Raw genomic sequence first — 55,910 nt, forward strand, 5'->3', positions numbered from 1 at the left:
GTGTCGAGCGAAGCTCGACGGAGTGGGGGGCGACCCCTGGGCGCAAGGCAAGACGATGCTTGTGCCTGGTGCCCTTCCTATGTCCGTGACGGAGTGCAGCTGGTTCCCCCACTCCGTCTCGGCTTCTCCGAGCCACCTCCCCCCTCCGGAGGGAGAGGAAAGGAGCCTGGCTGGGGCGGCGCCGACGTAGACGATTTTTCTGCTGAAGATTGAGTGGCGCGCCCCGCCGGAGTCTGGGGCGCGCCACGGGCGCAGGGAGATACGCCCTATTCCTTCAGCAGCCCCTATTTCTTCAGCACTGCCTCTACTTCTTCAGCACTGCCCCTACTTCTTCAACACTGCATTGGCCTTCGCCGCCGCGTCCTTCAGGCCTGCCTCGGGGTCGCCGCCGAGATAGATCTTCTGCATGGCGTCCGACGTGATCTGGGCGACTTCTTCCCAACCCGGGATGACCGGCGCGAAGCGGGCATCGGGCAGGAGCGCGGTGAAGGCGGCCAGGTCGGCGTTGTTGACGTAGTAATCCATCTTGGCCTCTTCCTTGTTCACCGGCAGGAAGCCCTCGCCTTGCGTGAACTTGGCGCGCTGCTCCGTGGTGAACAGGAAGTCCATAAGCTTCCAGGCCTCGTCCTTGTTCTTGGAGTTCTTGAACATGATCATGGAATCGGTGACGCCATAGGTGCCGCGTGCGCCGGTCGGACCAGCCGGAATGGCGGCGACGCCGTATTTCAGCGTCGGCGCCTCGTCCTTGATCTGGTTGGACAGGAAGGGCGCGGTGATCATCATGCCGACCTTGCCTTGCTTGAACAGGTTCTGCACGTCCTCGCGGTTGTTGGAGGTGACGCCCGGTTCCGTCAGCCCCTCGTCGATCATCGACTTGTAGAGCTTGGCGGCTTCGAGCGCGCCCGGCGTGCCAAGGCCCGACGTGCCGTCCTTGTTGAGTATCTCTGTGCCTTGCGACCACATCGCGTAGTAGTAATAGACGTCGGTCTCGATCTCCTTGCCCTGCAGCCCGAACCCGAAGGCGCCGGTCCCCAGCGCCTTGATCTTGCGGGCGTCGTCCTGCAGCTCGGTCCAGGTTGCTGGCGGCTTGGCGATGCCGGCCTTCTCGAACAGTTCCTTGTTGTAATACATGGCGCGCGCCGAGGCTGCGATCGGCAGGCCGTAGGTCTTGCCGTTCATGATCGAGGGCGACAGGAACGTGTCGATGAAGCGGTCCTTGAATTCGGGCGTGATGTAGCCATCGAGCGGCTCGGCGACGTCCTGCTGGACGAAGTCGATCAGCCAGCGCGTGCCGATGATCGACAGATCGGCGTTTGTGCCGGCGGTGATGTCGGTGGTCAGCTTCTGCAGCAGCACATCCCACGGCACGACCTCGAACTTGACGGTGATGCCGGGATTCTTCGCCTCGAATTCCTTCTTCACTTCCTCGAAATAGGGGCCGGTCTTGGCGCTGTATTCGGCGACGGTGACCCGCACTTCACCCGCATTCGCCTGCGCCGCGAAGGCCAGCATGCTCATTCCGGCCATCAGGCCGACAGTCCATTTCGCAACGTTCATCTGATCTCTCCCATTTTTGTCCGCGCCTATGCGCCCCTTGAGCCTGATCGCTGGCGCAAGATTTATGTGACTTTCCTACATTATCGATGAATTGGCCGCATGCAAGCGGATTAATATGTTGCTTAATTACATTCCCTTCATTAGCCTGCCGACATCTGCCTGACCTGCGGGAGGAGCAAGCGCCGTGGTTTCGAAAGCCGAATTCGAAGGCCGCACTGTCGTTGTCACGGGCGCCGGCGGTGGCCTTGGCTCGGCGATCGTCGCACTGCTGGCCGAGCGGGGCGCGCGGGTGGTCGGCTGCGATCAGTCCGACGAGGCGCTGGCCAGCCTGAACCTTGCCTCGCGCCATGTTTTCAACCTTCTCGACCGGGCGTCGGTGGAGAAGGCCATTGCTGCCGTGCTCGACAAGGATGGCGTGCCCGACATCCTGATCAACAATGCCGGCTGGACACGTGCCGAAACGCTGAAAGCGCTGACGGCGGACAAGATCGAGCACGAACTCGACCTCAACCTGACCGGGGTGATGATGTTCGCCGACCCCATTGCCAAGGCAATGGCCGCGCGCGGTTCGGGCAATGTCGTCTTCATCTCCTCCGTCAACGCCATCGCGCATTTCGGCAATCCCGCCTACGCCGCCGCCAAGGCCGGCATCAACGCCTATGCCAAATCGATCGCGGTCGAGCTTGGCCGCAGCGGCGTGCGCGCCAATGTCGTCTGCCCGGGATCGATCCGTACCGCCGCCTGGGACCATCGCCTTGCCAAGGATCCGGAGATCCTCGGCAAATTGCAGCGGCTCTACCCGCTCGGCCGCATCGTCAATGCTTCGGAAGTGGCCGAAGCAGTGGCCTTCCTTGCCTCGGACCGCGCATCGGGCATAACAGGCGTGGTGATGCCCGTGGATGCCGGACTGACCGCCGGCTGCCTGCCCTTCATCGACGACATATTGGGAGCGTGACCATGACCGACGTCGAGTTTCGCGACCTGTCGAAATCCTTCGGCCAGCACAAGATCCTCGAGAACATAAGCCTCGATATCAAGGGCGGCGAGTTCGTGGTGCTGGTCGGCCCATCCGGCTGCGGCAAGTCGACCTTGCTGCGCATGCTGGCTGGCCTGGAGACGATCACCTCCGGTGACCTTTTGATCGGCGGCGTGCGTGCCAACGATTTGCCGCCGCAGCAGCGCAACATCGCCATGGTGTTCCAGTCCTATGCGCTGTTCCCGCATCTCAAGGCCTCCGACAACATTGGCTTTGGCCCGAAGATCCGCGGCGAGACGCGCACGGCCATCGACGACAAGGTCAAGAAGGCCTCCGGCGTCCTCAACCTGTTCTCCTATCTCGACCGCTACCCCCGGCAATTGTCGGGCGGCCAGCGCCAGCGCGTCGCCATGGGCCGCGCCATCGTGCGCGAGCCGTCGGTGTTCCTGTTCGACGAACCGCTGTCCAATCTCGATGCGCAGTTGCGCGTGCAGATGCGCGTCGAGATCAAGGCGCTGCACCAGCGGCTGAAATCGACCATCGTCTACGTCACCCACGACCAGATCGAGGCCATGACCATGGCCGACCGCATCGTCGTGATGGACCGCGGCCGGATCCAGCAGGTCGGGGCGCCGCTCGAACTCTACGACAGGCCGGCCAACAAGTTCGTCGCCGGCTTCCTTGGCTCCCCGTCGATGAGCTTTGTCTCCGGGGCTCTCAAGACGACCCCTGAGAGGACCTGGTTCGAGTCGATCGGCGGCGGCCGGCTTGCGCTTGCCGGCAACCCGCTGCCGGCCGGCAGCGCGGTCGAGGCCGGCATCCGGCCCGAGCACTTCATCATCGGTGAAACGACCGACGCCATGGCGCTGAAGGTGGATGTCGTCGAGCCGACCGGCTCCGAGACTCATGTCTATGGTTCCATTGGTGTCGACGCGGTGCGTGCCGTGTTCCGCGACAGGGTGCCGGTCAGGCCTGGCGATCTGCTGCCGGTCTCGGTCGATCCCGCCAAAATCCATCTGTTCGACACCGCGACGGGCCTGCCGCTGAGATGACGACGGAAGCGCCAATGACGAATACACGCGCATGAAGACGCCGGCCGACATCATCACGCGGCTGCAGCTGATATCGCAGGACGGCACCAAGTCGGACCGCCGGCTGGCCGGCCTGGTACTGTCCGATCTCGACTTCGCCTCCAAGGCGGCGATTTCGGAGATCGCCGGACGCGTCGGCGTCAGCGAACCGACGGTGACCCGCTTCTGCCGCAATCTCGGCTGCGAGGGCCTGCGCGATTTCAAGTTCTACCTGGCGCAGGCCATCGCCATCGGCGGCCAGTATCTTTCGCCCGAGCCGCTGAGCCGCGACGCGCGCGAGCAGCGCATCGCCTCCGCCATCACCGAAGCGGCGATCTCAGCCATCCAGCGCGCCAGCGAGAACCTCGACATGACGACGCTGGTCGCCGTCGCCGAGCGGCTTGCGACGTCGGGCAACGTTCTGTGTATCGGCTCCGGCGGCATCTCCTCGATGATGGCGACCGAGATGCAGAACCGCTTGTTCCGGCTCGGCCTGCCGGTGCTGGCGCAGATCGACGGCCAGCTGCAGCGCATGTACGCCGCCGTTGCCACGCCCGAAACCACACTGGTCGCCTTTTCCGTCTCAGGCTATGCGCGTTCGGTCATCGAAGCGGTACAGGTCGCCCAGCAATATGGCGCCTCCACCATCGCCATCACCGCGCCGGAGTCTGCCCTGGCCAAGGTCGCCGACACGGTCATCCATCTGCAGCCGCTCGAGGACGGCAACATCTACAAGCCGACATCGTCGCGCTATGCGCTGCTGGCGATCGTCGACATGATCGTGACGTCGGTAGCCGAGACGCGCGGCCCGAAGGTGCTGGAGAATTTGCGCCGCATCAAGCAGAGCGTGAACACGCTGAAGGTCGACGACCCGCGTTTGCCGCTCGGCGATTGAGAGCCTGCCGATCTCCTCCGTCGTGGGGGAATGTCCGGTAGGACAGAGGGGGCGCTGTCCCGCAGACAGATCAAGGGTCTCCATGCCGCGCAAGCGGTGGATCCTGGATCAGCCGCCGAGCGCTTCAATGCTCCGTGACAGCGCCTCGGGATCGCCTGAGATCCGCAGCGTCTTCAGCCTGGCCGTACCGCCAGCGACAACCGAAACGGCCGAAACAGGCACGCCCAGCGTCTTGGCGGCCAGTCTTTCCAGCGCTTGATTGGCGGCGCCGTTTTCCGGCACGGCGCGGACCCGCGCCTTCACGTGGCTTCGCCCGTCCGCCGCCGTTTCGACGCCTTCGAGCCTGTCCACGGAAGATTTCGGCGTCAGCCGCACGAACAGATCGATGCCGTTGTCGCGAATGCGGAACGGCGCGCTCATGCGGTCGTCAGGCGCCCAGCAGCAGCGGCGCCACCGTGGTGAGGATGAACTGCCTGAGGAAGAACAGGATCAACAGCAGGATGATCGGCGAGATGTCGATGCCGCCAAGGTCCGGCATGAAGCGGCGGATCGGCCGCAGCGCCGGCTCGGTCAGCCGGTAGAGCATGTTGCCGATGCTGCCGACGAACTGGTTGCGTGAGTTGACGACGTTGAAGGCGTAGAGCCAGGAAAAGATCGCCGAGGCGATGATGACCCACCAGTAGAGGTCGAGCGCCATGACGATTGTTTGAATGAGGGCGAGCATGCCGGTCTCCAATTGTTGCCGACATGTAGCCATTGCATGCGATACGGGCAAGGGCTGGCTTTGCGTGGGCGCCAATGCCGAACCATAACCGTTTTTCGCTCGGCTCGATGCCGGTGTGTCAAAAATGGTCCGGTCACGGCACCGAGGCTTCATGGACAAACCCGGTCCTCGAATTCTACAAACGGCCGCGGGCACGCGCGACGTGAGTCGGCCCAGACCCCGGTTTGTTTCAAAGGAAAATGCATGCGCATTCGGTCGATGGTTATGGGGTTGGGAACAGCCGCCTTGGTGGCGGTTGGGGCATTCGCCTTGCCGGCCCAGGCCGAAGGATTCCAAAACATCGTGCTGTCGGCCACCGAGCATGCGGAGCAGACGCAGGCGACATTTTCACCGGACACGGCGAAGATTTTCCTCTCCGCCGACCTGACGGACGAGGTGGCTTCGGGATCGAAGCTCACCGTGAGCTGGATTTCGGTCGATTCCGGCGGTGTTGCGCCGGCGAACTACAAGATCGACGAAGTCAACTTCGAAATCGGCACGATCGACAACCACGTCGACTCCTCGATGACCAAGCCGGATGCCGGCTGGCCGGTCGGTACCTATCAGGTACAGATCGCTGTCGACGGCACTGTGAAGGAAACGGTCGATTTTTCCGTCAAGTGACCGGCGGCGCCAAGTGGCTTCTCCTTCATCCGCCGCCGAGGTGAGGCAGGAAGCGGCGGATGGCCGCTTGTTGCGCGCCGACGAATGGGCGAATACGCGAAACCAGCAAGGCGGCGTTCCACCGGCGGCGACCTGACGTCGAGCGGCCGGTAATTTCGGCAAAACGCCGCCTTGACAGAAAACCGCCACGCCCGATAAATGCGCCATCCGTTGGACGGGGCTGTAGCTCAGCTGGGAGAGCGCGTCGTTCGCAATGACGAGGTCAGGAGTTCGATCCTCCTCAGCTCCACCAGCGGAATAATCGGTTTTCCCCCTTTTGCTGCGCCACCAAGGCGCCAGCAGCATCCCATGTATCGCGATGCGGCGCCTCGGCGCCGATGCCCCCAAAAAAGGCCATGGGCAATTTGCCGCGGTTTCCAAGGCAAGACGATTGTCAATTGGACTTATGGCGATGGCCGCTGCGGGATCGGCGCTATTTTTTTTGCAAGCCGCCCCATTAGACTGACGTTTTCAAATCAGTTTTTTCTGTGTGTTGTGAGAAGGCGTTTCGGTGGTGGCGACCCGAAGACGCTATATGGAATCCGAATCGAAATGAAGAATTCGCCTGCGAAAGCAAAGACGTGTCCATTCGCGAGAATCTCGCTGCAAATCTCAGACGGCTCTGCAAGGATCATGCCTCCGTTAGCGCGGTATGCCGTGAGTTAGGTATCAACCGCACACAGTTCGAACGTTACCTGCAGGGGCAGACCGTTCCGAACAAGGCCACTGCCAAGCTGATTTGCGACTACTTCCGCATCAACGAACCCGAACTGTACCGGGATCCGGGTACGCCCGAACCCACGGTAGCCGGCCTGCCGCCGATTTCCGAAATCCTGTTCAAACAGATGATCCGCCCGCCCGCCCCATCGATCGCGGGAGGCACCTATTTCACCTATTTTTCGATTCCGGCCCGTCCCGATCTGTTGATGCGGTCGGTGACCTTCGTACGCCGCGAGGCCGAACTGGTCACGTTCCGCAGGGTCACCGGATGGTCGGAGCGCCGTGGCTCGACTTGGGCGCGGGCGCGCGGCAACCACTATGGCGTGGCCATCTCGCGCCTGAACTGGATCTATTTCAGCGGCGTCAACCGCCGCCAGACCGGCGAACCGTCGCTGATCTCCGTGCAATGGGCTCCCATCTCCGAACCGGTGCTGATCGGCAAGGCCATGCTCCTGACCGAGGCCGGACCGGCGTTCGTATCGGTCATCATGCGGCAGGATTTGTCCGGCATCCCGGCACGGCATGCGATCCGCATGGCGCATGTCGTCGGGTTTGACGATCCGGCCATCGATCAGCTGGTCGTCAGCCTTGCCCGCGACTGGCAAGACCAGTCTCCCGGTTACGCTAAATAAGAATAAGGATACCCCGAAAAAGCGTATGTTGCCGACAGGCTACTCCATATCCGAGAAAAATCGATTTTTTAGACTTTACGAGCAAGAAAGATATTTCAGACAACATTAGCTTTACTATAATTTTAACAAACTGTTAACTCTTTCGACCTTACCTTTCTTCTCGCGGATCCCGTTGTGGGGGATCTCTCATCAGATCCCATTGGGGTCGGGAAAGGGACGAAAATGGCCAAGAAAGTGAACAATGCCCCGAAGCTGACGGTCGCCGCAGGCACGCAAACGGTCTTCTTCTCGCAGGGCATGCACTACAACAAGCGCTGAAGTCGCTCGGTGTCCGACAGGCCGTCGGCCTGTCGGTGCCTTGCTTTCACAAAGTGCCTCGCTTCCACAAACGGCATTCAGCATCATGAAAATGCGCTCTTCAAAAACGCTTGTCTTCTACCCCGGGACGAACAAGGTCACGGCCTGCAATTTCCTAACCAGAAGTGTCTTCGAATGCAGCCCCGAGGTGATCGGCCTCCTCGCGTCCTGGGACGAATGGGCCTCCACGGCGGAGATCGCGCGTGCCCACGGATGGTCGAAGGCCGAGCTGAATGCCGTCGTCCCGCAACTGCTTGATTTTTCCGCCTTGGTCCCCGCCGGCTCGCCGCTGGCCGAGCAGGAGACACAGTTCTCCGGGCAATGGAACTGGGGGCTCCCGACCGCGCTGATGCATTTCTGCGTCCAGGACTCGGAGTTCATGACCATCGAACAGGCCGAGGCTCGGCAGATCGAACGCGCCGGTCACGTCGCGCAGCCCGATCTCCTGCTCAAGAACGCCGCGGGCGCCATTGCGCTGCCGAGCGCGCTGGATGACAATGAACTCCTGGCCTTGATGGCGCAGCGCCGCACCAATCGCACGGCGGCCGCGCCCACCATCACTGCAAAACAGCTTTCCGACTGCCTGTTCGCAGGCATGGGCATCACCGGCGAAACCAGCAATTGCGTTGGCGCCCTGCCACTGGGGATGACCCCTTCTGGCGGCGCGCGAAACCCCTATGAAGCCTACGTGGTCGCACTGGGCGTCGAGGGCCTGGAGCCTGGCGTCTACCACTATTCCGCCGCTGATCACGATCTCGGCAGGATCTCGGCCAATCATCTGCCGAAGATCTCCGAACTGGTCGGCGGGCAGGAATGGGCGGATGCCATGCCTTGCCTCATCCTGCTTTGCGCCAGCCTCGACCGCACCATGTGGAAATATGAGGATGCCAACGCCTATCGCGTCGTGCTGATCGAAGCCGGCCATATCGGCCAGAACATGATGTTGGCGGCAACCAGGCACGGTTTGTCGGCCTGCCCCACGGCCGCGCTCAGCCATACGGCGATCAAGCGTCTTCTCGGCCTCGATCGCCTCACCGACGCACCGATCTATGCCTTGACCCTCTCGACCCCGGAACCAGGCCCGCATTCGGCGGGTCGGTCAATTAATTAGCCGCCTCAATATGACAGGAGCACTACGTGGCAAATCAGTCCCTACGTCAGTCGGAGATCGATAGCCTTCAATATATCGCGTCGATGACCAATGAGCTGGTGCAGATGGCCGAAGCAAGCCGTTTTCCCATGATCTCTTATCTGCTCGGCATGGCCTATGCCGAGGCCTTCGATGTCCTGCGCGGCGCGCGACCGGCGAGGCATGCGCAACTCAGCGGCAACCCGATGCATCCCACGCCGCGTGCAAAGGAAAACCACGCGCAGCCAAGGAGAGCGTAGCGGATGCACTCGCCAGCCCTGTGCGCACCGGCGGGCTCGTCGCCGAACCGGTGGGAGACACTTTGTGCGCTACAAGGCCTGCTGCCGCTCCTGAGACGGCCGCCGCCGACCTTGACCATGCCGGAATGGTCTACTGGTTCGAGCAGGCCGAGGCCGAGATTGCCAACAGACAATTGAGGGGACCCGCAAATGAACATGATCGCCGCCATCAGGGCCGCCGACGCCAGCGAAAGCGTCTTCGGCCGGCTCCATGCCCTGATCTCCAGTCGGCCGGCATCGCCGGATGCCGCGCGCGGCGAAGCCCGTCAACTGATTTCCATGGCAGTGGCCGACACCTGGCAAGCCGACAGCCTCTGGGGCGCGGCGGATGCTTTCCATGCCCATTTCGACTTCATGATGCAGACCGTCGAGATCAATGGTCCCGGCGATCCGAACCTCGCGACCCTGCGCACGAAATGCCGCTTCTACCTGGAGCAGGTCGAAGCGCTGTGCCGGTCGATGAGCCTTCGGTAGAGAGCCGGCTCCGGTTTTTCCCGGAATTGCATCAGTTTCCCGGAATTGCTTCAGTTCCCGGATTGCTTCAGTTCCGAAGACTGAACACGAAAGGCGCCGTGCGGCTGACGCGCGAGCCGAGTTCCGGTGGTGGCGCCGGAACGGTGGCCCCCTGCAGTACGGCAAGCGCGGCCCGATCGAGTTCGGCGTCGCCGGATGAGCGCACGACACGTGCCGATATCACCCGCCCGGATCCGTCCACCGTGAAGGCTACGTTGGTATTGCCTTGCGCGCCCCTGGATTTCGCGGCGCTCGGATAGCGCTTGTGCCGATTGATCCATGCCTTCAGCCGCGACTCCCACTTGGCCGGGCTGATACCTGAAAACCCGGCCGACGACTTCGGCGCGGCTGCCTTGGCCGCCGGCCTGCTGTTCGCGCTTGCGGCGGCCACCGTCCTTGCCGGCTCCGCCTTTTCCTTCCTTGGCCGTGGCTTGGGCTTTTCGACCGGCTTTTTCGCTTTGACTGAGACCGGTTTCTTTTCCTTGGGCTGCTCGAGCGGCTTTGGCTGCGGCAGCGGAACGACGACCTCCGGCGCGACCGTCTCGACGACGTCGGGAACGACCTCTCCCAACGGCGGCTGGTCGACTGGTTCCGCTTCGCTTGTCTCTGTCGGCTCGATCTCGTCGGGAGGCGCCGTTTCCGCCTGCTCGGTCGGCTGCGGCCGCTCTACCACTTTCTCGGGCTCGGCTTTGGTCTCCTCGACCGGCTCGGCCTGGTCGGGTACCGCCGCATCCAGCATCGCGGCCTGTTCCGCAGGCGTGATCACCATCGGCGACATCTCTATCATCAGCGCCGGCGGCGGCCCGCCATCCGGCTCGATCGGACTGAAGCTCTGCACCGCATAGGCGACCGCGACATGAGCGCCGAGCACCAGCGCGGCTGCGCCTGCCCACAAGCCAAGGTCGCGCCAACCAAGGCGCGACAGCTCAGCCGTTGGCATGGCGGCCGCTTGTGTCATGGCGCTGCCGCTCCGGTGGCGGGTGCCGGAGCATCGGCCGCGGGCACCGCCTCAAGGCCGACCAGCGCGATCTTCAGATAACCGGCGCCGCGCAACAGGTTCATCGCTTCCATCAGGTCGCCATAGGCGACCGCCTTGTCGGCGCGCAGGAAGATGCGCGTCTGCTTGTCGCCCTTGGTCTTGCCGTCCAGCGTCGCGGCGAAGACCGGGCGCGGCACGGTGTCGTTGCCGATCGCCAGCGTCAGGTCATCCATCAACGTCAGGAACAGCGGCGTTTCCGGCCGTGGCGCGGGCGTTGCAGTCGATCCCGGCAGGTCGACATTGACATCCACCGTCGCCAGCGGTGCCGCGACCATGAAGATGATCAGGAGCACCAGGATGACATCGATGAACGGCGTGACGTTGATCTCGTGGCTTTCCTCGAGATCGTCATCCATGGTCTGGCGGATTCTGGTTCCCATCCTACGCTCCCGCTACTCCGCCGCCATCCCCGTCGCGGGCGCGACAGTGCGGAAATCCAGGTCGCGGCTGACCAGCCGTTCAACGCCCGCCGACGCATCGGCCAGGATCTGCCGGTAGCCGGCTATCGAGCGCGCGAAGACATTGTAGATGACGACCGCCGGTATCGCCGCGACGAGCCCCATCGCGGTGGCCAGCAGCGCTTCGGCGATGCCGGGTGCGACCACGGCGAGATTGGTGGTCTGCGCCTGCGATATGCCGATGAAGGCATTCATGATGCCCCAGACGGTCCCGAACAGGCCGACGAAAGGCGCGGTCGAGCCGATCGTCGCCAGCAAGCCGGTACCGCGCGACATGCGCCGCGATGCCGCCGCCTCGATGCGCGACAGGCGCGAGGTGACCCGCTCCTTCAGCCCGTCGCCCGAGACATGGTCGAGCGCGCCGGCCGAGAGCGCGGTCTCTTCCTCCGCCGCCCGCACCAGGAGTGCGCCGGGACCGCCGCTGCGATCGAGCGCGCGGCTCGCCTGCTTCAAGGTGGCGGCATCGCCGATCGCGCGGACGGCGCGGCTGATGCGCAGCTTGCCGCCAAGAATTTCCAGCGATTTCGCCAGCCATATCGTCCAGGTGACGAAGGACGCGAAGGCCAGTCCGATCATCACCGCTTTCACGATAATGTCGGCGGCCATGAACATGCCCCATGGCGACAGGTCGTGCGGCAAGGTCAACTCCATTGCCGCCGAAGATCCGGCTGTCGCACTCGGCGCGCCAGCTGGCTGCTGTTGCGCGGGTGCCATCATGGCCGGTGCGGCAGCCGGTGAGGCGGGCGCGGCTGGTGCAACGGGTGCTGCGGCAGCAGGCGCCTCGACAGTGGGGGCGGTGCCGGCCGGTTGCTCCTGGGCCGCTGCACTGGCAGCCGACAGGATGACTGCGACCAACGCCGCCAACAAACCATTTCTCGACAAGAGCTTCTTCCTTGTTTTCACAGCGGCGAGCCGCTTCCTGTTTCCCGCCCCCTCAGCCTACTGCACGTAGCCGACGGGTTGGCCGGTGACGGGGTGCGCGAACACGCCCATCTCCACGCCAAAAATGCCTTTCAGCACGTCGCCCCGCATGATTTCGCCGGGGGTGCCGCGCGCCAGCAGCTTGCCGTCCTTCATGGCGATCAGATCGTCGCAATAGCGCGCCGCCATGTTGGGATCGTGCAGCACCACGACGACGCAGAGATCGCGCTTGCGGCTGAGATCCCTGACCAGCCCCAGCACCTCGACCTGATGGGCGATGTCGAGCGCCGAGATCGGCTCGTCGAGCAGCATGACGCCGGCATTCTGCGCCACCAGCATGGCAAGCCAGGCGCGCTGGCGCTCGCCGCCCGACAATTCATCCACCAGCCGGTCGGCGAAACCGTCCATGTCGGTCAGGCCGAGCGCTTCCTCGACATGTCGCCTGTCCTCGGAACCGAAGCGGCCGAGCGCGCCATGCCAGGGATAGCGCCCCAGCGTCGCCAGCTCGCGCACGGTGAGGCCGGTCGCCGCCGGCGTCGTCTGCGGCAGGTAGGCAAGCGCACGAGCGAACTCACGCGCACCCCATTGCGGCAGCGGCCGTTTGGCGAAGGTGATGGCGCCGGAACTTGCCGGCTGCTGGCGTGCCAGAAGCTTGATGAGCGTCGATTTGCCCGAGCCGTTGTGGCCGATCAGCCCATAGACGCGCGAGCGCTGCAATTCGAGCGAAACCGGGCCGAGCAACGTCCGCTCGCCGACGGCAAAACGCACCGCGTCGATTTGAAAGGCAGTCTCGGCTCCAGCCACGCTCATGGCTCTTCTCCAGTGCGGCCGCCGGACTTCCAATTTCTGGCCCGGCAGGTAGGTGCCCGGTTGACTATGAAACATGACCTTAATAGTCAACATTGAAGATGACTGCAACGGTCAACAATTCGTCGTGACAGCCGATATCGCGACCAGATTCTGATCGGCGGACGCGGGCCAAGCGGGAGAGGCGCAAACACGCGCAATGAAGCCCAGCGTCTGGTGTCGGCGCATTGAACCATTATGGTTGGTCGAAAACAGGGAGCCACCGATGATCAAGGCAACGCCCTTCGACTTCCCCTATGACGGCATGCTCGTCGCCGAAAACACCGCGCTCGTCGTCATCGACCTGCAGCAGGATTTCCTGTCGACGACGGGCTATTTCGCCAAGCAGGGATATGACCCCTCACCGCTGCGGGCGATCCTGCCGACCGTGAACCGGCTGATATCAGCCGCGCGCAGAGCCGGCGTCACCATCATCCACACCAGGCAAGGATACCGCGCCGATATGGCCGACATGACGCCTTACGAGAAATGGCGCCGCAAGCGCTCCGGTCTCGATGGCACCGACATCCTGCTGCGCTCGGGCGCGGGGTTCCAGATCGTTCCGGAGATCGATGTCGCGCCTGACGACATCATCGTCGACAAGACCTGCAACGGTGCCTTCACCTACACGGATTTCGAGCTCGTGCTGCGCGCGCAAGGCATCACGCATCTGATGTTTTCCGGATGCACGACCGATGTCTGCGTCCACACCACGCTGCGCGAGGCCTGCGACCGCAATTTTCAGTGCCTGACGATCTCGGACGCCTGCGCCAGTGGTGACCGGCAAGCGCACGAGGCGGCGCTTCACATGGTAACGGTCGAGGACGGCGTCTTCGGCGCGCTGGCGGATTCAGCCGCTATCATCGACGGCCTGTCGCAATTATCCAGCAAGGTAAGTTAGAGCATTTAAGATCGATGCCTGCGGGACAGCACCCCCCTCTGGCCTGCCGGTCAGAGGGGGGTGTGAAGGATCGCGACGCTGCGGAATGGCTTTGATTCCACAGGATGTTTCACCCCGCGGCACGGGTCTCCGGACCACTGCGAGACGCGTACGTCCCGGGTCGGAAGGCGTCATCTTCGCGACGCGCCAGTGAATTGCGCAGCAAGGCGAGCGTTTCCCGGCCGACCGTCGCGATCTCCCGCGGCGTGTCCACGCCGACGATCATGAACTCATCGATCCCGAGAGCCGCATAGGCAAGCAGCGACAGCGCGACCTGAGCCGGCGGCCCGGACAGGTCGACCGCCTTGTGCCCCGTGGCGGACGCACCCCGGTGAATCCGGACCGGAAGCGCGAAGCGCAGCTTGCCGGCGCGGCCATGTTCGGCGGCAGCGCCACGCGCCCGCTCCATCAATTGCCTGATTTCATCGATCGAGCCCGGCGCCAGTTCGAAGACATCGGCATGCCGGCCGGCCACCTTGAGCGCCGTTCCGGATTGTCCGCCCACGCGGATGACGAGGTCGGCGCCGTGAGGACCCTTGCGCGGCACATAGCCGTCCTTGATGCTGTAGAACGCGCCTTCATGGTCGAAGGGCCGGTCGTTCGACCACAGCCGCTTCAAGAGCACCAGATATTCGTCGATGCGCTGCCAGACGACGCCATGTTCGACCGGCCGTGTCTCGGCATCGTCATCGTTCAACGGCTCGCTGATCATCCTGAGCGCCAGCCGTCCGCCGCTTTCACTGTCGATCGACGCCAGCTGGCGGGCCGCCACCGTCGGTTCGATCACGCCGGCCCAGTGGGTGAGCACCACTTCCAGCGAAGCGGTGCGGTTAAGCACTTGGGAAGCGAGATCCATATTGGTCAGCAGCCCTGCCGAATCGTCGACGACGATCTTGCGGAAGCCGCTATCCTCGATCAGCCCGAGCTTGGTCGCCGTCTCGGCGAAATCATAGAAGAAGGGCGCCGTGGTATCGGCGGTCTTGCCGGGTACATGCGTGAATTCGATCGGCATTTCATCTCCTCCATCTCTGGAATCATGGATGCGGTGAAGTTCGAATCCCCGCCGCGCGCAAGCGCGCCGGGAATCCGGTTCATTCAACTCCGATTGCCTGAAAATATGGGGCAACTAGCCCCGTCAGTCTAATGTCTCGGGGCCAGCCTGAAGCTCAGGGAATAAGGCCGAGAACGACCGCCCCGGTGAACACGAACGCAAGGGCAAAGACGAGATAGGCGAAAGCGCCGGCATAGGCCGGGCGAAAGGTCTGGGCATTGGCCACTCTCTGGCCGCTGCTGTCAGTCTGAGCGTTCTGGATATAGGACATATCGACCTCCGTCTCGCCGGTTAATCTATAAAACTTGTAGACTTTGTCGATTGCTATTTTTTGGCCAAAAGCAGAATTATTTTCCTATTTCGGACGACAGATTGGTTGCGGATTGCTGAGAGCGCTTGTCAGCGCGATGGATCGGCGGGGCGTTCGCATTGCCGCGAAGCGACCGAACGGACCTATGTCCTTGTTCCCGCTGTGCCCAATTCGTCCATTGGCCGCCCGCTGCGCGCACGGTAGCATCGCCCGAGCACACGAAGACCATCAACCATGGGGAACTGAAAAATGGGCACGAGACTGGCCGGCAAGGTCGCCATCATTTCGGGCGGCGCCACGGGAATGGGCGGAGCGGCCTCGGAACTGTTTGCCGCCGAAGGCGCCAAGGTCGCGATCATCGACCGCAATCGCGAGGCGGCCGCCGCCACGGCGGCCGCGATACGTGCGCGGGGACACATAGCCGAGCATTTCGTCGCCGACGTGTCCGACGAAGCGCAGGTCGAGCCGCGGTGAAAGGGGCGACCGAACAGCTCGGCCCGGTCACCGTGCTGTTCAACCACGCCGGCACCATCGTCATCAAACCCTTCCTGGAGACGACGGTCCAGGAATGGGACTGGCTGCACGCCGTCAATGTCCGCTCGATGTTCCTGATGACGCGCGCTGTGCTGCCCGGCATGATCGCGGCCGGCGGCGGCTCGATTGTCTGCACCTCGTCGATCTCGGCGGTGACCGCGACGCCGATGGAGGTGCTCTACGACACCACCAAGGGCGCCTGCCACATGTTCGCCCGCGCCATCGCCGTCGAATTCCGCGACCGCAACATCCGCTGCAACGCCGTCTGCCCCGGCTTCATCCGCACGCCGCACGGCCTGCGCGAGGTCGCCGATCTCGGCAGGCTCGGCATCGATGTCTCCGATGCGGCGCTAGCCGCGCAGCAGGGCCGGATTGGCGAGCCGGAAGAGGTCGCCAAGGCAGCGCTGTACCTCGCCAGCGACGAATCGAGCTTCGTCAACGGCACGCATCTGTTCGTCGACAATGGTTTTACGGCGATGTGAGGCGACAGCCTGGCGCCCTTCCTCTCCCCCGTCGATCGGGGGAGAGGTGTCGAGCGCAGCTCGACGGAGTGGGGGTCGACTCTCGGCGCGGTACAGAAAGCTTCTTGCGCTTAGGTCCCTTCCGTTGGCGACTGCTGCGAGGTGGTTCCCCCACTCCGTCTCGGCTTCGCCGAGCCACCTCTCCCCCCTCCGGAGGGAGAGGAAAGGACGCCCTACTCGTCTACCGCTCCTCCCTCCGGAACGGCTTCAACAGCGCCGATGGCGCCACCGCGTTGCGTGACATCACGGCCATGGCAACGATGGTGAAGATGAAGGGCAGCATCAGGAACGCTTCGTAGGGGATGTGCCCGAGGCCGCTCGCCTGCATGCGCAGCTGCAATGCATCGACGAAGGCGAACAGCAGTGCCGCGCCCGCCGAGCGCCACGGATCCCAGCGGCCGAAGACGACCAGCGCGATGGCCACCCAACCACGTCCGGACACGACGCCGAAGGTGAAGGCGTTGAACTGCGCCATCGACAGGAAAGCGCCGGCCCACCCCATCAGCGCACCGCCGAGGATGACCGCCTGGAAGCGCGTGGCGATGACGCTGACACCGGCCGAATCGGCGGCACGCGGATTTTCGCCGACCATGCGCACCGACAGGCCCCATGGCGTACGGTAGAGCACGAAGGCGGCGAGCGGGATGGCCAAGATCGCCATGTAGACGAGCGCAAACTGGTTGAACACCGCCGTCCCGATCACCGGAACCTCCGACAGCAGCGGGATCGGCAGCGTCTGGAAACCCTTGATGCTGGGCGGTACCGATTGCTGGCCGAAGATCAGCCGGTAGAGGAAATAGGCAAGGCCGGACGAAAACAGCGTGACGCCGATGCCGCAGACATGCTGGCTCAAGCCCAGCGCCACGGTGAACAGCGCGTGCAGCGCGCCCATCAGCATGCCCGTCAGCACCGCCACCAGCACGCCGAGCCAAAGGCTGCCGCTGAGGCTGGTGGCGGTGAAGCCGGTCATCGCGCAGAGCAGCATGATGCCCTCGATGCCGAGATTGAGCACGCCGGACCGCTCGGAGAACATTTCGCCGAGCGTGGCAAAGGCCAAAGGCGTGGCAATGCGGATGATCGCGGCCAGGAAGCCGACCTGAAAAATCTGTTCGAACACCGCGCTCATCGGACAGCTCCGACGCGGCGGATGCGGTAGGCGGTGAACAGCAGCGCCACCAGCATGGCCAGCAGCGCGGTGCCCTGGATGACATCGCTGAGGAAGGCCGGCACGCCGGTCGCGCGCGACATCGCCTCGGCCCCGGTCATCACGGCGGCCAGGAAGATCGCCGCCGGCACGACGCCGAGCGGGTTGAGCCGCGCCAGCATGGCAACGACGATGCCGGAATAGCCGTAGCCCGGCGAGATGTCGCTCATCACCTGGAAATGCACGCCGCCAACCTCGCCGACGCCGGCGAGCCCGGCCAGCGCACCCGACAGCAGCGCTGTCGAGATCAGCACCCGCTCGACATGGATGCCGCCATAGCGGGCCGCTTCCGGGTTTTCGCCGGTGACCCTGATGCGGAAGCCGAGCGTCGTGCGCACGATCAGGAACCAGATCAAAGGCGCGGCGATCAGCGCCACGATGACGCCGAGATGCAGCCGCGTGCCCTCGATCAGCACCGGAAAATTCGCCGAATCCTCGATCGGCGGCGAGATCGGATAGCCGCTGAAACTATCCTTCCACGGCCCTTCGATCAGCGCCATCAGCGCGTAGTAGATGACCGAGTTGAGCAGCAGCGAGGAGACGACATCGTCGACCTTGAATCTGACCCGCAGCGTCGCCGGCGCCAGCGCTACCGCGGCACCTGCCGCAGCGCCCGCCACCGCCATCAAGACCATGGCGAGCGGTCCCGGCATCGGGATCGCGCCGACGAAGCAGCTGGCGACCGCGCCGGCGAGCAATTGCCCCTCGGCGCCGATGTTCCAGAATTTAGCCCGGAAGGCGACGGCCACCGCCAGCCCGGTGAAGATCATCGGCGCCGCGCGCACCATGGTTTCGGTGATCGCATAGCTGTCGCCGAGCGAGGCGGTGAACATCACGCCATAGGCCTCGATCACGCCGGCGCCGGCCAGCGCGATCAGGCCGCTGCACAGGACGAGCGTCGCGCCGATCGCCAGCAGCGGCAAAGCGAGGTTGAACCACGCGGGCGTCGAGGTCCGGACTTCCAGGCGAAACATCAGGCTCTCCCCTCCGCTCCGGTCATCATCAGTCCAAGCCGCGCGATCGTCGCATCGGCGCTGTCGAGCGTGCCGGCGATGCGGCCCTCATACATCACCGCGATGCGGTCGCAGAGCACCAGCAATTCTTCGAGATCCTCGCCGATGACGATGATGCCGCAGCCCTTGGCCCGCATGTCGAGGAACTTTTCGTGGATGAAACGTGCCGCGCCGATGTCGAGGCCGCGCGTCGGTTGCGACACGATCAGCACCTTCGGATCGAAGGCGAGTTCGCGCGCCAGCAGCGCCTTCTGCAGATTGCCGCCGGACAGCGCGCCAGCGCGCGTCATCGGCCCGGGACACCTGATATCATAGGCCTTGATCTGCGCCTCGGCGAAGGCGCCGATCGCATCCGGCTTGAGCAGCCCCTTGCTGCTGAAGGCAGCCGTACCGATGCGCGGCAGCACCATTGAATCGGCAAGCGGCAGATTGGTGACCAGCCCGGTGGTCATGCGGTCTTCGGGGATGCGGCCGAGACCGAGCGCCTGCACCTCGCGCGGCGAAAACCGCGTCACCTTCTGGCCGGCTATCGTCATCCCGCCGGCATCGGGCGCCCGTGTGCCGGAAATCACCTCGGCCAGCGCTCGTTGGCCATTGCCCGACACGCCGGCGATGCCGAGGATCTCGCCGCCGCGCACGGCAAGCGATACGCCGCGCAGCGCCGTGCCCGAATGCCGCGCGGTGGAAATGCCGTCGAGCGTCAGCACCGCCGCACCGGGCGTCGATGGCCCCCGCGCCGGCGGCACGATCTCATGTCCGCACATCAGTTGCGCCATGGCGGCCGACGTCGTGTTGGCGGGGTCGTCGACGCGCCCGGCGACACGGCCATGCCGCAGCACCGTGCAGCGATGCGTCAGAGCGCGCACCTCGTTGAGCTTGTGCGAGATGAAGATGATGCCGAGCCCTTGCGCCGCCATCGAGCGCAGCGCCGAAAACAGCCCGTCGACCTCGCTGGGCGCCAGCACCGCCGTCGGTTCGTCGAGGATCAAAAGCTTGGCGCCGCGAAACAGCGCCTTGACGATTTCGAGCCGCTGCTGCTCGCCGACCGACAGCGCCGAGACCGGCAGGTCGGGATTAAGCGTCAAGCCGTGCTGGCGGCCGATTTCGGCGAGCCGCGCCAGCCCGCCGGCGCGGTCGGTCCGCCCCGCCTTGCCGGGAATGCCGATCAGCAGGTTTTCCAGCACCGTCAGCCGTGGCGCGAGGTGAAAATGCTGATGCACCATGCCGATGCCGGCAGCCAGCGCATCGGCCGAACTGGTGATGCGCACCGGCCGGCCCTGGATCAGGATCTCGCCGGCGTCGGGCGCATAGGCGCCGAACAGCACATTCATCAGCGTCGTCTTGCCGGCGCCGTTCTCGCCCAGCAGCCCAAGGATCTCACCGGGCGCCACGCTGAGGTCGACAGCCTCGTTCGCCTTGACGGCGCCGAAGCTCTTGGTGATGCCGCGCATTTCGATGAGTGGGGCGGGCAAGGACAAGGATGCTCCTGATCGGAATTGGCTTTGTGATCCAGCTTTGATTGATGGGGATGCGCGAGGCGCCCCCCTCTGTCCTGCCGGCCATCTCCCCCTCAAGGGGGGAGATCGGATGTCACTTTCGGCTTTCGCCAATTTTCCACGCCGAATAAGGGTGCCGCCGACAAAGCTGCCAATCTCCCCCTTGAGGGGGAGATGTCCGGCAGGACAGAGGGGGGCGCCTAGCACCAACCCCTAAAGACCAGAACTCAATCCGAAACCGGCGTGTTCTCGTCCACATCCACCCGGAAATTGCCTTCGAGGATCTCGGCCTTCTTCTTCTCGACCAGATCCTTCACGTCGGCCGGCAGCGTCTTGTCGAACTTGTGGTAGGGCGCCAGGAACGATCCGCCCTTGGCCATGCGCGAGAAGTCGCCATAGTCCTGCGCGGTGAAGACGCCGGCCTTGACCAGCTTGATCGCCTGTTCGACCGTCGGATACATGTCCCAGACCGGGCCGGTGATGACCGTGTCCGGGCCGAGGCTCGACTGGTCGGACATGTTGGAGATGGCGAACACCTTCTTTTCCACCGCCGCTTCGATGACACCGAAGCGCTCGGCGTAGATGACGTCGGCGCCGGCATCGATCTGCGCCACCGCGGCTTCCTTGGCCTTCGGCGGATCGAAGAAGGAACCGATGAAGGCGACCTTCTTCTTGATGTTCGGATTGACCTCCTTGGCGCCGGCGAAGAAGGCGTTGACCAGCCGGTTCACCTCCGGGATGCCCATCGCCGCGACGGCGCCGATGGTACCCGACTTCGACATCTTGCCGGCGATCATGCCTGACAGATAGGCCGGCTCGTGGATCCAGTTGTCGAAGACGCCGAAATTGGGATCGGCGGGGCCGGCGCCCGAGCCGAACAGCCAGGCGGTCTTCGGGAACTGCTTGGCCGTACGGCGCGATTCGCGTTCGGCGGCGAAGGCATCGCCCAGCACCAGCTGATAGCCGCCTTGCGCATATTCGCGCATGACGCGGCTAAAGTCGGCGGTCTGCACCTTCTCGGACCATTTGTACTCGATGCCGAGTTCCTTCTCGGCCTTCTGCAAGGCGACATGGATCTGGTTGTCCCACGGCTCCTCTATCGGCGTGGCGAAGATCGCCGCCACCTTCAGCTTCTTGTCCTTGGCGAAGGCAGCACCCGGCAGCATGGCAGCGGCCAGGCCAAGCGCGCCCAGTTCAAGGACATTGCGCCGCGAAAGACCTTCGCGGGCGAAATGAGATTTGTTCTTCCTATTATCCATTGCAGTCCCCTCTGTTCGACAGCCGTGTCGAGCCGGCCGTTCTAAAAATCAGACGGGGAACTATGGAACGGGTCCGGACTTTTGTCCACATGGTCAAATTTGACGGAGCGCCGAGTCCGGCTCTGATTCTCGCGGGCCAGGCAGAAGGCGCATTCAGGCCCGTTCGAGCGCGATGGCGATGCCCTGGCCGACGCCGATGCACATGGTGGCCAGTGCATAGCGGCCGCCGCGCTCGCGCAGCTCCAGCGCCGCGGTGCCGGAAATGCGGGCGCCCGACATGCCCAGGGGATGGCCGAGCGCGATGGCGCCGCCATTCGGGTTGACATGCGAGGCATCCTCGGCGATGCCGAGCTGGCGCAATACGGCGATGCCTTGCGAGGCGAAGGCTTCGTTGAGCTCGATGACATCGAACTGTTTTGGAGTCAGGCCGAGCCGCGCGCAGAGCTTCTGCGTCGCCGGCGCCGGTCCGATACCCATGATGCGCGGCGCGACACCGGCGGCGGCCCCGCCAAGGATGCGAGCGATCGGCGTCAGGCCGTATTTCTTCACGGCGGCCTCGGAGGCGACGATCAGCGCCGCTGCCCCGTCATTGACGCCGGAAGCATTGCCGGCCGTCACCGTGCCGCCTTGCCGGAACGGCGTCGGCAATTTGGCCAGCGCCTCCACCGTGGTGCCGGCGCGGGGATGCTCATCCTTCGAGACGACCACCGCGTCGCCCTTGCGCTGCGGGATCGTCACCTCCGTGATCTCCTTCGCCAATCGGCCGTTGGCCTGTGCGGCGACTGCCTTGTCCTGGCTGCGCACGGCAAAGGCGTCCTGGTCGGCGCGGGAGACGGCGAAGTCTTCCGCCACGTTCTCGCCGGTCTCCGGCATGGAATCGACACCATACTGCTTCTTCATCACCGGGTTGACGAAGCGCCAGCCGATCGTGGTGTCGTAAATCTCGGCATTGCGCGAAAACGCCGTGTCGGCCTTTGGCATGACAAAGGGTGCGCGGCTCATCGATTCGACACCGCCGGCAATCATCAGCTCCGCCTCGCCGGCCTTGATCGCGCGTGCGGCGATGGTCAGCGCATCCATGCCGGAGCCGCACAGCCGGTTGACGGTCGAGCCCGGGATTTCCTTCGGCAGGCCGGCCAAGAGCAGCGCCATGCGCGCCACGTTGCGGTTGTCCTCGCCGGCCTGGTTGGCACAGCCATAGACGACGTCGTCGACTGCCTGCCAATCGATGCCGGCATTGCGCTCGACCAGCGCCTTCAGCGGAATGGCGCCGAGATCGTCTGATCGCACCGAGGACAGCGAACCGCCGAAGCGGCCGATCGGCGTGCGGATGTAATCGCAGATATAGGCCTCGGCCATGTCATGCAGCCCTTGTTTTTCCGGTTCCTTCATGCGCCGCCTTGGTGCGGGCCTGCAGGTCGCGCAATGTCTTGAGTTCGAGTTCACTTGGCGGCGGCGTTTCGTCAAGCGCCTCGGCGAACTTAACCACCCAGCCACAGCTCTCCTGCACCTGGTGGCGCGAGACACCCGGATGCAGAGAAACGACCGTGAATTCCTTGGTCACCGGATCAGGCTTCCAGATGGCGAGATCGGTGATCAGCAGCGTCGGACCAGCCGTGTCGATGCCGAGGCGCTTGCGATGATCGCCGCCCTCGCCATGGCCGAAGGAGGTGAAGAAGTCGATCTTTTCGACCATGCCGCGCTTGCTCTGCGCCATGGTGATGTAGATCTCCTTCGACGAGGTCGCGATCTCCGGTGCCCCGCCGCCGCCAGGCAGCCGGGTCTTCGGGTGGAAATAGTCGCCGATGACGGTGGTGTTGATGTTACCGAACTTGTCGAGTTGCGCCGCACCGAGGAAGCCGATCGAGATGCGGCCGCCCTGCAGCCAGTAGCGGAACATCTCCGGCACCGCGACGGTGGTGACCGCGGTCTCGCACAATTCGCCATCGCCGATCGACAGCGGCAGCACATCCGGCGCGGTGCCGATCGTGCCGCTTTCGTAGATCAGCGTGATGTCGGGCGCATGCGTCAGCCGCGCCACATTGCAGGCGGCGGACGGCGCACCGATGCCGACGAAGCAGACATCGTCATTTGTGAGCGCACGGCTGGCGGCAATGGTCATCATCTCGTTGGGGGTGAAGCCCAAGGCCAATGGAGTGTCGCTCATGCCGCTTTCCTCAGATGCTCGACACGTCCAGCAAAATCGTCGGCGCTCTTTTCGATGACGTTCGCCTGCATCCAGGCCTGGAACTTTTCCCGGTCGGCGGCGATCTCGTCCCATTCGAGATAGGCGGCATTGTCGCGCCCATAATAGCCATGCGCGTAGGACGGATGCGAGCCGCCCGGCACGACCGATATCGCCGCGATGGTCCAGCGCGGCAGCACGGTCAGATTGGGGTGCAGGTCGTCGAAATTGTCGACCACCTCCTCCACCGTTACAACCGCACGCCTGGCTGCCAGCACGGCTTCCTTCTGGATGCCGATGATGCCTTCGACCAGCACATTGCCTTTCCGGTCGGCCTTCTGCGCATGGATGAAGGTGACGTCGGGCCGGATCGAGGGAACGGCGGCCAGCACCTCACCTGTGAACGGGCACGTGACGGATTTGATGTTCGGGTTGACCTCCGCAAGGCCCGCGCCGCGATAGCCGCGGAAAATCGCGCAGGGCAGACCGGCAGCACCCGCCTCATAGGCATTGGCCATGCCGGCATGACTGTGCTCCTCGACCTCGATGGGTCTCGGAAAACCATTCTCGATGGCATCGCGTACGCGCCGCAGCAGGCCGACGCCGGGATTGCCGACATAGGAGAAGATGATCTTCTTGGCCATGCCCATGCCGATCATCTGGTCGTAGATCAGGTCCGGCGTCATGCGGATCAGGGTCAGGTCGGAAAAACCCTGGCGGATCGCCTCATGCGCCGCAGCCGTCGGGATCAGATGAGTGAAGCCCTCGAAGGCGACGGAGTCGCCATTGTTGAGGTTCTCCGCAACGGCCCGTTTGAGCGGCAGGAACTTGACCATCGCATCGGCTCCACGTACAAAAAGTTCGTATTGTGAACATATGTTTAATATGCGATACTTTCTAAGCTGGTCGAAGACGCGGAGTCAATCCCGGCAGCGGTACCCTTCCGCGGAGGCCCGATGGACGAAGAGACCGTTTCCCGTGACCATGTCGGCTCGCTCGAGCGTGGCCTTGCCGTCATGGAGATCCTGGCGCGTCAGCCCCAGGGCATGACGCTGACCGAAATGGCGGAGGAGGCCGGCCTGACCCGTGCCGGCGCCCGCCGCTTCCTGCTGACGCTGGTTGCGACCGGCTACGCCACGCAGGACGGCCGCGTGTTCTCGCTGTCGCCGCGCCTGCTGACCGTGGCCCGCACCTGGCTCGGCGGTGGCTCGCTGTGGAGCTTCGCCGCGCCGATCATGCGGGCGGTGGCGGCGCAGTTGAACGAGGCCTGCTCGGCGGCGATCCTGTCGGGCCCGGATGTCGTCTATGTCGCCCGCATTCCCGGCCGCCGCATCCTCAGCGTGTCGCTCGATGTCGGCACCAGGCTGCCGGCCTATTGCACCTCGATGGGACGCATCCTGCTGGGCGGCCTGACACCAGGGGAATTGGACGCGTTCCTCCGCCAGGCGACCGTCGAGAGACGCACGCCGAAGACGATCACCGACAAAAAATTGCTGGCCGAGGCCATCGGCAAGGCGAAGGCCGACGGCTTTGCCATCGTCGACGAGGAACTGGAACTCGGCCTGCGCTCGATAGCCGTGCCGATCCGCGACCGCTCAGGGAGCACGGTCGCGGCCATCAACGTCTCGACGCAATCGGCGCGGCTTTCTGTCGCCGAGATGGAACGGGAGATCCTGCCGGCGCTGCTTGAGGCCAGGCAGCGGATTGAAGTTTTTTTCGTCGTTTAAGAGGACTTGCCAACCTTCAACGTCGGCGGGACAGCACCCCCCTCTGGCCTGCCGGCCATCTCCCCCGCAAGGAGGGAGATCAGCTGTTATCTCGGGTTTCGCCAATCTATACTGTTGTAAGGTGAGCGCAGCGCCGAACCTGCCAATCTCCCCCCTTGTGGGGGAGATGTCCGGCAGGACAGAGCGACTATCTGGGGTGTCAAGTTGCAATTGCGAACTCGTTGCGCGCATCGCGTGCTTTTGCATTGAGGATGACGAGGAGTTTTCTGGCGAGTGCGATGCGGATGAGCATTTTTGGCTTTCCCGCCTGTTGCAACCGTTGCGCGAAAGCTTTGAGATGAGGATCGAATTTGGCCACGATGGCTGCGACGATGAAGAGGATGCCACGCGGCCCAGCGCGTCCGCCTCGGACATGCCTGTTGCCGGTGCGCTTGCCGCTATCGTTGGCGAAGGGAGCGAGGCCTGCCAGCTTGGCGATAGCCTTGTTGGAGATGAGGCCGATCTCGGGCAGTTCGGCCATCAGGCGGGCGACGGTGCGTCCGGCCACGCCCTTGAGCGAACGAAAGGCCCGCTCCAGCCTGGCCCACAGCGGATCGTCATCGATCATCGAGGCAATCTCGCCTTCCAGGCGCCGTTGCTCGCGCTTGAGGAAGGCCAGCATCGCCTCGATGCTGGCGCATACCTCGGCGTCGCGTGCGGCACTTCTGCGCTGCTTGTTGATGGTCGCATCGCCGACAATCTGGCAAAGTCGGCCAACCAACGCGGCAAGCCGCTGCTGGGCAGCGCTTGGCGGTGGCGTCGGCACCGTGTTCTTGACCGCGCCATAGTGGGCGATGACAGCGGCGTCGATCCTGTCGGTTTTCTCAAGATAGCCCATCGCCTCGGCAAAACGGCGCACGCTCTTGGCATTGACCACGCCGCACGGCATGCCGTGCGCCCACAAGAGCATGAACCCCAGCCGTTCATAGCCGCCCGATGCCTCCATCACCGCAAGGGCTGCGCCATGGCTGCGGCAGAACAGCCAAAGAGCTGCGATCCCCGCCGCATCGTTGGCGAAGCGCGCTGCCGCTCCGCCAGGCCAGACATGCGCGTCCAGCCAATCTTTCGAAACATCAACTCCACAAATAATCCTGTTCACGGTAACCTGCCTTGTGCGTACGGTTGGAACCAAGCGACTGTTCGGTCGTGCGTGATGAAGGCGAAGATCCCAAGCTCTCCCGCGGCTGTAACCTCAGGTGGTACGGGCGACTTCGCCAAGCCAAGGTCCGGGCGGCCGCCCGGACCTTGGCTCAATCGCTCTAATCCCACGAAATCTCTCTCGTGTAGATACAAGGGGGGTGCTGGTCCGCCGACATCTTCCAACCCTCAATGCTTGATCCGGTCCCGCATCGCGTACCACAGCATGCCCAGCACATAGAGTGGCCCGCGCAGCGCGGTACCGCAGGGGAACGGCATCGGGGTCAGTGTCGAGAACAAATCGAGCCGTGATGCATCGCCGGTGATCGCTTCGGCCAAAAGCTTGCCCGACAACGTCGACAGGATGACGCCCTTGCCGGAATAGCCGTGCGCGAAATAGACCTCGCCATAATGCCCGACATGCGGCAGTCGCGATGTGGTCACCGACACCAGCCCGCCCCAGGCATGATCGATGCGGCAGCCCTTGAGCTGCGGGAAGGTGGCTTCCATGTGCGGCCGCACGAAGCCGGCAATATCGGCCGGCGGCGATGGCGTATAGCGCTCGCCGCCGCCGAACAGCAGCCGGCCGTCCGCCGACATGCGGTAATAGTTGACGACGAAGCGCGTGTCGGACACCGCGACATTGGCCGGGATGACATTGCGCTCGCCTGCCAATGGCTCGGTGGCGACGATGTAGTTTCCGACCGGCATGATGCGGCTGTTGACGCGCGGTTCCAGTCCATTGAGCAGCGCATCGCCCGCCAGCACGACATGCTTGGCCCGCACCGACCCCTTCGATGTCGAGACCCGGATCGAAGGTTCGCGCTCCAGCTTCACCGCCACCGAATTCTCATGGATGACGACGCCGGCGGCCACGGCTGCGCGGGCAAGGCCGAGCGTGTAGTTCAGCGGATGCATGTGGCCGCCAAGCGGCTCGTACATCGCGCCATGGTAAGGCGTGTCGACCTTGGCCCGGGCCTCCGCAGCCGACAGGATCTCGACATCGCTAAACTTCATCACGCTTTCGAGGCACTTGGCTTCTTCTTCCAGATCCCTGAGATCGGAGCCGTTGACGGCGCCGACCAGATGGCCGGTCAGCCTGAGATCGCAGTCGATGGCATGGCGCTCGATGATGTCGAGCACCAGGCCCCGCGCCTCGAAGGCGAGATCGAACAGTACTTTCGCCCGCTCAGCCCCGTAGAGCTTGACCAGCCCCTTGGCACCCTTGCGCAGGCCCGGGATCATCTGGCCGCCATTGCGGCCCGATGCGCCCCAGCCGATCTTGCCGCCTTCGAGCAGCACCACCTTCAGGCCGCGCTCGGCGGCGTGAAGGGCCGCCGACAGGCCCGTGCAGCCGCCGCCAACGACCACCAGATCGGCTTCGACATCGCCGACCAGAGCCGGATGGTCCGGCGCCGGATTCGCGGTGGCGACATAATAGGATTGGCCGATATCGAGGCCGGAATTGAAACCCGTTGAAGATGCCATGATCACACCTTCAGCAGCAGGTGGTCGCGTTCCCAGCTCGTCACCACGCCCTGGAACAGGTCGAGCTCGACACTCTTGACGCGCAGATAGGTCTGGAAGAAATCCTCGCCGAGCAGCTTCCGCACCGGCTCACAGGCCTCGAAACGATCCAGCGCCTCCTCCATGGTCTTCGGCAGGGTACTTTTGATCTTGTAGGCATTGCCCGACGCTTCGGCCGAGCGCGCCAGTTTCTGTTCGATGCCGAGATAGCCGGCAAGCAGCGAACCGGCGATCGCAAGATAGGGATTGGAATCGGCACCCGGCAAGCGGTTCTCCACCCGCCGCGCCGCGCGCCCACCGGCCGGCACGCGCAGGCCGCAGGAGCGGTTGTCGTGCGACCACTCGATGTTGGCCGGCGCACTGTGGTTCGGCCGGATGCGGCGAAACGAATTCACGTTGGGCGCGAACAGCGGCATGATCTCCGGCACGTATCTCTGCAGGCCGCCGATGAAATGGCCGAACATCTCGGTGTCGGCATCGTCATTGCCGGCAAACAGCGTGTTGCCGGCATCGTCGATGACCGACATGTGCAGATGCATCGAGCTGCCCGCCTGCGCCGCGATCGGCTTGGCCATGAAGGTGGCGTGCATGCCGCATTGCTGCGCCGCCTGGCGCGTCAGCCGCTTGAACAAAAGCACCTTGTCGGCCAACGGCAGTGCGTCGCCATGCAGGAAGTTGATCTCCAGCTGTGCCGTGCCCGATTCATGGATCAGCGTGTCGAGCGGCAGTCCGGCGGCCGCCGCATAATCGTAGATGCGGCGGATCACCGGCTCGAACTCCTCGAGCGCGGCCATGTCATAGGGATGCTGCACGCCCTCGGCGCGGCCATTGCTGCCGATCGGGGCGGTCAGCGGCTTGTCCGGATCGGGGTTGGGCGCGGTGAGATAGAATTCAAGCTCCGGCGCCACCACCGCGCGCCAGCCGCGCTGGCGGTAGAGGTCGAGAACGGCGCGCAGCACATGGCGCGGCGAGGCCATCCATGGCCTGCCGTCCATGTGGAAGGCATCGGCGAAAACATAGGCTTTCCCCGCGGCCGCACCCGGCGCCAGGCTGAGCGTCGAGACGTCGGGCACCATGCGCATGTCCGGGTCCGAATAGGCAAAACCTTCGTCGATCGAGCCGGAATAGCGGCCGTCGATGCTGACCAGGAAGGCGCTGCTCGGCAGATAGAGAGCTCGGTCTTCCAACGCCTTGAGGAACTTCGCAGTCGGCAGGGCCTTGCCGCGCAAAACGCCGTTCATGTCAGGCACCAGGCATTCGACCTCATTGATGCCGTGCTGGGCCAGCCAGGCCTTGGGATCGTTGGTCGCGGTATTCGCGTTCTTGTCAGGCATTTCGTTCATGTCCGTATCAGGGAGAGTATGGCTTGCGCGGCCACGTCCGTTCCGGGTTTCAGGGCCATCTGGGCTGCATTTCCCTTCAGGCGGGCGCGCATGGCGTCATCGGCCAGCAGGCCGAGAATGGCTTTCTCCAATACTCCTTCGGTCCAGCCGTCACGGCCGATATGGTCGCCGGTGCCGGTCTCCTCGGCGCGGCGTGCATTGTCGTGTCCGTCCCAGCAATAGGGCATGATCAGCGACGGCACGCCGAAGCGCAGCGCCTCGCAAAAGCTGTTGTTGCCGCCGTGGTGGATGAACAGGTCGGACTTCGCCACCACCGAGGGCTGCGGAAACCAGGCGTCGAGATAGACATTGTCCGGCACCGCGCGATAGGCGTCGCGCAGGCCGCCGACATTGACGATGAAGCGCGCCGGCAGCCTGTCGAAGACGGCGAGCATGCGCTCGATCAGGCCTACATCCATGGCGCCGAGGCTGCCGAAGCTGACATAGACCAGCGGCCCCTTGTTGCGCGGGAACACCGGCACCTCGAATGGCCCTTCCGAACGCACGCAACCTTCGAGATAGACGAAGCGCTCCGGATCGAGCGGCGCGGCGCGCTCGCGGCGCACGATTGCCGGCGTCAACAGCAGATTGAGGTCGGGCGACGTCTCCAGGAACAGGCCTTTCGGCAGCGGGGCCAGGCCGGCATCCACGCGAAAACGGTTGAACCGGTCATGCGCCGGCGCCGAGGCGGTGAGGTAGCGAGCCTCGAACGCCGCGCGTTGCGGGTCATCGGCACCCATTCCCGAGAGGTAGGGCGGCACTTCAGCGTCCGGCAGTTCCGTCTCGGCGCAGGAGACGACACGCACCCATGGACAACCGGCGGCGGCGATGGCCGGGAACATGATGACATTGTCGAGCACGATCGCATCCGGTTTCAGCCGCCCCAGCAATTGGCGCAAAGGCGCCTCGGCATTGACAGCGGTGTCGACGATCGCCTGCCATGTCGGCGCGACATAGGTTTCGAGCTGGTCGATCGGGCTCAGCCGGAAATGTGGCAGGTGCCGGCGCACGAAGGCCTGCCAGTAGCTCTGGCGCTCGCTGTCGCTCAGCGGCTCGTCGGTCGGCAGTTGGTATTCCTGGAAACCATAGTCGGCAAAGACGCCGGAGAAGCCGGCATGGCAGATGAAGACGGGCCGGGCACCCTTGGCGCGCAACGCCTGCGCGATACCGACGCAATTCAATGCCGCGCCGAAGCTTGCTTCGGGAAACAGCGCGATGGTCGGGCTGGCTTTACGCGTCAATTAGTCCTCGTCATTCCGGCCGGCTGATCATGCCGAACAGCGCGGGCGCCCCGCGGCTGGCCGCTTGCGGTCGCTGGTTGCGGGAAAGCCGCAGGTGAATGCGAAGCAGATCGGCAGCCACCTCATACTGCCGGCTTTCGAGATGGTCGAGTATGTTCAAATGTTCCAGCAACGATTGCCGCAGCCTGAACACGTTGACGCCGGCATAGATGCCGGGCAGCCGACGCAGCCTGAGATGATCGGACAGTGCATCGGCGACGAAGCGGTTGGCGCTGCCCTCGGCGATCATGCCATGGAAATCGATGTCCAGCCGCTGGAACTCGCGCGTATCGAACGTGGCATCCGGCAGCGTCGACAGCGCGTCCATGCCCTGGCGTAACGCCGCCGCCCGCGCGCCATCCAGCCGGAAGCCGGGCGTCAGGATCGCCGCGGGCTCCAGCAGCAAGCGGAACTCGTAGCTTTCGCCTTGCGCCTCCGGATCATCAGGCGTGCGGCGGAAAAGCCAGGACTGGCCCGGCGCACGGTCGAGCAGATTCTCTTCCGTCAGTCTGTTAAGCGATTTTAGTACCGTCTTGCGCTCGGCACTGTACCGCCGCATCAGCCCGGCGACGGTCACTGTCTGGTCCAGCCTGCGCGCCGACCGGTCGCGCAGGATCGCTTCGGCGAGCTCGTCTTCCTCGGTAATGGGCAGTTCGGCCGATATGGCCGGCTGCGCGGCGAGGTCTACGGCCAGATGATAGCCTGTATCCGCCTCCCAGCGCACGACACCCCGCTCCGCGAGCAGGCTGAGCGCCGCCCTTACCGGCGTGCGCGAGACATTGCATAGCGAAGCGATCTGCTGCTCCGGCAGGCGGGCGCCCGGCCCAAAGCCGCGCTGGCGCGCCACATCCAGGATGCGCTGCGCCAGGTCGAGATGGTTGGTGCGAGGTCGTCGGGCTGCGGCTTGCATGACAGTTCTCGGTGGGCGGACGTGACTTGCATGATTTGACCGATCGGCTTCCCGGACGCAATCGGCTGGATTGCTCGGTCGCCTAGATTTCTCGATCACTTGTCAAATTATGGATTGACGTACTTTTTTCTGCAATAGTACTGTGAGGACAATCGGCAGGAAAAAGACCGAGGGAACAGGATCGGAGCCGCGGCATGGGTCGCGCCGGGTCCAGCACAGAATTCGACGATCAACCCGAATGTGAGTCTGCCATGACCGCTACCAGCCCGCGGCGCCGTGCGCTCAAGGTCTCTTCAATCGCTCTCGGCCTCGCCATGGCGCTGTCGGCGCCGGCTGTCGCCGCCGACCTCGTCATTTCCAACTGGGACGGCTACATGGCGCCCGATGCCATGGCCGCCTTCAAGACCGCGACCGGCGTTTCCGGCGAAGTGGTGGTGCACGCCACCAATGAAGAAATCATGGGCAAGCTCATCGCCGCCGGCGGCAAGGGCTATGACGTGGTCTTCGTCTCCTCGCCCTTCGCCGAAGTGCTGAACAAGCTTGGCCTGACCGAGCCGATGGACCACGCCAAGATCCCGAACCTCGCGAACCTCTACCCGGAAGCGACAAAGCTGCCGCACGATGTCGGCAACACTTTCTCCGTGCCTTACACCTGGGGCACGACGGGCCTTTGCTACCGCTCGGACCTGATGAAGGTGGCGCCGACGAGCTGGAGCGACCTGTTGGCGCCCTCCGACGAGTTGAAGGGCAAGACCACCATGCTGGCGACTGATCGCTGGCTGCTCGCCGCCGGCCAGCTCGACAAGGGGTTTTCCGTCAACGAGACCGACCCGGCCAAGATGGCCGAGGTCAAGGACCTCTTGATCTCGGCCAAGAAGACCCTGCTCGCCTATGACGACACCACCTTCTATTCCAAGCTGGTGTCCGGCGAGGCCTTGATGGTGCAGGCCTGGGACGGCTGGTGCAACTACGGCATCGCCGACAAGCCCGAGATCAAATACGTCATTCCCAAGGAAGGTTCGGATCTCTGGGTCGACACGATGGTGGTGATGAAGGCTTCCGCCAACAAGGACGCCGCCTTCCAGTTCATCAACTTCATGCTCGATGCCAAGAACCACGCCTGGGCGGCGCAGAACATCGACTACAAGGTGCCGAACAAGCCGGCGATGGAGAGCCTGCCGGCCGACTTCCTGGCAAAGTTCCCCAACATGGCGATGCCGGTGGCCGACCTCGTCAAGTTCGAGCAGCTGCGCGACGTCGGCGAAGCCCAGCGCGACTATTCCAAGATCGTCAGCGAGATCAAGGCCGCGCAGTAGGCGTTAGTCTTGAATTAAGCGTGCGTTCCGTGGCGCCCCCCTCTGGCCTGCCGGCCATCTCCCCCTCAAGGGGGGAGATCAGCAGTTCTGATGTTCCGCTCGCCCTTAAGCATTGGAGATTGACGAAGGCGATGCCACAGCCAATCTCCCCCCTTGAGGGGGAGATGCCCGGCAGGGCAGAGGGGGGCGCTTCGTGAAACACTTCCCCTCCCGCAGCGCCCTGCTGATGGCCCCGGCGCTGGTCTGGTTGACCGCGCTGATGGTGGTTCCCTGCGCGCTGGTGCTGGCGCTCGCCTTCTTCCGGCGCGGCATCTATGGCGGCATAGACTACACTTTCACGCTGGAGAATTTCGGGCTGGTCTTCGACCCGCTCTATGCCGGCATCTTCCTGAAATCGGCGCGCATCGCCGGCACAGCGACGCTCATCGCGGTGGTGATCGGCTATGCCGCCGCCTACGCGATCGCGGCCGCGCCGCGCCGGTGGCAGCCAGTGTTCCTGTTCTTCGCCGTGCTGCCATTCTGGTCCAACTACCTGATCCGCACCTATGCCTGGATCGTCCTGCTCAACCGCGAGGGGCTGATCACGCAACTCTTGCGCTGGTTCGGCTACACCGGCGAGCCGCCATCGATGCTCTACACGGAAGGCGCCGTCATCGCCGGCCTTGTCTACAACTATTTGCCCTTCGTCATTCTCGCCTGCTACGCACCTTTGTCGCGCCTCAACCCCGAACTCGCCGAAGCCTCGCGCGATCTTGGCGCTTCCGCCGTCACCACATTCCGCCGTGTCATCTTGCCGCTGACAGTGCCCGGCATTGCCGCCGGCGCGGTCTTCGTCTTCGTGCTGTCGATCGGCAATTTCGTCACCCCGGCCCTGCTCGGCGGCGGCCGCTTCCAGATGATCGGCAACCTCGTCTACGACCAGTTCCTGACCGCCAATGACTGGCCCTTCGGTGCCGCACTCGCCATGGCGCTGATCGCCATCATGCTTCTCGTGCTGATGGCGCAGGCGCTCGCCGCCGACCGCGCCTCGGGGCGTGCGGCTGAGGCGAAAGGCAATTCCGATGGCTGAGCGCGGCGCAATCCTTGCCTTCTCCCCGTTTAGGGGGAGAAGGTGCCCCGAAGGGGCGGATGAGGGGCGGCGCCTGTCTTTGCCATGCTCAGCGCTGCCCCTCATCTGCCTGCCGGCATCTTCTCCCCGTGAACGGGGAGAAGGACGCAGCTCGTTCACTCGGCTCCAAGCAACCGGAGGTTCGAGATGAATCGATCCTTTACCCGCACTCTCAGCATGCGGACGGTCCTCGTTCTCGTCTTCGCCTTCCTCTACATCCCGATCGCCGTTCTGGTGGCGCTGTCCTTCAACGAAGGCGGGCTGCCGACGGCATGGTCCGGCTTTTCGCTGAAATGGTATGTCTCGCTAGCCCACAACTCCGCGATCCTGTCCGCCGCGCTCAACACGTTGATCGTGGCGCTGGTCTCGACAGCCATCGCCACCTTGCTCGGCACGCTGCTGGCGATCGGCGTCGAGATGCGCCGGCAGTACGGCAAGGGGCTCGAAGCGCTGATCTTCGCGCCGATGATCATTCCCGACATCGTGCTGGCGATCGCGCTGCTGTCATTCTTCTCGATGCTCAATTTGACCATGGGCCTGCACACCATCATCCTTGCCCATGTCGTCTTCAACCTCGCCTTCGTCTGCTCCGTCGTGCGCGCAAGGCTGAAGAGCTTCGACTGGTCGATCGTCGAAGCCTCCGCCGACCTCGGCGCCTCCGCGCTCACCACGTTCCGGCGGGTGACCTTGCCGGTCATTCTGCCGGCGGTGATCGCCGGCGCGCTGCTCGCCTTCACGCTGTCGGTCGACGAGTTCATCATCGCCTTCTTCACCGCCGGAGCCGGCCGTGCCTCGACCACGCTGCCGATGCAGATCTACGCCATGATCCGCTTCGGCATCACGCCGGAGATCAACGCGCTGGCGACCATCGTCATGGCGGTCTCGATCACCGCGCTCACCCTGTCGCAGCGGCTCAACCGTGGGATTATCGGCCAATGAGCGAACCGCGCACGCTGCTGGCCATCGACCATGTGTCGAAGAATTTCGGCCGCGTCACCGCCGTCGATGGCATCTCGCTCGATATCCGCGAGAATGAGTTCTTCGCGCTGCTCGGGCCCTCCGGCTGCGGCAAGACCACGCTGCTACGCATGCTGGCCGGCTTCGAGACGCCCAATGACGGCCGTATCCTGCTCGACGGCCGCGACATTGCCCGGATGCCGCCGAACAAGCGGCCCGTCAACCTGATGTTCCAGTCCTACGCGCTGTTCCCGCATATGAGTGTTCGGGCCAATGTCTCCTATGGCCTGGAGATGGAGCGTTTGCCGGCTGGAGAAATACGCTCCCGCGTCGACGCCATCCTGGCGACCACCGAACTCGTCCCCTTCGCCGACCGCAAGCCGGAGCAATTGTCCGGCGGCCAGAAGCAGCGCGTCGCGCTCGCCCGTGCCCTGGTCAAGCGGCCAAGGCTGCTGCTGCTCGACGAGCCGCTCGGCGCGCTCGACAAGAAGCTGCGCGGCGCCATGCAATTGGAATTGAAGCGCCTGCAGCACGAGGTCGGCATCACTTTCGTCATCGTCACCCACGACCAGGAGGAATCGCTTGTCATGGCCGACCGCATGGCGGTGCTGAAGGACGGCAAGCTGCTGCAATGCGACACGCCGCATACGATCTACGAGCATCCGGCGGATCGCTTCGTCGCCGATTTCATCGGCGTGATGAATTTCGTGCCGGGCAAGGCCGCCGCCGACGGCGTGATGGCCGCGAATGGTTCGCGCATCGCCGGCAAACTTCCGGCAGCGCTTTCGACCGGTGCATCGGCGGTGGCCTCGGTGCGGCCCGAACGCATCCGACTGTTCCCGTCAGCAGACACCGCCAACCGCACCACCGGAACGGTCGAGGCGCTGGCCTATCAAGGGCTCGACTTGCAGCTGCATGTCCGCACGCCGCTGTCGTCCAAACCGTTCCTGGTGCGTGTCACCGCAGACGCCGCCGATCGCCGGCCGGTTTCGTCAGGCGACCAGGTCGAACTCGGCTGGGACGCCGCCGACGTCAGAATTTTTGCAGAATAACAGGAGAAGCCTGATGGCGCAGAAGACGATCGCGTTTTTTCCAGAAGCCGCCTACGGCCCGGCGCTCAATTCCGTCGGCATCGCGCAAGCCGTCGAGGCGCGCGGCCACAGAGCCGTGTTCCTGTCCGATCCCGGCTTCGTCGACGTCTACAAGGGCTACGGCTTCGAGGCGCATCCGGTGAACCTGTCCGAGCCGATGCCGCCAGAGCAGATGGCGAAATTCTGGGAGGATTTCATCAACGGCCACATCCCGAATTTCCGCAAATCGCCCTACGACCAGGTCGACAATTACGTCAAGGATTGCTGGACCGCGATCGTCGACAGCGCCAAATGGGCGCAGAAGGACCTGCCGCGCGTCCTGGCTGAGATCAAGCCTGATGTCATCTGCGTCGACAACGTCATCCTGTTCCCGGCGATTAAGCAGTACGGCAGGCCGTGGGTGCGGGTCATCTCCTGTTCGGAAAACGAGATCGAGGACGAGGACATCCCGCCCCATCTCTCAGGCTGCGGCGAGAACGACCATGCCGGACACCAGCGCTACCGCGATCATTTCAACGCGGTGATCAAGCCGATCCATGACGACTTCAACGCCTTCCTCACCGCCAACAACGAGGCGCCCTATCCGATCGGCCAGTTCTTCGAGGCCTCGCCCCATCTGAACCTGCTGCTTTATCCCGAGGCGGCCAAGTTCAGGCGCCGCCATCCGCTCGACCCGGTGAAATTCCAGTATCTCGAAGGCTGCGTGCGCCAGGAGAAGCCCTATACGGTGCCGACCTTCGCGAAGAACAATGACGGGCCGCTGCTCTACGTCTCCTTCGGCAGCCTCGGCGCCGGCGATGTCGAGCTGTTGAAGCGCATCATCGCGACGCTGGGCAACACACGCTACCGCGCGCTGGTCAATGTCGGCGGTTACAAGGACCAGTATACGGACCTCCCCGGCAACATCATCGTCGACAGTTGGTTCCCGCAGCCTTCGGTCATCCCGCAGGTCGATGCCGTCATCCACCATGGCGGCAACAACTCGTTCACCGAGTGCCTCTATTTCGGCAGACCGGCGATCATCATGCCTTATGTCTGGGACGGCCACGACAACGCCACCCGCGTCGAGGAAACCCGCCACGGCTTCGGCATGCCGCGCTACGACTGGACCGATGCCGAGCTGGTCGCCAAGATCGAGGCTTGCCTGACCGATCCGGCCATGAAAGCGAAGCTGGCGAAGACATCCACGCAGATGCACGCGCAGAACGGGCCGGAGAAGGCGGCGGGTTTGCTGGAGGCGCTGCTGTGATCGAGATGATTGATATGCCGAGCCAAGGCGCCCCCCTCTGGCCTGCCGGCCATCTCCCCCTCAAGGGGGGAGATCGGCTGTCACCATTGGTTTCGCCAATCACGAAGGTCGTAAGGAATGCGCCGCCGCAGAAACTGCCAATCTCCCCCCTTGAGGGGGAGATGTCCGGCAGGACAGAGGGGGGCCTCGTAGAGCGGCAACGGATCGCGTTTGATCATGGAGCACAGCCATGACCTCTTCCGCCCCGCACCTCCACCAAGCCTCCACCCGCACCGACCTCGTCGACTGGGGCATTCAGTCGGATGCGCTGGAAGGTGCTTCCCATTCCACCGGCAAACTCCTGCACAAGGGCCCCAACAACCAGCCGGAATCCGGCATCTGGGTGTGCACGCCTGGCCGCTGGCGGCTCTCGATCCCGCGCGATGAATTGTGCCATTTCGTCATCGGCCACGCGACCTACCGCTCGGATGTCGGCGAAATGATAGAAGTCTCGGCCGGGACCGTGGTCATGTTCCCCGCCGGCTGGACGGGCGAATGCACGGTGCATGAGACCATGCGCAACGTCTACATGCTGGCGTGAAAGCATGATCCCGAAAAGTGGGAACCGGTTTTCGGACAAGATCATGCTCAAGCAAGAATCCGCTGCACAGGAGCAAGACATGCCGACACCGCATTGGCCGAAGGCCTCGACCGTGGAACTGGAGGATTGGGGCGCGGGCGCCAACACGCTCGCTGGCGCGCCGCGCGCATCGGGCAGGATCCTGTCGCAAAAGCCGGACGGTTCGAGCGAATGCGGCTTGTGGTCCTGCACGCCGGGCACCCGCAAGGTGACGTTTGCGTCGGACGAGTTCTGCCACTTCCTGTCGGGGCACGGCAGCTATGTCCATGATAATGGCGAACAGATTCCGGTCGAGGCCGGCACGCTGGTGTTCTTTCCCGCCGGCTGGACCGGCATTTCCATCATCACCCAAACGTTGACCAAGGCTTTCATGTGCCGCTGAGCACTCTTTCGAGGACATCCCTGTGACCACGCCAATCATGCAATCGCCGCTCGCCGTCACCGACCTCGTCGACTGGGGCGTCATCCCGACCATGATCGAGGGGCAATCCCACACCTCGGGCAAGCTGCTCTACAAAGGGCCGGAAGGCCGCTCCGAATGCGGTCTATGGGTCTGCACACCCGGCAAATGGCACTGCCATGTGACCCGCGACGAATTCTGCCACTTCCTCGAAGGAAGCTGCACCTATGTGCATGAATCCGGCGAGGTCATCGAGATCGAGCCGGACACGGCGGCCTTCTTCCCGCAGGACTGGAAGGGCGTCTGCACCGTCCATAAGACGATCAAGAAGGTCTACATGATCCGCTGATCGGATCCGAGAGGATGTCCATGAACTTCTCCCCTGACCGGCCGGCCTTCTTCGTCAATCCGGACTACCGGCCGATGGCTGGCGCGTCAAAACCGGTGATCGACCCGGCGACGCTGGAAACCGCAGGCGCGATCACGGCGGCCAGCGACGGCGAGATCGACGCGGTGCTCACCGCCGCGACCAAGGCGCAGGCCGCCTGGAAGAAGCTCGACGCCAAGAGCAGGGCCAAGCACCTGCACGCCGTCGCCAATGCCATCGAGGCGGCCGACTTCACGCGTTGCGCCGAGCTGATGGTGCGCGAGATGGGCAAGCCCTATCCGGAAGCCATCGGCGAGATCGCCAATTGCGCGCCGATCTTCCGCTACTATGCCGAGATGGCGCGCGACGATGCCGGCAAGATCGCCGGCACAACGCAGGCTGGTTCGTTCCAGTATGCGCGCTACGAACCTTACGGCGTGTCCGTCCACATCATGCCCTACAATTTCCCGATCCTGCTGATGTGCTGGACAGTGGCGGCTTCGCTCGCCGCCGGCAACGCCTGCATCATCAAGCCGGCCGAGGCGACGACGCTGTCGACGCTGGACTACATGACCGTGTTCCGCGCGCTGCCCGAAGGTCTGGTCTCCTGCCTGCCCGGCGGAGCGGCCACGGCGCAGGCGCTGATTGCCTCCGACCGCACCCATGCCGTTGCCTTCACCGGCTCGGTCGCCGCCGGCAAGGCCGTCGCGGTCGCCTGCGCCGAGCGCATGAAGCCTTGTGTCATCGAGGCGGGCGGCAGTGACCCGCTGATCATCAGCGAACACGCCCCGCTGGAGGTCGCGGCGGCCGGCAGCGTCACTGCGGCCTTCCACCTCACCGGCCAGGTCTGCACCTCGGCAGAGCGCTTCTTCGTCGTCGACGCCGTTCACGATCGCTTCGTCGCGCTTTTCGCCGAACGGACGCGCGCGCTGCGCATGGGCAACGGCATGGACAAGACCGAGATCGGCCCGCTGGTCAGCGAAGCGGCGCGCGCCAAGGTCATGCGGCTGGTCGACGATGCCATCAGCAACGGCGCCATTGCAGTCACCGGCGGTCGCATCCCGCCGGCGCACAACACCGGCTGGTTCTACGAGCCGACGATCCTCACCGGCGTCACCCCGGACATGGCGATCGTGCGCGAGGAATGTTTTGGCCCGGTCGCCGCGATCTGCCGCGTGAAAAATTTCGACGAGGCGATACGGCTTGCCAATGACAGCCCGTTCGGGCTTGGCGCTTCCGTCTTCACCACCGACCTCGCCGAGGCGCATGAGGCCGCGGAACGGCTCGAGGCCGGCATGGTCTGGGTCAACAACCCTCTGATCGACAATGACGCCCTGCCCTTCGGCGGCTGGAAGGCTTCCGGCCTCGGCCGCGAGCTCGGACGCCAGGGGCTCGATGCCTTCCGCCGCTCCAAGATGGTCATCATCGACCACAAGCCGGTGATCCAGGAATGGTGGTATCCCTACCCCGACAGTTGGTTCCGCGAGGCTGGCGGCCGCAAGCACGTGTGAAGCTACGGCGTGGCAAGGGCGCGCCAGGCCCATTTACGCTTCGGTCGCTTCGACCAATACCCGTGAGACCAGGGCAGTCGTGCGGACGAAATCGCTCATCGACCGCCGTGTGATCAGCCCGTCGCGCCGGCCTCCCAGGAGCCGGTCTCAGCCATCGCTTTAAGCCGCGGGGCCGGCTTGAACACATCCTTGCCGGTCCGCTGGTGCCAATGCTCGAGCCGCTCGACGATCCTGGCCGGCCCTTCGAGGCCCGCCCAGAACATCGGGCCGCCCTTGCCGATTGGAAAACCGTAGCCATTGACCCAGACGACATCGATGTCGGATGCACGGGCAGCTATGTCTTCCTCAAGAATCTTCGCGCCCTCGTTGACCAACGGATAGAGCGTGCGCTCGATGATTTCGTCCGCACCGATCGCGCGCGGTTCGATGCGGCGCTCGGCCGCCTTGTCGCGGATCAGCGCCTCCACCTCGGGATCGGGAATGCCTGACCGCGCGCCGGCCTCATAGAGATAGAAGCCTCGGCCGGTCTTCTGGCCGAAGCGTCCTTGCTCGCACAGCGTGTCGGCGATGACGGCCGTCTGGCCGCGCGCCTTGCGGTTGCGCCAGCCAATGTCGAGGCCGGCGAGATCGCCCATCTGGAACGGCCCCATCGGCCAGCCGAAATCGGTGAAGGCCTTGTCGATCTGGCTGGGTGTCGCACCCTCCAGGAGAAGCGCTTCCGACTCCGAACCCCGTGCCGCCAGCATGCGGTTGCCGACGAAGCCGTGGCAGACGCCGACCACGACGGCCACCTTGCCGATCCGCCGCGCCAGGTCGACGACGGTCGCCAGCACATCCGGCGCGGTCTTGTCGGCGCGCACGATCTCCAGCAGTTTCATGACATTGGCCGGCGAGAAGAAATGCAGGCCGACCACGTCCTGCGGCCGCGAGACCGAGGCGGCGATTTCGTTGATGTCGAGATAGGAGGTGTTGGTGGCAAGGATCGCACCCGGCCTGGCCACCGCATCGAGCTTGCCGAACACCTCCTTCTTCACCGCCATGTCCTCGAACACCGCCTCGACGATCAGGTCGCAGTCTGCGAGATCGGCATAGTCTGTGGAGCCCTTGAACTGGGCGAGCCGCTGACGCTTGGTGTCCTCGGTGAGGGAACCGCGCGAAACGGAGACGGCATAGTTCTTCTCGATCGTACCCAGCCCGCGTTGCAGCGCTTCCTCGCTGGTCTCCAGCAAGGTGACCGAAAAACCGCCATTGGCGAAGGCCATGGCGATGCCGCCGCCCATCGTGCCGGCGCCGATGACGCCGACACGCGCGATCCTGCGCTTGACGATGTCCTTGCCGGGAACCTTTGCCGCCTCACGTTCGGCGAAGAATAGGTGCCGCTGCGCCCGCGACTGATCGCTGGCGACCAGTCCAGCGAACAGCGCCCGTTCCGCCGCCAGCGCTTCGTCGAAAGGCAGCGTGACGGCATTGCGCACCGCTTGCGCGCAGGCGATCGGCGCCTCGAGGCCCCGCGCCTTCTTGGCAAGATCCGCCGCTTCGGCATCGAAGGCCGCCAGATCGGTTTCCTTGAGGCGGTCATCGCGATCACGCACCGGCGTGAAGGGACCACCCTTGCGGGCCAACTCCCTGGCAAAGTTCACCGCGTGTGTGGGCAGATCGCCTTCGAAAACGGCATCGACGAGACCGGCTCCATGCGCCTCCTCCGCGCCGATCGGCGTGCCCGAGACGATCATCTTCAATGCCTTCACCGGGCCGACCAGGCGCGGCAGCCGCACTGTGCCACCGCCACCCGGCAAGAGGCCTAGCTTCACTTCGGGAAGGCCAAGCCTGGCGTGCGCATCGGCCACACGGAAATGGCAGCCGAGCGCCAGTTCCAGGCCGCCGCCGAGCGCGGTGCCGTGGATGGCGGCAACGGTCGGCTTGGCGATGGTTTCCAGCATGGCGACGATAGCGCGCAACTCCGGCGGCTGCATCGGCTTGCCGAACTCCGTGATGTCGGCGCCGGCGACGAACGTCCGGCCGGCGCAGGCGATGACGATTGCCGCGACCGAAGCATCGTCGCGCAGGGCAACCAGCGCCTGCATCAGCGGTTCGCGGACGTGAAAACTCAGCGCGTTGACCGGTGGATTGTCGATGGTGACGATGGCGACATCATTGTCCCTGGTGACGCTGACAAAACTGGACAAGCTGAACCTCCCGAGACCGGCTGCGATCGGGAGGGTTTACTAGGCCGCGCCGCGAATGGGAACCGCGCGTCGCACTGGCACAATGCTTGTCCGGAAGGGCTGTAGCGCGGCGAAGGCGCAAAATACTACCGAACCGCCCTCTCCCCACCCGCCGCCGTGATCACGCCAACGATAATCAGCCCCGTCAGCAGCAGCCGCACGCCGGCACTGACCCCAAAGGTGTTGAGCATGGTCAGCAGAAGTACCAAAAACAGCGCCGCGCCCCAGACGCCCGGCACATTGGCCTTGCCGCCGGCGACCGACGTGCCGCCGATGACGACGACGGCAATCGAGGCCAGCAGATATTCATTGCCGATATCGACATTGGCGCCGCGGAAATAGCCGGCGAGCAGCGCGCCGTCGATGCCGCCGAGCGCGCCCGACAGCGTGTAGGTGAGGAAGCGGATGCGGCCGACATTGACGCCGGCGAGCCAGGCGGCGCGGATGTTCTGGCCGATCGCCAGCACCGAGCGGCCATAGATCATGCGCTGCAACGCGATGGCCGCCCCGATGGTGAACAGCACGGTGAGGATCGCCAGCACCGGAACGCCCAGGATCTGCCAGTTGGCGAAATTGGCGAAGCCCGGCGGCGGCTTGATCTGCAGCCCGCGCCCATAGCTGATGTCGATCGACTGGATGATGAAGCTCGCCGACAGCGTGGCGATGATCGGCGGGATGCGCAGCGCCCAAATCAGCAGATAGTTGGCCGCGCCGATCGCCGCCCCGCAGGCGAGCGCCGCAAGCAGGCCGACCACGATCATGGAATCGCTGCCGCCCATCACCTTCATGGCGACCGCGCTGGCAAGACCGATATTGGCCGGCAGCGACAGGTCGACATTGCCCGGGCCGAGGGTGATGACGAACATCTGGCCGACACCGACGATGACCGTGAACACGGCGAGCGACAGCGCCGCCGTGACCATGCCGCCACCGCCATAGCCGCCGGTGAAGGCGATCGTCGCCAGCCACACCACGAGCGCGCCGACGAACGACCAGATCCAGGGTTTGCCGGCCAGCGATTTCACCAATGCCATCGCTTACCTCTCCCTGCGGCTGATCAGCACCCGCGCCGCCAGCACGATGATCAGGATGGCGCCGTTGGCGGCCACCTGCCAGTCGGGCGGAATGTGCATGAAGGTGAGCAGCGGCGAAGCGGCCAGCGCCAGCGTCAGCGCGCCGATCACCGCGCCGATCGGCGACACCCGGCCGCCGACGAACTCGCCGCCGCCGAGGATGACGCCGGCGATCGCCAGCAGCGTGTAGCCATTGCCGATATTGGCATCGGCCGAGGTGGTGATGCCGATCAGCGCCATGCCGGACAGCACGCCGAACAGGCCGGCCAGCGCGAACAGCACGATCTTGGTCTTGAGCAGCGACCAGCCGGCGCGCTTGAGCGCAGCCGGATTGCCGCCGGAGCCGCGCAGGATCACGCCATAGGAGGTCCGCATCAGGCCGAAATGGACGATGAGCCCGATCAGCAGTGCCGCGATGATCGGAAACGGCACGAAGGGCGGCTTGAAGGACATGATCGCCAGCAGCCAGTCCGGCGCCTTGCCGCCCGGCTTGGGCAGCACGAGAATGGCCAGCCCCTGCCAGACGAAGCTCATGCCGAGCGTCACCACGATCGACGGCAAATTGCGCAGATGGATCAGCGCCCCGAGCAGCGCATAGATGCCGATCGAGCCGAGCAGTATGGCGACGCCGATCAGCGGAGCATCCTTCAGCCAGGTCGCGGTGACGCAGCCGACGAAACCGACGAAGGTGCCGATCGACAGGTCGAGCTCGTTGCCCGCGATGACGAACATCTGCGCGATCGTCGCCAGCGCGATCGGGATCGCCAGGTTCAGCATCAGGCTGAAGCCGAAATAGCTGATGGCGCGCGGGTTGAGCCAGGCGATGGCGATGAGCACCAGCGCCAGCGACAGCGCCGGCAGCAACCCGCGCAGCAGGCGCGCGCGTGCCGCGCTGCCGCGCGCCGCGGACGCCTTGAGACCGTTTTCGAGTGTCGCCGCCGTCATCTCAGGCCGCATCGCCGAAGGAGGACTGGATGATCTTCTCTTCGGTCAGCTCGTCGCGGCGCAGATTGGCGACAATGCGGCCGTTCTTAAAGACGTAGATGTGGTCGCAATTGTCGAGCTCTTCGGTTTCGGTCGTATACCAGAGGAAAGTGCGGCCGCGGCCGGCCTCTTCGCGCACGAGGTCGTAGACTTCGAGCTTGGTGCCGATGTCGACGCCGCGCATCGGGTCGTCCATCAGCACGATTTGCGCATCCGAGCCGAGGGCGCGGGCAAACAGCGCCTTCTGCTGGTTGCCGCCCGACAGCGAAAAGATGTTGTTGTTCATGTCCGGCGTGCGAATGCCGATCTTCTTTTGCCAGGACCGCGCCAGTTCGGCCTCGCGTTGCGGCGAAATCAAAAGCCCGTTGCGCAGGCGTGCAAGCGAACCGATGCCGATATTCTCAGCAATCGACCATTGCGGAAAAATGCCGTCCGACTGGCGGTCGCCGGCCACCAGCGCCACCGGCGCCGTCACTTCGATGCCCTTCCTGGCGCGTGAGGCCGCACTGAAGATCGACAGCAGCAGGTCGGTCTGCCCGTGTCCGGCCAGCCCGGCAAGGCCGATGATTTCGCCGGCACGGGCGACAAGGTCGGTGCCGTCCTTCTGCGCGGCGGGCCGCGCCTGCACCCGCAGCGGACTGGCTTCGGGCTTTGCGGCAGCGGCTTGCGCCGCGATCTTCTGGCGCGCCTCCGCCCCGCCCATCACCGTCACAAGCCGATCGCGATCGAAGGCATCTGCCGCGTCCGACGCCACCACCTTGCCGTCGCGCATCACCACGATGCGGTCGCCATTGCGCAGCACCTCGCCCAGAACATGCGAGATCAGGATGCAGCTTTTGCCGCTGGCCACGAAACGGCGCACGAAGGCGAGCAGCTGGCCGGCCGTATGCGCGTCGAGCGAGGATGTCGGTTCGTCGAGGATGACGAGGTCGAGCCGGTCTTGCGTGACCGTGAAGGCACGGGCGACCTCGACCATCTGGCGCCGGCCGATCGACAGGTCGGCAACGATATCCGATGCCGAAATGCTGTGGCCGGGAAAAATCTCGTCGAGCTTGGCCGAGATCAGCTCGGCCGCCTTGCGCCGCCAGCCGAAGCCGGTGAGCGAAGCGTGGTTGATGCGCGTGTTTTCGGCGACGCTGAGATTGGGGCACAGCGACAGTTCCTGGAACACGCAGCGTATGCCGAGCTGTTGCGCGCGCGACACCGAGTAATTGTCCTCGACGGCGCCATGCACGCCGATCTTGCCGCTGTCGGGCGTCAACGTGCCCGCCACCATGTGCATGAGCGTCGATTTGCCGGCGCCATTGTGGCCGACCAGGCCGACGCACTCGCCGGGCCCGACATGGAAATCCACCCCGCCCAGCGCGCGAACGGCGCCGAATTGTTTTTCGGCGCCGTTCAGTCTGATGATGTCGGCGTTCCCTTCAGGCATGCTCAACAATATCCGCTCGCCAGTATGGACACCAACCCCGCATTCACTTGATGTTGGCTTTGATGGCCGCGATGGCTTCTTCCTGCGTGTATTCGTGGGTGGCGACGCCGCCCTCCTTGATCTTCGGCAGGGCTGCCTCGAAATCGTCCTGGGTGAAGGCCAGATATGGCACCAGGAGATCGTGCGGAATATCCTTGCGGCCGTCGAGCACCTGCTGCGCCACCCAGAAAGCGAGCGTCGACACACCTGGCGCGATCGAGGCCGACCAGGTCTGGTAGCCGTCCTTCTCCTTCTGTTCCTTCCACCACTTCAGCTCGTCCTGCCGGTTGCCCATGATGATGGTCGGGCGCGGCTTGTTGGCGGCGGCGAAGGCCTGTGCGGCGCCATAGCCGTCACCGCCCTGGTCGACGATGCCGACGACGTCTGGCAACGACGGCAGGATGGTCGCCACCGCCTTCTGCGCAGTGGTCTGGTCCCAGTCGCCGGTCACCGAACCGACGATCTTGAACTCGGGATGAGCGGCGACGCCTTCGAGGATGCCGGCATGGATGGCATCGTCGATCGAGGTGCCGGCCAGGCCGCGGATTTCCAGAAGGTTCCCGCCCTTGGGCTGGAACTTGGCCATCTGCTCGACTTCCTGCTTGCCCATGTCCTTGAAGTCGACGACGACGCGGTAGGCGCAAGGCTCGGTGACGATGCCGTCGAAGGAGACGACGACGATGCCGGCGTCGCAGGCTTGCTTGATGGCGCCGTTGAGCGCGTCGGGCGAAGCCGCGTTGATGACGATGGCATCATAGCCCTGCAGGATCAGGTTCTGCACCTGGGCTGCCTGCGTCGGCACTTCCTTGTCGGCGGTGGTGAAGATGTCGGCCGCGCCGACGACCTTGTCGTCGACCGCCTTCTTGGTGACGATGCCATAGCTGTCGAGCATCGCCTGCCGCCATGAATTGCCGGCGTAATTATTGGAGAATGCGATCTTCTTGCCGCTGGTGTCGGCTAGCGCCGTGCCGGCGGTGAGCACCGCTGCGAGCGTGCCGAGGACAAATAGCTTCTTCATGTCATACTCCTCCCGAGAGTTGCTGGTCCTGAGGGCTGTTGGTGACTATCGCGCTTGCGTACCTGTTTTTTATCTATTGTCAGACAAAAGTGCAGAAGGCCGGCGGGCTGTCAACTGCAATCAGCGGGGCGTGCCGATCAACTTGCGGTGCAATGATTGAAATGGCTCCGGGTCCTGTCTAGGGAGTGGGTCAGGAGACCGAAACAGAATGCCAGTGACGCCAAAAATTGCCCAGGGCGCCCCGGGAATTCCGGCGCGCTGGACGTCAAGCGCCAAGAGTGGCGTCGGCACTTCGCTTTCGCCGGCCGGCCAGATCTGGTTCACCATCAGCCACGGCATCCTCAACGAAATCTACTATCCGCGGCTCGACAGCGCCTGCACCCGCGACCTCGGCCTGCTCGTCACCGGTCCCGACGGCTACTTCTCGGAAGAAAAGCGCGATGCCGCGCACGCCATCGAGCCGTTCGAGGACAGCGTGCCGGCCTACAGGCTGGTCAACACCGCCACCGATGGCGCCTACCGCATCGAAAAGCGCATCCTTGCCGACCCGGCGCGCCCCGCACTGCTGCAGGAAATCACCTTCACGCCGCTCAAGGGCACGCCCGGCGACTACCGCGTCTACGCCTTGCTGGCGCCGCATCTGGTCAATGCTGGCATGGGCAACACCGCCTGGATCGGCGAGCACAAGGGAAATCCGGTGCTGCTCGCGTCGGGACGCGGCTCTTGCCTGGCGCTGGCCTCGTCACTGCCCTGGCGAGACTGTTCAGCCGGCTATGTCGGATTCTCAGACGGCTGGCAGCAACTGAACCATGCCGGCAAGCTCGATCCGGCCTACCAGCGCGCCGAGAACGGCAATGTCGCGCTGACCGGCGAGATCGGCTTTACATTGGCCAAGACAAAGGCCGTGCTGGCGCTGGGTTTTGGCGCGACGCCGGATGAGGCCGCGGAAAACGCCTTCGCCAGCCTCAAGCGAGGTTTTGAGCCGGCAGCAAAGTCCTACGTCCAGAACTGGCGCAAATGGCAGGCCGGGCTGCTGCCTCTGGACCGGCGAGCGGCGTCCGGGGTCAACAGCTATCGAACCAGCACCGCTGTCCTGGCGACGCACCGCTCGATTGCGGCGCCGGGCGCGGCGGTCGCCAGCCTGTCCATCCCCTGGGGCTTCAACAAGGGTGACGACGACCTCGGCGGCTACCACCTGGTCTGGCCGCGCGACCTTGTCGAGACGGCGGGCGGCTTTCTCGCAGCCGGCGATGCCGCCTCGGCGCTGCAGATCCTCGACTATCTCGCCTCCATCCAGCAGCCGGACGGTCATTGGCCGCAGAACGCCTGGCTCGACGGATCCGCCTATTGGCCCGGCATCCAGATGGACGAATGCGCCTTTCCGCTGCTGCTGGCCGATGCCTTGCACCGCGCCGGGCACCTGCCACGTACCAGACTCGCCACCTTCCAGCCGATGATCGAGCGCGCCGCAACCTATGTCGTGCGCAACGGACCCGTCACCGGCGAGGACCGCTGGGAAGAAGACGCCGGCTACAGCCCGTTCACGCTGGCCGTCGAGATCGCCGCATTGCTTGCCGCCGCCGACCTGCTCGACGCCTGCGGCAAGGCGGACGCGGCAATTTATCTGCGCGAGACCGCGGACGTCTGGAACGACCAGGTCGAGCGCTGGACCTATGTCACCGCCACGGCCACCTGCGACGTGGCCGGCGTCGACGGCTACTATGTCCGCATCTCGCCGCCCGACAGCGCCGAGGCCGGCTCGCCGAAGGATGGCTTTGTCCCGATCAAGAACCGGCCACCTGGCGACACCGATCGGCCGGCGCAAGAGATCGTCAGCCCGGATGCGCTGGCGCTGGTCCGCTTTGGCCTCCGGGCCGCCGACGATCCGCGCATCGTCGACACCGTCAATGTCATCGACGCGCAATTGCGCTGCGCATTGCCGCAAGGGCCGCTCTGGTACCGCTACAATGGCGACGGCTATGGCGAGCACGAAGATGGCTCGCCCTTCGATGGCACCGGCCAGGGCCGGCCATGGCCTTTGCTCGCCGGCGAGCGCGCTCACTACGAACTGGCGGCGGGCCGCAAGGACAAGGCCGCCGGCCTGCTCGACACGCTGGAACGATCCGCCGGAACGGGCGGCCTGTTGCCGGAACAGGTCTGGGACGGCCCCGACATGCCCGAGCGCGAACTGCTGCGCGGCAGGCCATCGGGCAGCGCCATGCCGCTGGTCTGGGCCCATTCGGAGCACATCAAGCTGTTGCGCTCGCTGCGCGACGGCGCGGTCTTCGACATGCCGCCGCAAGGCGTGAAGCGCTACATCGAGGACAGGACCGTATCGCCGTTCAGGACATGGCGCTTCAACAACAAGATCCGTACGCTGCCTGGGAGCAAGACGTTGCGTGTCGAGCTGCTGGCTCCGGCCACGGTCCATTGGAGCGTCGACAACTGGACGACCGCCCAGGACAGCAAGACCGAAGAGAATGCTTTCGGCATCCACCTTGTCGATCTGCCCGTCGCCCTGCCCAGCGGAAGCACGCTGACCTTCACTTTTTTCTGGCCCGGGACCGGCGATTGGGAGAATGTCGACTTCTCCGTCACATCAGGCGAGCAGGATAGCCGCTAAAATCCTTCCTCGACAAACCCTAAATCTCCAGCAAACAGGGACGAAACCATGCAGATCGGAATGATGGGACTGGGCCGGATGGGCGCCAACATGGTCCGCCGCCTGATGCGCGACGGCCATGAATGCGTCGTCTACGACATCAACCCCGCCAGCGTCGCGGCCCTGGTCGGCGACGGCGCCCTTGGGGCGGCCTCGATGGCGGAATTCGTCGGCAAGCTCGCCAAGCCGCGCTGCGTCTGGCTGATGCTGCCGGCCGCCATCACCGGCAAGATCATCGATCAGGTCGCGGCCCTGATGGAGCCCGGCGACATCGTCATCGACGGCGGCAATTCCTACTATCATGACGCCGTCGACCAGGCCGCGAAACTGGCCGCCAAGAGTATCCATCTCGTCGATGTCGGCACCAGCGGCGGTGTCTGGGGCCTGGAGCGTGGCTACTGTCTGATGATCGGCGGTCCCGACGTCGCGGTGCAGCACCTCGATTCGGTCTTCGCCACGCTGGCGCCGGGCGCCGATGCCGGCGCGCCTTCACCGGACAAGGCTGCCGGCACGGCGCCGTTCGGTTACCTGCATTGCGGGCCGAGCGGCGCGGGCCACTTCGTCAAGATGGTGCACAACGGCATCGAATATGGCGTCATGGCCGCTTATGCCGAAGGCATGAACATCCTGAAATCGGCCAATGCCGGCAAGCGGCAGCGCACCGCCGACGCCGAGACCAGCCCGCTGGAAAACCCGCAATACTACCAGTTCGACATCGACCTTCCCCAGGTCGCCGAGGTCTGGCGCCATGGCAGCGTCATCGGCTCCTGGCTGCTCGATCTCACCGCCGGCGCGCTGAAGAGCGATCCGGGCCTGGCGCAGTTCGGCGGCCGGGTCTCGGATTCCGGCGAGGGCCGCTGGACGCTGAAGGCGGCGATCGACACCGGCGTGCCGGCGCCGGTGCTGTCCTCGGCGCTGTTCGACCGCTTCTCCTCGCAAGGCGAATCCGAGTTCTCCGACAAGCTGTTGTCCGCCATGCGCTATGCCTTCGGCGGCCATGTCGAGAAGCCGAAGGCCGGCAAGTGACGGCGGCAGGGGAGACGCAGGCATGAGCCAGGAACGGTCCGACACGCTGGTGCTCTTCGGGGCGACAGGCGACCTCGCCCACAAGAAGATATTTCCGGCGCTTTACCAGATGGTCGCCAAGGGCACGCTCACCGAACCGGTGATCGGCGTGGCCTTCGACGCTTGGGATTTGAAGCAGTTGCAGGCGCGCGCCCGCGACGGCATCGTCAACGCGCTCGGCAAGATCGACGAAAAGATCTTCGCCAAATTCGCCAATTTGCTGCGCTATGTCAGCGGCGACTACCGCGACGGCGCGACATTCGAAAAGCTGAAGAGCGCGCTCGGCAGCGCCCAGCGGCCGCTGCACTACATGGCGGTGCCGCCGACCATGTTCGAGACCGTCGTGCAAGGGCTGGAGCAGTCGGGCACGGCGCACGGCGCGCGGCTGATGGTGGAAAAGCCCTTCGGCCACGATCTGCAGTCGGCGCGCTGGCTGAACCGGGTGCTGCACCTGGTGTTCGACGAACAGTCGATCTTCCGCATCGACCACTATCTCGGCAAGGAAGCAATCCAGAACCTGCTCTATTTCCGCTTCGCCAATTCGCTGCTCGAGCCGATCTGGAACCGCAACTACGTCGAAAGCGTGCAGATCACCATGGCCGAGGATTTCGGCGTCGAAGGGCGCGGCCGCTTCTATGACGACGTCGGCTGCATCAGGGACGTCATCGAGAACCATCTGCTCAACATTCTCTTGCTGCTGGCCATGGAGCCGCCCGTCGGCCGCTCGGCCGACGACCTGATCGACGAAAAGGTGCAGGTGCTGCGGGCGATCAGGACGCTGACGAAGGACGATGTCGTGCGCGGCCAGTTCACCGGCTATCTGGCGGAGCCCGGCGTGGCGCCGAACTCGCCGGTCGAGACCTTCGCGGCAGTGCGTTTCTTCGTCGACACATGGCGCTGGCAGGACGTGCCGTTCTTCATCCGCGCCGGCAAGAACATGCCGGTGCATGTCACCGAGGTGGTGGTGCGGCTGAAGCGGCCGCCGCTCGACGTTTTCGACCCGATCAAGCCGGCCGACCAGAATTACGTGCGCTTCCGCATCGACCCGCAGGTGGTGATCGCCATCGGCGCCCAGCGCAAGGCGCCCGGCGACGACATGGTCGGCGAGCAGGTGGAACTCACCGCGCTCGACGACAGCAAGGGCGACATGCCGCCTTACGAACGGCTGATCGGCGACGCCATGAACGGCAATGGCCAGCTCTTCACGCGCCAGGACGCGGCCGAGCTTGCCTGGCGCATCGTCGGCCCGGTGCTCGGCGACACCACCCCGCCGCACCTTTACGATCCCAGGACATGGGGACCGGCGGACGCCATGGCCGACTTCGGTCCGCCAAATGGCTGGATCGACCCGGTAGCATGAGCGGAGGGGAAGCGATGGCCAAGGCGGCAAAGCAGAAGGCTGCGGACACCGGCAAGATCGTGCTTTCGATCGATATCGGAGGCTCGCACGTCAAGATCCTGACCAGCGCCGGCGGAGCGGAACGCCTGGCCGATTCGGGCCCGGACCTGACACCACGACAGATGATCGACGTGGTGAAAAAGCTCGCCGAGGGCCTGTCCTACGACGTCATCTCGATGGGCTATCCAGGCCCGGTGCGTCACAACAAGCCGGTGCTCGACCCCATGAACCTCGGCAAGGGTTGGGCCGGCTTCGATTTCGCCGCGCAGTTCGGCAAGCCGGTCAAGGTGGTCAATGATGCGCTCATGCAGGCCATCGGCAGCTATGAAGGCGGGCGCATGCTGTTCCTGGGCCTCGGCACCGGCCTTGGCGCGGCGATGGTCCTCGACAATGTCGGCCAGCCGATGGAACTCGCCCATCTTCCTTACAAGAAAGGCAGGAGCTTTGAGGACTATGTCGGCGAACGCGGCCTGAAAATGCACGGCAAGAAGAAGTGGCGCAAATATGTGTTCGACGTCGTCGGCCGGCTCCGCGCCGCCTTGCAGCCCGACTATATCGTCATCGGCGGCGGCAATGTCGACAAGCTCGACGAGCTGCCCACCGACAGCAGGCGCGGCGACAACACACGCGCTTTCGAAGGCGGGTTTCGTCTGTGGCGAGACGAGGCCTTGATCGTCTGATATTATTACGTTTTAGTATAGTTGTTCAAAATCACGTGTGACGCCACGTCAGTCATTGCATTAAGCAGATTTGCCGACTAGGAGTTTCGCCGAACTACACTGCGGCGCGACCAAGGGGTCCACGAAAGTCGCTTCAGCACTTAGGGTTTGCGCACTGTCCTTTCGAAAACGAGCCCGATTTTCGAGGCTGCGCGCCATAGACGGAGGAAAGATTGACCGACGATAGCAACGACGCTCGCAAAGACATCGACCTTCTCGAGCTGACCGCTCATATTGTGTCCGCCTACGTCGAGAAGAACCGCTTGCCCGCCTCCGGCCTGGCCGATCTCATTGCCAGTGTCGCCGCCTCGATCAGCAGCCTCGGCAAGCCGGCGGTTCCGGTGGCGGCGCCCCTGGTCCCCGCGGTCAACCCCAAGAAGTCGGTGATGCCGGATTTCATCATCTGCCTCGAGGACGGCAAGAAGTTCAAATCGCTGAAGCGCCATCTCGGCGTGCATTTCGGCCTGAGCCCGGACGCCTATCGCGCCAAATGGGGCCTGCCGTCGGACTACCCGATGGTCGCCCCCAACTACGCCGCCTCGCGTTCGCTGCTGGCGAAGTCGATCGGCCTTGGCCGCAAGGCGGCCGTAGTGGTACCCGTCAAGGGCAAGGCCCGGAAGGCCAAGGTTTCGGCCTAACCCTTCAAAGCTGAGCCAATCGTTAGGACGACTGGAACAGAAGCCTGCCGGCGAATTCGCCTTGGCAGGCTTCATGTTTTTGTGGCTTGGATAGGCCAGACAGGGTGATCTGGGGGAAGCCATGAACTACACTAGGATGGTGATCGAGAAAGAGGCGCCGGAGGAATACGGCTACGACCGTATCCGCTACAATCTCTCCGAAAGTTCGATTGCCGACCAGAAGCTCTCCGACATCGGCCTGTCGCTGCCCGACCTGACGCTGTTCTATGGCGAGCATCGCGGCGATAGGGACTTGCGTGCGCTGATTGCGGCGCAGGACGCCGGCGTTTCGCCCGATGATGTGCTGGTCACCGCCGGCGCTGCCGGCGCGCTGTTCATCATCTCGACCGCGCTTCTGTCGGCGGACGATCACCTCGTCGTCGTCAGGCCCAACTATGCCACCAACATCGAGACCCCGAGGGCGATCGGCTGCGCCATCGGCTTTGTCGACCTGGCGTTCGAGAACAGCTTTGCCATCGATGTCGAGGCCGTCAAGGCGGCGATCCGGCCGAACACGAAGCTGATCAGCGTCACCTGCCCGCACAATCCGACCGGCACGATGATGCGCCGCGCCGAACTCGACGCTCTGGTGGCTTTAGCCGAAGCCAGCAACTGCCATTTGCTGGTCGACGAGACTTATCGCGATCTCTCCTACGGCAGGCGGCTGCCGTCGGCGGCCTCGCTGAGCCGGAAGGCCATCAGCGTCTCGTCGCTGTCGAAGGCCTTCGGCATTCCCGGCATCCGCATCGGCTGGCTGATCACCAGGGATGTGGCCCTTCAGGAGATGTTCCTTGCCGCCAAGGAGCAGATCGGCATCTGCGGCAGCGTCATCGACGAAGGTATCGCACGCGGCATGCTGGAGCGCCGGGACGCCTTCCTGGCGACGCTGCTGCCCGAAATGGCAGGGCGACGCGACATCGTCCAGGCCTGGATCGACCGCGAGCCGCTGGTCGACTGGATCAGGCCCGAAGGCGGTGTCGTCGGCTTCCCGCGCCTCAATGTCGACCCCGGTTTCGACCTCGACCGCTTCTATGTGAACCTGCTGGAAAACCACGGCACCTATGTCGGGCCCGGTCACTGGTTCGAGATGCCGAAGCGCTTCTTCCGCGTCGGTTTCGGCTGGCCGACCGAGGCCGAACTGAGGGGTGGGCTCGATGCCATTTCGGCCGCGCTGCGACAGTAACTTCCTTGTGCGATGGATCGGCCAAGGCGAAAGTCCCTTGATCCAGGCCTGATTTTAACGCATATGCCCGCCGAACTTTGATAAGTTTCATTGATCGGAACAGCGCCCATCCGGGAAGTGCCCCGCCGGTCAATGTCATAGCAACGGGGCCTCACTCGATGACATCCCTACAAACTTCCCCGGAGCAGCGTTACGCCGCGTTCCGGCACAAAGCCTTCCTCAGCTATTGGACTGCGCGCTTCCTCACCACCTTCGCCACCATGATCGTGTCCGTCGCCGTCGGCTGGCAGATCTATGATTTGACGCGCGATCCCTTCGATCTCGGCATTGTCGGTATCGTCCAGTTCCTGCCGTCGCTGCTTTTGGTGCTGGTCACCGGCGTCGTCGCGGATCGCTTCGGCCGCCGCCTGATCATGGCCTTGGCAACGGTGGTCGAGGCAAGCTGTGCGCTCGTTCTCCTGTACTTCACGCTACGCGGTCTCGTCAGTCCGCTGCCGATCTTCGTCGTTCTGGCGCTGTTCGGCATGGCGCGCGCCTTTTACGGACCGGCCTCCTCGTCGCTGTTCGCCAATCTGGTGCCGCCGGAAGATTTCGGCAACGCGATTGCGTGGAACTCGTCCGCCTGGCAGACGGCGACGATCGTCGGCCCGGTCGCCGGCGGCCTGCTCTATGGCGTCTCGCCGGAAGCCGCCTACGCCGTCGCCTCCGCGCTGATGCTAGTGGCGGGCCTGCTGATCTTCACCATTCCCAAGCCCGCTCAGCAGACCGCAACCGACAAGCCGACGATGGAAACGCTGTTTGCCGGCTTCCGCTACATCTGGAGCGAGAAGATCGTGCTCGGCGCCATCTCGCTCGACCTCTTCGCAGTGCTCCTGTCCGGTGCCTCGGCGCTGCTGCCGGTCTATGCGCGCGATATTCTTGAACTCGGCCCCTGGGGCCTCGGCCTGTTGCGCTCGGCGCCGGGCATCGGCGCCATCTGCGTGGCGGTCTGGCTGGCCGGGCACCCGCTTCGCGACAATGCCGGCAAGATCATGCTCGGCTTCGTCGCCGCATTCGGCGCCTGCACCGTGCTGTTCGGCCTGTCGACCATCACCTGGCTGTCCATCGTCGCCCTTGGCTTGCTGGGCGCCACCGACATGTTCAGCGTCTATATCAGGGAAACGCTGATCCAGTTGTGGACGCCGGACGAGGTGCGCGGCCGCGTCAACGCCGTCAACCAGGTCTTCGTCGGCGCCTCCAACGAGGTCGGCGAATTCCGTGCGGGCACCATGGCGGCATTGATCGGCACCGTTCCGGCGGTAGTGATCGGCGGCGTCGGCGCCATCGCCGTTGCCGGCCTGTGGGCGTATCTGTTCCCGCAACTGCGCAGGGTTCGCCACCTCAACGGGCGAAACTGACGCGCGCTAACCGTCGGCAAGATTCGTCACCCTGTCACAGGAACTGCCATGATCACTTGTTACCTG

General features: G+C 64.3%; 54 protein-coding genes, 1 tRNA gene and 1 pseudogene (1 of these 56 running past the window's edge). 30 read left to right on the forward strand and 26 right to left on the reverse strand.

The window, feature by feature from the left end; genetic code table 11:
• Window positions 1-324: 324 nt before the first annotated feature.
• Complete coding sequence (locus LB577_RS24710; protein WP_224689296.1) at window positions 325-1,557, reverse strand: ABC transporter substrate-binding protein; 1,233 nt, start codon at window positions 1,555-1,557, stop codon at window positions 325-327.
• Window positions 1,558-1,741: 184 nt separating this feature from the next.
• Here LB577_RS24710 and LB577_RS24715 point away from each other — a divergent pair, with 184 nt between their 5' ends.
• From LB577_RS24715 to LB577_RS24725, 3 genes are read left to right on the forward strand one after another with little or no spacing between them, the layout of a single operon-like run.
• Window positions 1,742-2,512 carry an SDR family NAD(P)-dependent oxidoreductase gene (locus tag LB577_RS24715; protein WP_224689297.1) on the forward strand — a complete coding sequence of 257 codons (771 nt, stop codon included), beginning with the start codon at window positions 1,742-1,744 and terminating at the stop codon, window positions 2,510-2,512.
• Between the two features lie 2 nt (window positions 2,513-2,514).
• On the forward strand, window positions 2,515-3,585 hold the full coding sequence (locus tag LB577_RS24720; protein WP_224689298.1) for an ABC transporter ATP-binding protein: 1,071 nt from the start codon (window positions 2,515-2,517) through the stop codon (window positions 3,583-3,585).
• A 31-nt stretch (window positions 3,586-3,616) separates the two neighbouring features.
• On the forward strand, window positions 3,617-4,498 hold the full coding sequence (locus LB577_RS24725; protein WP_224689299.1) for a MurR/RpiR family transcriptional regulator: 882 nt from the start codon (window positions 3,617-3,619) through the stop codon (window positions 4,496-4,498).
• A 108-nt stretch (window positions 4,499-4,606) separates the two neighbouring features.
• Here LB577_RS24725 and LB577_RS24730 read toward each other — a convergent pair whose 3' ends face one another.
• Both LB577_RS24730 and LB577_RS24735 read right to left on the reverse strand, forming a co-directional pair.
• Window positions 4,607-4,918 carry a DUF167 family protein gene (locus tag LB577_RS24730; protein ID WP_224689300.1) on the reverse strand — a complete coding sequence of 104 codons (312 nt, stop codon included), beginning with the start codon at window positions 4,916-4,918 and terminating at the stop codon, window positions 4,607-4,609.
• A gap of 7 nt (window positions 4,919-4,925) precedes the next feature.
• A complete protein-coding gene (locus tag LB577_RS24735) occupies window positions 4,926-5,222 on the reverse strand; it encodes a YggT family protein (RefSeq protein WP_013892367.1) in 297 nt (98 codons plus the stop codon).
• Between the two features lie 243 nt (window positions 5,223-5,465).
• On the opposite strand from LB577_RS24735, the gene LB577_RS24740 reads away from it, so the two are divergent.
• The 6 genes from LB577_RS24740 (at window position 5,466) to LB577_RS24765 (ending at window position 9,535) form a co-directional block, all read left to right on the forward strand.
• A complete protein-coding gene (locus LB577_RS24740) occupies window positions 5,466-5,885 on the forward strand; it encodes a hypothetical protein (protein WP_224689301.1) in 420 nt (139 codons plus the stop codon).
• A gap of 216 nt (window positions 5,886-6,101) precedes the next feature.
• Window positions 6,102-6,177, forward strand: a tRNA-Ala gene (locus LB577_RS24745).
• A gap of 328 nt (window positions 6,178-6,505) precedes the next feature.
• Window positions 6,506-7,276 carry a helix-turn-helix domain-containing protein gene (locus tag LB577_RS24750; RefSeq protein ID WP_023765990.1) on the forward strand — a complete coding sequence of 257 codons (771 nt, stop codon included), beginning with the start codon at window positions 6,506-6,508 and terminating at the stop codon, window positions 7,274-7,276.
• Between the two features lie 505 nt (window positions 7,277-7,781).
• The gene (locus tag LB577_RS24755; protein ID WP_224689302.1) at window positions 7,782-8,744 is read left to right on the forward strand and encodes a SagB/ThcOx family dehydrogenase; all 963 of its coding nucleotides are present in this window, start codon (window positions 7,782-7,784) and stop codon (window positions 8,742-8,744) included.
• A 26-nt stretch (window positions 8,745-8,770) separates the two neighbouring features.
• The gene (locus tag LB577_RS24760; protein ID WP_023765988.1) at window positions 8,771-9,022 is read left to right on the forward strand and encodes a hypothetical protein; all 252 of its coding nucleotides are present in this window, start codon (window positions 8,771-8,773) and stop codon (window positions 9,020-9,022) included.
• Between the two features lie 189 nt (window positions 9,023-9,211).
• Window positions 9,212-9,535, forward strand: coding sequence for a hypothetical protein (locus tag LB577_RS24765; protein WP_023765987.1), 324 nt, complete (start codon window positions 9,212-9,214; stop codon window positions 9,533-9,535).
• A 67-nt stretch (window positions 9,536-9,602) separates the two neighbouring features.
• Here LB577_RS24765 and LB577_RS24770 read toward each other — a convergent pair whose 3' ends face one another.
• From LB577_RS24770 to exbB, 3 genes are read right to left on the reverse strand one after another with little or no spacing between them, the layout of a single operon-like run.
• On the reverse strand, window positions 9,603-10,532 hold the full coding sequence (locus LB577_RS24770) for a TonB family protein (protein ID WP_224689303.1): 930 nt from the start codon (window positions 10,530-10,532) through the stop codon (window positions 9,603-9,605).
• Complete coding sequence (gene exbD, locus LB577_RS24775) at window positions 10,529-10,993, reverse strand: TonB system transport protein ExbD (protein ID WP_224689304.1); 465 nt, start codon at window positions 10,991-10,993, stop codon at window positions 10,529-10,531. The genes LB577_RS24770 and exbD overlap by 4 nt, the downstream gene beginning before the upstream one ends.
• Window positions 10,994-11,005: 12 nt before the next feature.
• A complete protein-coding gene (gene exbB / locus LB577_RS24780) occupies window positions 11,006-11,785 on the reverse strand; it encodes a tonB-system energizer ExbB (protein WP_224689349.1) in 780 nt (259 codons plus the stop codon).
• On the opposite strand from exbB, the gene LB577_RS33545 reads away from it, so the two are divergent.
• Window positions 11,676-12,023: a hypothetical protein gene (locus LB577_RS33545; RefSeq protein WP_224689353.1), complete on the forward strand. Its 348-nt coding sequence runs from the start codon at window positions 11,676-11,678 to the stop codon at window positions 12,021-12,023. The two genes, exbB and LB577_RS33545, sit on opposite strands and share 110 nt — an antisense overlap.
• On the opposite strand, the gene LB577_RS24790 is transcribed toward LB577_RS33545, so the two are convergent.
• On the reverse strand, window positions 12,011-12,802 hold the full coding sequence (locus tag LB577_RS24790) for an ATP-binding cassette domain-containing protein (protein ID WP_224689305.1): 792 nt from the start codon (window positions 12,800-12,802) through the stop codon (window positions 12,011-12,013). The two genes, LB577_RS33545 and LB577_RS24790, sit on opposite strands and share 13 nt — an antisense overlap.
• A 262-nt stretch (window positions 12,803-13,064) precedes the next feature.
• On the opposite strand from LB577_RS24790, the gene LB577_RS24795 reads away from it, so the two are divergent.
• Window positions 13,065-13,739 (forward strand): cysteine hydrolase family protein, encoded by a 675-nt coding sequence (locus LB577_RS24795; RefSeq protein WP_224689306.1) that lies wholly within the window; start codon window positions 13,065-13,067, stop codon window positions 13,737-13,739.
• Window positions 13,740-13,848: 109 nt separating this feature from the next.
• Here the strand turns inward: LB577_RS24795 and LB577_RS24800 are convergent, their stop codons facing one another.
• Window positions 13,849-14,790: an LLM class flavin-dependent oxidoreductase gene (locus LB577_RS24800; protein WP_224689307.1), complete on the reverse strand. Its 942-nt coding sequence runs from the start codon at window positions 14,788-14,790 to the stop codon at window positions 13,849-13,851.
• A 154-nt stretch (window positions 14,791-14,944) separates the two neighbouring features.
• A complete protein-coding gene (locus LB577_RS24805; RefSeq protein ID WP_023765981.1) occupies window positions 14,945-15,100 on the reverse strand; it encodes a hypothetical protein in 156 nt (51 codons plus the stop codon).
• 288 nt (window positions 15,101-15,388) lie between these two features.
• Here LB577_RS24805 and LB577_RS24810 point away from each other — a divergent pair.
• Window positions 15,389-16,155: pseudogene (locus LB577_RS24810) on the forward strand (SDR family NAD(P)-dependent oxidoreductase).
• A 220-nt stretch (window positions 16,156-16,375) separates the two neighbouring features.
• Here the strand turns inward: LB577_RS24810 and LB577_RS24815 are convergent.
• The 7 genes from LB577_RS24815 to LB577_RS24845 form a co-directional block, all read right to left on the reverse strand.
• Window positions 16,376-17,320: an ABC transporter permease gene (locus LB577_RS24815; protein WP_224689308.1), complete on the reverse strand. Its 945-nt coding sequence runs from the start codon at window positions 17,318-17,320 to the stop codon at window positions 16,376-16,378.
• A complete protein-coding gene (locus tag LB577_RS24820; protein ID WP_224689309.1) occupies window positions 17,317-18,372 on the reverse strand; it encodes an ABC transporter permease in 1,056 nt (351 codons plus the stop codon). Before LB577_RS24820 ends, LB577_RS24815 begins: the two co-directional genes overlap by 4 nt.
• Entirely contained in the window at window positions 18,372-19,883 is a 1,512-nt protein-coding gene (locus LB577_RS24825; protein WP_224689310.1) for an ABC transporter ATP-binding protein, read from the reverse strand. Before LB577_RS24825 ends, LB577_RS24820 begins: the two co-directional genes overlap by 1 nt.
• A 251-nt stretch (window positions 19,884-20,134) precedes the next feature.
• On the reverse strand, window positions 20,135-21,166 hold the full coding sequence (locus LB577_RS24830; protein ID WP_224689311.1) for a BMP family protein: 1,032 nt from the start codon (window positions 21,164-21,166) through the stop codon (window positions 20,135-20,137).
• Window positions 21,167-21,319: 153 nt separating this feature from the next.
• Window positions 21,320-22,525 (reverse strand): 3-oxoadipyl-CoA thiolase, encoded by a 1,206-nt coding sequence (gene pcaF, locus LB577_RS24835; RefSeq protein WP_224689350.1) that lies wholly within the window; start codon window positions 22,523-22,525, stop codon window positions 21,320-21,322.
• Window position 22,526: 1 nt separating this feature from the next.
• The gene (locus LB577_RS24840; protein WP_224689312.1) at window positions 22,527-23,333 is read right to left on the reverse strand and encodes a CoA-transferase subunit beta; all 807 of its coding nucleotides are present in this window, start codon (window positions 23,331-23,333) and stop codon (window positions 22,527-22,529) included.
• Window positions 23,330-24,187: a CoA transferase subunit A gene (locus LB577_RS24845; RefSeq protein WP_224689313.1), complete on the reverse strand. Its 858-nt coding sequence runs from the start codon at window positions 24,185-24,187 to the stop codon at window positions 23,330-23,332. Before LB577_RS24845 ends, LB577_RS24840 begins: the two co-directional genes overlap by 4 nt.
• A 120-nt stretch (window positions 24,188-24,307) precedes the next feature.
• On the opposite strand from LB577_RS24845, the gene LB577_RS24850 reads away from it, so the two are divergent.
• Window positions 24,308-25,078: an IclR family transcriptional regulator gene (locus tag LB577_RS24850; protein ID WP_224689314.1), complete on the forward strand. Its 771-nt coding sequence runs from the start codon at window positions 24,308-24,310 to the stop codon at window positions 25,076-25,078.
• 199 nt (window positions 25,079-25,277) lie between these two features.
• On the opposite strand, the gene LB577_RS24855 is transcribed toward LB577_RS24850, so the two are convergent.
• From LB577_RS24855 to LB577_RS24875, 5 genes are all read right to left on the reverse strand, one after another.
• Complete coding sequence (locus tag LB577_RS24855) at window positions 25,278-26,216, reverse strand: IS110 family transposase (RefSeq protein WP_224689315.1); 939 nt, start codon at window positions 26,214-26,216, stop codon at window positions 25,278-25,280.
• 227 nt (window positions 26,217-26,443) lie between these two features.
• On the reverse strand, window positions 26,444-27,742 hold the full coding sequence (locus LB577_RS24860; protein ID WP_224689316.1) for an NAD(P)/FAD-dependent oxidoreductase: 1,299 nt from the start codon (window positions 27,740-27,742) through the stop codon (window positions 26,444-26,446).
• Window positions 27,743-27,744: 2 nt separating this feature from the next.
• Complete coding sequence (locus LB577_RS24865; protein ID WP_224689317.1) at window positions 27,745-29,115, reverse strand: glutamine synthetase family protein; 1,371 nt, start codon at window positions 29,113-29,115, stop codon at window positions 27,745-27,747.
• Window positions 29,116-29,120: 5 nt separating this feature from the next.
• Window positions 29,121-30,404 (reverse strand): nucleotide disphospho-sugar-binding domain-containing protein, encoded by a 1,284-nt coding sequence (locus LB577_RS24870; RefSeq protein WP_224689318.1) that lies wholly within the window; start codon window positions 30,402-30,404, stop codon window positions 29,121-29,123.
• A gap of 10 nt (window positions 30,405-30,414) precedes the next feature.
• The gene (locus LB577_RS24875; protein ID WP_224689319.1) at window positions 30,415-31,353 is read right to left on the reverse strand and encodes a GntR family transcriptional regulator; all 939 of its coding nucleotides are present in this window, start codon (window positions 31,351-31,353) and stop codon (window positions 30,415-30,417) included.
• Between the two features lie 251 nt (window positions 31,354-31,604).
• Here LB577_RS24875 and LB577_RS24880 point away from each other — a divergent pair, with 251 nt between their 5' ends.
• The 9 genes from LB577_RS24880 (at window position 31,605) to LB577_RS24920 (ending at window position 39,971) form a co-directional block, all read left to right on the forward strand.
• Window positions 31,605-32,669 carry a spermidine/putrescine ABC transporter substrate-binding protein gene (locus tag LB577_RS24880; RefSeq protein WP_224689320.1) on the forward strand — a complete coding sequence of 355 codons (1,065 nt, stop codon included), beginning with the start codon at window positions 31,605-31,607 and terminating at the stop codon, window positions 32,667-32,669.
• A 226-nt stretch (window positions 32,670-32,895) separates the two neighbouring features.
• The gene (locus tag LB577_RS24885) at window positions 32,896-33,738 is read left to right on the forward strand and encodes an ABC transporter permease (RefSeq protein WP_224689351.1); all 843 of its coding nucleotides are present in this window, start codon (window positions 32,896-32,898) and stop codon (window positions 33,736-33,738) included.
• A gap of 186 nt (window positions 33,739-33,924) precedes the next feature.
• Complete coding sequence (locus tag LB577_RS24890) at window positions 33,925-34,716, forward strand: ABC transporter permease (protein WP_224689321.1); 792 nt, start codon at window positions 33,925-33,927, stop codon at window positions 34,714-34,716.
• A complete protein-coding gene (locus tag LB577_RS24895) occupies window positions 34,713-35,786 on the forward strand; it encodes an ABC transporter ATP-binding protein (RefSeq protein ID WP_224689322.1) in 1,074 nt (357 codons plus the stop codon). Before LB577_RS24890 ends, LB577_RS24895 begins: the two co-directional genes overlap by 4 nt.
• Before the next feature lie 13 nt (window positions 35,787-35,799).
• A complete protein-coding gene (locus tag LB577_RS24900; RefSeq protein WP_224689323.1) occupies window positions 35,800-37,074 on the forward strand; it encodes a glycosyltransferase in 1,275 nt (424 codons plus the stop codon).
• A gap of 229 nt (window positions 37,075-37,303) precedes the next feature.
• Complete coding sequence (locus LB577_RS24905; protein ID WP_224689324.1) at window positions 37,304-37,654, forward strand: cupin domain-containing protein; 351 nt, start codon at window positions 37,304-37,306, stop codon at window positions 37,652-37,654.
• 79 nt (window positions 37,655-37,733) lie between these two features.
• A complete protein-coding gene (locus LB577_RS24910; RefSeq protein ID WP_224689325.1) occupies window positions 37,734-38,075 on the forward strand; it encodes a cupin domain-containing protein in 342 nt (113 codons plus the stop codon).
• 22 nt (window positions 38,076-38,097) lie between these two features.
• Window positions 38,098-38,442 (forward strand): cupin domain-containing protein, encoded by a 345-nt coding sequence (locus LB577_RS24915; protein WP_224689326.1) that lies wholly within the window; start codon window positions 38,098-38,100, stop codon window positions 38,440-38,442.
• A 20-nt stretch (window positions 38,443-38,462) separates the two neighbouring features.
• On the forward strand, window positions 38,463-39,971 hold the full coding sequence (locus LB577_RS24920) for an aldehyde dehydrogenase family protein (protein WP_224689327.1): 1,509 nt from the start codon (window positions 38,463-38,465) through the stop codon (window positions 39,969-39,971).
• Between the two features lie 113 nt (window positions 39,972-40,084).
• Here LB577_RS24920 and LB577_RS24925 read toward each other — a convergent pair whose 3' ends face one another.
• The 5 genes from LB577_RS24925 to LB577_RS24945 all read right to left on the reverse strand — a co-directional run bounded on the left by LB577_RS24925 (window position 40,085) and on the right by LB577_RS24945 (window position 46,742).
• Window positions 40,085-42,157, reverse strand: coding sequence for a 3-hydroxyacyl-CoA dehydrogenase NAD-binding domain-containing protein (locus LB577_RS24925; RefSeq protein WP_224689328.1), 2,073 nt, complete (start codon window positions 42,155-42,157; stop codon window positions 40,085-40,087).
• A gap of 125 nt (window positions 42,158-42,282) precedes the next feature.
• Window positions 42,283-43,230 carry an ABC transporter permease gene (locus LB577_RS24930; RefSeq protein WP_224689329.1) on the reverse strand — a complete coding sequence of 316 codons (948 nt, stop codon included), beginning with the start codon at window positions 43,228-43,230 and terminating at the stop codon, window positions 42,283-42,285.
• Window positions 43,231-43,233: 3 nt separating this feature from the next.
• Window positions 43,234-44,214 (reverse strand): ABC transporter permease, encoded by a 981-nt coding sequence (locus tag LB577_RS24935; protein WP_023765958.1) that lies wholly within the window; start codon window positions 44,212-44,214, stop codon window positions 43,234-43,236.
• A 1-nt stretch (window position 44,215) separates the two neighbouring features.
• On the reverse strand, window positions 44,216-45,685 hold the full coding sequence (locus LB577_RS24940; protein WP_224689330.1) for a sugar ABC transporter ATP-binding protein: 1,470 nt from the start codon (window positions 45,683-45,685) through the stop codon (window positions 44,216-44,218).
• Window positions 45,686-45,728: 43 nt separating this feature from the next.
• A complete protein-coding gene (locus LB577_RS24945; RefSeq protein WP_013892327.1) occupies window positions 45,729-46,742 on the reverse strand; it encodes an ABC transporter substrate-binding protein in 1,014 nt (337 codons plus the stop codon).
• A gap of 208 nt (window positions 46,743-46,950) precedes the next feature.
• On the opposite strand from LB577_RS24945, the gene LB577_RS24950 reads away from it, so the two are divergent.
• The 8 genes from LB577_RS24950 to LB577_RS24985 all read left to right on the forward strand — a co-directional run.
• Window positions 46,951-49,365 (forward strand): glucan 1,4-alpha-glucosidase, encoded by a 2,415-nt coding sequence (locus tag LB577_RS24950; RefSeq protein ID WP_224689331.1) that lies wholly within the window; start codon window positions 46,951-46,953, stop codon window positions 49,363-49,365.
• 48 nt (window positions 49,366-49,413) lie between these two features.
• Window positions 49,414-50,430 (forward strand): phosphogluconate dehydrogenase (NAD(+)-dependent, decarboxylating), encoded by a 1,017-nt coding sequence (gene gnd / locus LB577_RS24955; protein WP_224689332.1) that lies wholly within the window; start codon window positions 49,414-49,416, stop codon window positions 50,428-50,430.
• Window positions 50,431-50,452: 22 nt separating this feature from the next.
• Window positions 50,453-51,829 carry a glucose-6-phosphate dehydrogenase gene (zwf, locus tag LB577_RS24960; protein ID WP_023765953.1) on the forward strand — a complete coding sequence of 459 codons (1,377 nt, stop codon included), beginning with the start codon at window positions 50,453-50,455 and terminating at the stop codon, window positions 51,827-51,829.
• A 14-nt stretch (window positions 51,830-51,843) separates the two neighbouring features.
• Complete coding sequence (locus LB577_RS24965; protein ID WP_224689333.1) at window positions 51,844-52,548, forward strand: ROK family protein; 705 nt, start codon at window positions 51,844-51,846, stop codon at window positions 52,546-52,548.
• 212 nt (window positions 52,549-52,760) lie between these two features.
• Entirely contained in the window at window positions 52,761-53,225 is a 465-nt protein-coding gene (locus tag LB577_RS24970; RefSeq protein WP_224689334.1) for a MucR family transcriptional regulator, read from the forward strand.
• A gap of 121 nt (window positions 53,226-53,346) precedes the next feature.
• Entirely contained in the window at window positions 53,347-54,447 is a 1,101-nt protein-coding gene (locus LB577_RS24975) for an aminotransferase class I/II-fold pyridoxal phosphate-dependent enzyme (protein WP_224689335.1), read from the forward strand.
• A gap of 158 nt (window positions 54,448-54,605) precedes the next feature.
• A complete protein-coding gene (locus LB577_RS24980) occupies window positions 54,606-55,844 on the forward strand; it encodes an MFS transporter (RefSeq protein ID WP_224689336.1) in 1,239 nt (412 codons plus the stop codon).
• A 48-nt stretch (window positions 55,845-55,892) separates the two neighbouring features.
• Window positions 55,893-55,910, forward strand: the 5' end (the start) of a protein-coding gene (locus LB577_RS24985; protein ID WP_023765949.1) for an NIPSNAP family protein. The gene runs 291 nt beyond the window's last position; 18 of the gene's 309 nt are visible here — the first part of the coding sequence; the start codon lies at window positions 55,893-55,895; the stop codon falls past the right edge of the window.

Origin of the sequence: Mesorhizobium sp. B283B1A, assembly GCF_020165735.1 — a bacterium.
Lineage (GTDB): Bacteria > Pseudomonadota > Alphaproteobacteria > Rhizobiales > Rhizobiaceae > Mesorhizobium > Mesorhizobium opportunistum.

Excerpts from the sequence above, each read along its gene's own strand:
- LB577_RS24710 (WP_224689296.1), bottom strand. The coding sequence starts at position 1,557 with ATGAACGTTGCGAAATGGACTGTCGGCCTGATGGCCGGAATGAGCATG.
- LB577_RS24720 (WP_224689298.1), top strand. The coding sequence starts at position 2,515 with ATGACCGACGTCGAGTTTCGCGACCTGTCGAAATCCTTCGGCCAGCAC.
- LB577_RS24725 (WP_224689299.1), top strand. The coding sequence starts at position 3,617 with ATGAAGACGCCGGCCGACATCATCACGCGGCTGCAGCTGATATCGCAG.
- LB577_RS24730 (WP_224689300.1), bottom strand. The coding sequence starts at position 4,918 with ATGAGCGCGCCGTTCCGCATTCGCGACAACGGCATCGATCTGTTCGTG.
- LB577_RS24735 (WP_013892367.1), bottom strand. The coding sequence starts at position 5,222 with ATGCTCGCCCTCATTCAAACAATCGTCATGGCGCTCGACCTCTACTGG.
- LB577_RS24740 (WP_224689301.1), top strand. The coding sequence starts at position 5,466 with ATGCGCATTCGGTCGATGGTTATGGGGTTGGGAACAGCCGCCTTGGTG.
- LB577_RS24765 (WP_023765987.1), top strand. The coding sequence starts at position 9,212 with ATGAACATGATCGCCGCCATCAGGGCCGCCGACGCCAGCGAAAGCGTC.
- LB577_RS24770 (WP_224689303.1), bottom strand. The coding sequence starts at position 10,532 with ATGACACAAGCGGCCGCCATGCCAACGGCTGAGCTGTCGCGCCTTGGT.
- exbD (WP_224689304.1), bottom strand. The coding sequence starts at position 10,993 with ATGGGAACCAGAATCCGCCAGACCATGGATGACGATCTCGAGGAAAGC.
- LB577_RS33545 (WP_224689353.1), top strand. The coding sequence starts at position 11,676 with ATGAACATGCCCCATGGCGACAGGTCGTGCGGCAAGGTCAACTCCATT.
- exbB (WP_224689349.1), bottom strand. The coding sequence starts at position 11,785 with ATGGCACCCGCGCAACAGCAGCCAGCTGGCGCGCCGAGTGCGACAGCC.
- LB577_RS24790 (WP_224689305.1), bottom strand. The coding sequence starts at position 12,802 with ATGAGCGTGGCTGGAGCCGAGACTGCCTTTCAAATCGACGCGGTGCGT.
- LB577_RS24795 (WP_224689306.1), top strand. The coding sequence starts at position 13,065 with ATGATCAAGGCAACGCCCTTCGACTTCCCCTATGACGGCATGCTCGTC.
- LB577_RS24800 (WP_224689307.1), bottom strand. The coding sequence starts at position 14,790 with ATGCCGATCGAATTCACGCATGTACCCGGCAAGACCGCCGATACCACG.
- LB577_RS24805 (WP_023765981.1), bottom strand. The coding sequence starts at position 15,100 with ATGTCCTATATCCAGAACGCTCAGACTGACAGCAGCGGCCAGAGAGTG.
- LB577_RS24815 (WP_224689308.1), bottom strand. The coding sequence starts at position 17,320 with ATGAGCGCGGTGTTCGAACAGATTTTTCAGGTCGGCTTCCTGGCCGCG.
- LB577_RS24820 (WP_224689309.1), bottom strand. The coding sequence starts at position 18,372 with ATGTTTCGCCTGGAAGTCCGGACCTCGACGCCCGCGTGGTTCAACCTC.
- LB577_RS24830 (WP_224689311.1), bottom strand. The coding sequence starts at position 21,166 with ATGGATAATAGGAAGAACAAATCTCATTTCGCCCGCGAAGGTCTTTCG.
- pcaF (WP_224689350.1), bottom strand. The coding sequence starts at position 22,525 with ATGGCCGAGGCCTATATCTGCGATTACATCCGCACGCCGATCGGCCGC.
- LB577_RS24840 (WP_224689312.1), bottom strand. The coding sequence starts at position 23,333 with ATGAGCGACACTCCATTGGCCTTGGGCTTCACCCCCAACGAGATGATG.
- LB577_RS24845 (WP_224689313.1), bottom strand. The coding sequence starts at position 24,187 with ATGGTCAAGTTCCTGCCGCTCAAACGGGCCGTTGCGGAGAACCTCAAC.
- LB577_RS24850 (WP_224689314.1), top strand. The coding sequence starts at position 24,308 with ATGGACGAAGAGACCGTTTCCCGTGACCATGTCGGCTCGCTCGAGCGT.
- LB577_RS24860 (WP_224689316.1), bottom strand. The coding sequence starts at position 27,742 with ATGGCATCTTCAACGGGTTTCAATTCCGGCCTCGATATCGGCCAATCC.
- LB577_RS24865 (WP_224689317.1), bottom strand. The coding sequence starts at position 29,115 with ATGCCTGACAAGAACGCGAATACCGCGACCAACGATCCCAAGGCCTGG.
- LB577_RS24875 (WP_224689319.1), bottom strand. The coding sequence starts at position 31,353 with ATGCAAGCCGCAGCCCGACGACCTCGCACCAACCATCTCGACCTGGCG.
- LB577_RS24880 (WP_224689320.1), top strand. The coding sequence starts at position 31,605 with ATGACCGCTACCAGCCCGCGGCGCCGTGCGCTCAAGGTCTCTTCAATC.
- LB577_RS24885 (WP_224689351.1), top strand. The coding sequence starts at position 32,896 with ATGGCCCCGGCGCTGGTCTGGTTGACCGCGCTGATGGTGGTTCCCTGC.
- LB577_RS24890 (WP_224689321.1), top strand. The coding sequence starts at position 33,925 with ATGAATCGATCCTTTACCCGCACTCTCAGCATGCGGACGGTCCTCGTT.
- LB577_RS24895 (WP_224689322.1), top strand. The coding sequence starts at position 34,713 with ATGAGCGAACCGCGCACGCTGCTGGCCATCGACCATGTGTCGAAGAAT.
- LB577_RS24900 (WP_224689323.1), top strand. The coding sequence starts at position 35,800 with ATGGCGCAGAAGACGATCGCGTTTTTTCCAGAAGCCGCCTACGGCCCG.
- LB577_RS24905 (WP_224689324.1), top strand. The coding sequence starts at position 37,304 with ATGACCTCTTCCGCCCCGCACCTCCACCAAGCCTCCACCCGCACCGAC.
- LB577_RS24910 (WP_224689325.1), top strand. The coding sequence starts at position 37,734 with ATGCCGACACCGCATTGGCCGAAGGCCTCGACCGTGGAACTGGAGGAT.
- LB577_RS24920 (WP_224689327.1), top strand. The coding sequence starts at position 38,463 with ATGAACTTCTCCCCTGACCGGCCGGCCTTCTTCGTCAATCCGGACTAC.
- LB577_RS24930 (WP_224689329.1), bottom strand. The coding sequence starts at position 43,230 with ATGGCATTGGTGAAATCGCTGGCCGGCAAACCCTGGATCTGGTCGTTC.
- LB577_RS24935 (WP_023765958.1), bottom strand. The coding sequence starts at position 44,214 with ATGACGGCGGCGACACTCGAAAACGGTCTCAAGGCGTCCGCGGCGCGC.
- LB577_RS24940 (WP_224689330.1), bottom strand. The coding sequence starts at position 45,685 with ATGCCTGAAGGGAACGCCGACATCATCAGACTGAACGGCGCCGAAAAA.
- LB577_RS24945 (WP_013892327.1), bottom strand. The coding sequence starts at position 46,742 with ATGAAGAAGCTATTTGTCCTCGGCACGCTCGCAGCGGTGCTCACCGCC.
- LB577_RS24950 (WP_224689331.1), top strand. The coding sequence starts at position 46,951 with ATGCCAGTGACGCCAAAAATTGCCCAGGGCGCCCCGGGAATTCCGGCG.
- gnd (WP_224689332.1), top strand. The coding sequence starts at position 49,414 with ATGCAGATCGGAATGATGGGACTGGGCCGGATGGGCGCCAACATGGTC.
- zwf (WP_023765953.1), top strand. The coding sequence starts at position 50,453 with ATGAGCCAGGAACGGTCCGACACGCTGGTGCTCTTCGGGGCGACAGGC.
- LB577_RS24965 (WP_224689333.1), top strand. The coding sequence starts at position 51,844 with ATGGCCAAGGCGGCAAAGCAGAAGGCTGCGGACACCGGCAAGATCGTG.
- LB577_RS24975 (WP_224689335.1), top strand. The coding sequence starts at position 53,347 with ATGAACTACACTAGGATGGTGATCGAGAAAGAGGCGCCGGAGGAATAC.
- LB577_RS24980 (WP_224689336.1), top strand. The coding sequence starts at position 54,606 with ATGACATCCCTACAAACTTCCCCGGAGCAGCGTTACGCCGCGTTCCGG.